The following is a 57,671-nucleotide window of genomic DNA, read 5'->3' as shown; positions in this document are numbered from 1 at the left end:
CACCTATTTTGATTGGCTTACTATCTTGTTTGCTATCATATATATTGATAGAATGGGTTAAAAATTGAGAATAATATCCAGCTATTGTAACATAATCACCTATTAAAATCTGGTTTGTACAATCAATATGATGATGTTTCGTTATTGCCGAATCATTGCCTATTATTAATTCACTTCTTCTACCTATTTGATGTGTAAAATGTAAGGATTTTTTTTTATTTGTTGGATAACCCGTAATCCAGTTCGAACGGGCAATAGACGATTTTTGGCCTAATATTATTTGCTCTAAATTTATAGCTATGTTGAAATGACCAATACTGCTATATTCGTCCATAATTAATTTTACTGGAAAGATATAAGACAATCCTATTTTAGAAGTAGGATGTAATTCATATTTCCAAATTTTAACGAGTAACCACCTTTTAATCTTCCAAGGAAAAAAGACTACTATAAAAGACAACACTTTCTTCATTTTTTCATTTTTAATTTTTTTACAATTTTACTTTAGAAATATTCTTTTAAGATAAACGGGGATATTATGTATTCTAAAAATAATGCTTTCAAAAACAATGACTGGTAAACTAATTTTTGAAAACATTTTTTCTTTAAGTAATTTATTGTATTCAAAATTTTGAGTTTTTTTGTCAGAAGACAACTGCCCTTCCTGTAATGTATATGCTGCAGCTAATGTATCAATAAAAGAAAATTGAGCACCTGAATCAATAGCTTCTGCCCAAAATTTTGAATCTGCAATTAATTTATAATTTTCATCAAAGCCTCCAATTTCATAAAACAATTCACTTTTTATTAAAGTTGCTTGTTGTGTGAATAATACAATCCTTTTAGATAATAAAGCTTTAAAAGCCTTGTATCTAAAAGACGATGCTTGCTCTCTGATTATTTTATTACTTTCTGATACAAATAAGGTTCTTCCATAAACAGCATCTAATTTTTGATTTTTATCTAAGGCTAAGAACAATAGTTTGAATCCTGATAGCCAGTAATCATCATCGTTTATAAAGGTCACATATTTGTAGTCTTTTGCGTACTTTTTAATCACACTATTCAAGGCTGTATATATTCCTTTTTTTTCTTTAGGTTCCTCAACGACATCTAATAAAGGATATCTAGCTTTTAAAGCTTTTAGTTTACTCTTGGGGCAAGTTAAAACGTGATGAACTCTGTTACCGCCATTTTCCCTTACTGATTTGATTGTTTTAGGCAAGGAATTTCTTGTACCTAAAGTAGCAGTTATAACAAGTGTGTCTGGCTTAATATAATAATCGCTTTTTTCCATTCTTTTCTAAATATTCTATCTTTTGAAAAAAACTAATAAAACTTTGTCAGCTTTACATTTTTTCCAGCTCTTCGCTTAGAGCTTTTCCTATTCTTATTTTAATTTCTTTTTTCCAGTGTGTTCCATCTAAACAGTAATTTATAGCATTATCAAAAGTAAGTCCCACTCCGTTTTTTAAATCTATCCAGTTTGCACCGAACCACTCGGACACTTCCTTTGAATCGTTTCTAATGGATTCAAACCTTGGATTTATTGCTGTCCTTGCATTCAGTGGATTCCAGCCATCTTGCCAAATTCCGTTTCCATCAGCATCTGCTTTTCCTGTCAATTTATGTGGGGATATCGGTGTTGAAGCTAAAATTAATCGAGCTTGAGGATTAATCTCTAAAAATTGCATAATAAATGCTGCAAAAGTTTGTTTATAACCGAAAATATTTTCTTTTTCAACTTCTATTAATGAATTAAATTTAGCTATTTTATTATTTATAGTTGTAGCATCATCTCCATAATAAGGATAATTATTAATTACTTCCTGAATAGCATCTACTGATAATTCTCCTCCTCCATTTGTATCATTTGTGGACAATTGTAAAATATAATAATCAACATTTTTAATTTTCAAAATCGCTTCCTTCAAGTTCTTTTCATAGAACCAAAACATATTCGGTCTATTTTTATTTTGATGCTTGTATTTAATAGAATGTCCTCCTCTAGCCATTGAAATAATATTCAAGCCAGTACGTCTTGCTATTACTTTATGTAATTCCCTATCTTGATGTTGACTATCTCCTATAATTACAGCCAACTTCCCTTTTTTATTACTTTTTAATGTTTCGGACTGACTCTTGTAATAAAAATATGGGTCAATTTGATGATTAATTCCATCAAGAAAAACGGGGTTCAAAATTTCTAGTTCTTTAACTTTCAATCCGCTTTCTTTATAAATAAAAAACCTAATTATGTAAGTATTATCTGGATTGTACCTTATATAGCTATAATCACCATCAACTCTGGCAACCTCAAAGATATAATTATTGTCTTTGTTATTTTGCTGATAAGCCTTTGCTCCTATTGTTTTTAAATCTTGGTTGGAAAAAAATGAAAAAGCACCATTAACTTTTGAGAAAGCTAAACCGTTCCCATTCAACTTATCAACATTTATCCAAAAGCCTAATGAATAATTATTTCTATTATCGTAATAATCAGTTGGAAAATGCATTGCTAGAACCATGCTCCTAGGAGAAATAAGTGTTCCGTAATATTTGGTTGACAAAAATAGGCCAGCATCGCTACTGATGTTAATTCCTTTATTAAACTTACTATGGTTAATTATCTTTTTTTTTACTTGGTCTGAATTGTTATCTATGCCTAATTTTAAAAAACCAGTATTTAACTGAGGTGGATAACTCTCTAAATCCTCATCATAAATAACTCCACCACCATATAGAATATCATTATACAAATTATAATTATTCCCACCAGTATATATGTCTAGAGAATCGACCATATCATTTTTTTGTGAATAGGCAATAAAAGATAATATTATTAGAATATAATTAATATACGTATTCATATTTGATAAACTTATTTTTAAACAGTTCGGTTTTTGGGGAAGCTTACATGGCTTATATAGTTTTCTACTACATATTGATTTCTAAGCATTCTTCATAAAGTTTTAAATATTGAGAAGCAATTATTTTTGAATCAAATGTAGATTTAACCTTTTTTATTGCATTTCTACTTAATTCTTGTTGCTTTTCATCATTTTCTAAAACCCAAGTTATCCCTTCTCTTAGGTCTTCAATCTGGTAAGGTTTTGCTTTATAACCATTTATCTTATGATCAACAATATCCTTTGGACCTGTGCTGTCAAAACAGACCACAGGTGTTCCACAAGCCATAGATTCTCCAATAGTCTTACCAAAAGCATCCATAATACTTGGCGCTACAAAAACATCAGCACAGGAATATAATAAGTTTAAGGAAATTGAATCATTTAAAAAACCAAAGTTTTTATATTCAAATTCAATATTTTTCAATAATGATTCATCTAAATTTCCAAAAAAAACTAAAAAATATTGTTTTTTAGCTAAAGAAGAGATGGCACCCAAATACTTATTGAAACCCTTATAAAAGTCATTAATATTTTGGGCACCAACCAGAATTATTTTCTTATTAGCAGGAAAACCAAGTACTTCCCTAGAATTTTTTTTATCAATTGGGTAAAATTCAGAACAGTTTATATTATTAAAAATTGTTCTAACATCGAAATTTTTAAAGACCGAGCTTTGTATAGCTTGTTGGCTAATCCAATTACTTATACCTACCAATTTCATAGATTTAGGTAATTTCTTTTGTTTACTCAGGTTTATCATACGCGATAAATCATGTTTATTTGCACTACCTAACTGAAAACAAGAACCACATCCTGTTTTATAATTTTCACAGCCTAAGCTATAATGACAACCTCCTGTAAAAGGCCACATATCTCTTAATGTCCAAACTATTGGTTTTTTAATTTTGCCTATTCCTTTAATACTAATAAAGCCTGCATTAATCCAGTGTAAATTAATAACATCTGCCCACTTATACCAATCATGCTTTGTGATATCATGGCCAAAAAAACCGACACTAAAAATCGATCTTTGATCATTTTCATAAAACTTAAGAGGTAATTGATCTAATTGAGATTTCACAGCTTGCCTAATCAATGATTTTTTATCAAATATAATGGAAGTAACATTTTCATCTGAAGGAACTTCCCTTGAATTTATTAACACTCTTGAATCAACACCTATTTCTAAAAGGCCCTGATGTTGCCAATATGCTCCTTTAGCAGCTCCTCCATTTAGACTCCCCGCAACAACATGCAAAACTTTTATTTCTTTCATTGAGGTAATTTTCCTTTGGAATTTGTTCTTACTTTATTTTTTTAAACCCTGTAATATCATCAGAGTATTATTCGCACTATAAAAATAATTGTCTAAATTAAATTTTATTAATCTATTAAAAAATCAATCTACTTTGCCTTTATCATTCGTATTAGGCTGCCCCATTTTGGTATAAAGCTGTTAAAATACTCAGACATTGATGCATTACATAGCTTCTTGACAAGTAGCTTCCATGATGGAATCATTAATATTAAAATTGAAATGACAAGTGATAATGCAACCATTTCAATCGAGAGTTGTGCTCCCATATATATTAAAATAGGCGTTATTATAAGTACTAATAAATTCCAATAGAATTCATAATATGTCTTTCCTGTAGCAATTACTAAACTTCCTACTGGACTTAATACTGAGCGAAGAAACATATAAACAGAAAGTATTTGTACAAGAACGTAAATATCAGTAAAACCTGAACCATAAAGTACGAAAACAATTGGATAAGCTAATATTGCTAATAAACTATAAGCTGAAAAATTTAAAGTTGCTACAATATTTAATAATTTTAGAAATCTAGCTTTTAACTGATTCTTATTGTCTTGACTCAATGATAATACTGGGCTAGCTACTTGCGTTATTATAGGGTTTAATATTTGCATTGGTCTTTGAACTAACTGTTTTGCTAAACTATACCCTCCTAAAATTTCTGCTCCAAAAAATTTACCTACTAATAGAATATCTAAATCTCTATTAACGTAATTCACAATTTGTCCTCCAACTTGATATATACCGATTTTGAGAAAAAACTTTGTTTCTTGATAATTAAAATGAAAAATCATTCCACGATCCTTTATTCCTTTGATAAAATAAACGGTATTTGATATTGCATATTGAGTAAGAGCAGCATAAACTAAAGCTTTCACACCATATCCTTTAATTGCCATTATTAAACCTATTCCTAGACCAAAAACAGCGCCAATGATATCTGTTAGTGCTATGTATTTAAAATTGAGATTTTTTTGTTCAATTGTTTTAAATTGCTTGCCTAAAGCTGATAAAATAATACTAATTGCCATAATGGGTATGAGAACTTTCAATTCTGGCTCATCGTAAAAAAAAGCTATAGCAAAACTCGATAAGCTAATTAAACCAAACAATATCATACTAAATATTATATTTATCCAATATAAACTAGCGTACTCGCGGTTTGTTATATTTTGCTTATGTAGGATTGCTGATGTTAGTCCCATATCCATGAATAAGTTCATAAACCCAAGTACAAAACTAACCAAGGCCATTAAACCAAAGTCTTCTGCTTTTAAAAAACGTGCTAACACGGAAATTTTTAATAAGCTTACAATTGCAACAGTAATAGTCGAAACAGCAGACCATTTTACTCCACTAATCGCTTGTTTCTTAAGACTCATCTCGAAAATGTTGAGCTAAGAATATTTTAAATTCCTTTTGTAAAATTTCTTGTCCTATTTCATCAAGAAGTATTTTTCTATTATGCAACCGCTGTTCTCTATTCAATAAATGACTCAGTTCTTTTTGATTTAAATCATGTTTTATATTAAAAACATTGACATTAATCCTTTTTAAATAATGGTATAAAGTATTACGATCATCCAAAAAAACTTTTGCTCCCATCCATAGCATAGTCATTACATTTCCAACAGCTTGTTGCCTATAATGATTCATTATTACAAAACCACACTGTTCTAAGTAAGAATTGTACTTATGTAAAGGAATAAAATCATTTAGAGCTTCAAATGAATTTTTTAATTTATTTCTGCCTTCTTTAATTATAGTTTTAGCATAATATTCATCCCCATAACTTAAAGGACAAATCACTTTTTTATCAGAAATATTCAAATTTGAAAGAAGATTTAGAACTTCCAAATGATTGTTTGTATAACTAGCAGAATTACCTAGTAGAATATTATTACCTGATACAAAAGCTTCTGCATCATTTAACATTTTCTCTATAGGATAATATGAAAATTTTAGGTGTTCTAACTTTTCATTTTTAATCCTAGATTTAATAAAATTAAATTCTTCCTTATAAAAAATCCCCAAAAAATCTGCGTTTTCAATAGCTTCTTTGATTTCTAACTCTGGAATTTTAGTTTTTTTATTTATTCTGTAATATTTAGCTTTAAACAATGTTTTTAAAGATCTAAATTTCGATAGACTTCTCTTATATAGTAAATTGGTTTCACCACCGAACAAATTATTATTATCATACAAATACTGATTTTGGTAAAATTCTATACCAAATAACATCCAATATCGTATTGACCCTTCAGGCAGCCTATTAAATATAATGCTGCTCTCGTAACCTAATCCATGAAATATGAAATGAGTAAATGTCTTTATTGATTCTAAAAACTCTCTCATGCTCACCAAATCATTTTTTATTAAAATCATATTTTCTCTTAAACTCAAGTATTTAAGCTTATCAGGACTGAGATCATCTACTAAAATATAAAATACATTCTGACCTGGAACAACTTGTTCAAATTGCCAGTAAGCGCTATTTATGAACTTTTCATCTTTAGCAATATGGATGAATTTATTTTTTTTTGTAAAACTCATTTATATGTTTTATAATAAAATCCTGTTCCTGTTCTCCAAGCTCTACGAATAAAGGGAGTCTAACTAGGCAATTGGTATAGCGGTCTGATTCTTTTAAATTGAGACCTTCATGTTTCCCATTAAAAAATTTACTCTCATGTAAAGACAAGTAATGAAATACTGCCAAAATGCCATTACTTTTTAAATAAGCTAAAAGTTTTTTTCTTTCGTCTATCGAAGAACAGACTAAATAATACATATGTGCATTATTAGTAGCATGAGATGGAATAAAAGGAAGTGTAATATCATGTTTAGAATCTAAGACCCCTCTAAAAGCATTATCGTATCTATTCCAAATCGACTTCCTCCTATCTTGTATGAATTCTAAAGATTCTAACTGAGCATAGAGATATGCCGCAATAATATCTGACGGTAAGAAAGAACTACCTACATCCACCCATCCATACTTATCGATTTCACCCCTAAAAAAAGCAGATCGATTAGTGCCTTTTTCTCTAATGATTTCTGCACGTTTTAAAAATTTCTCATCATTAACCACCAGCATGCCACCTTCCCCCGAAATGATATTTTTGGTTTCATGAAATGAAAAAGCTGCTAAATGACCAATGCTTCCCAAAGGTTTTTTTAAACCGTCTTTACCTAAGTAATAACTATCAATAGCTTGGGCAGCATCTTCAATTACAAATAAGTCATAATTTTTAGCCAGTTCCATAATTTTATCCATATCGCATGCCACACCCGCATAATGAACAGGAACAATTGCTTTTGTTTTGGAAGTAATCAATGTCTCTATAGCTTCTTCATCTATTCCAGGATGGTCCTTTTTAGAATCTGCAAAAACTAATTTTGCTCCACGTAATACAAATGCATTAGCAGTACTTACAAATGTATAAGATGGCATAATAACTTCATCCCCTGGTTTAACATCAATTAAAATAGCTGCCATCTCAAGGGCGTCTGTACATGACGTTGTAAGAAGTGCTTTATTATATCCAAATTTATTTTCTAAGAAGTCATGACATTTTTTGGTGTAAATACCATCACCGGAAATTTTTCCAGATTCAATAGAATCAGCAATATATTTCAGTTCATTACCTGACTTATAAGGTTTATTAAACAAAATTTTCATACAAGTCTAGTTCTAAGTTTATTAAATTTATATTCTAAACCATTTTCATCTTTAAATGAAGTTATTTTCAACAAATCTTTACCACAAACTACAAACGGTTTATTTTCTTCGATTTTAAAGATTTTACCACAGTGAATTAGTTCAAAAGTGTAATTCTCAATAACTTCAGCATCAAAAATAATTAGAATATTTTTTTCATTTTTAAGTTTTGTTCTTGCTCCTTCATAAGGATAACCTACCGAATCTATAAATCTTTTGATTGAATCAGCACTTAATGTCCAATCAATGTAATAGTCACTACTATCTCTCCATATGCTATAAGAGGATTCACTGTGATTTTGTTTAAAAGAAGGTAAAACATTTTTAGATAATAATTTTCTAAATAAATCTTCTATTAATTCTCCATAAATATCAGCTATCAGATCAATAGCCTTAGATATTTTAATAGGGTAATCAATTTTTACTTTTTTTTGAAAAATTATATCCCCTTCATCCATTCCTTTTGAGGCAAAAATCATTGTAGCACCGATGTAATCTTCTTTATTGATTAGCATATTTACAAGTGGAGAAAAACCTCTATATTTTGGCAACAATGAATCGTGTATTACAAAAAGTTTTGAACTATTAAGATTTATCAACCATCTCCAACCTATAGCTATTGAATAATCACTTTCGACTTTAATATTTTCTGTACGATCATAAACACGAATAGAGTGCTCTTTAGCTAATTTTTCAATTTCGTTATAATAATCTTCTTTATTGCCTTTATCTTTAGCAATAATTACTTGATCAAGTATTGATTTATATACTTTATGTTCGACTATTTTGGATAGTGATATAAAGCCTTTTTTATTTAGCAGATAAAGAGTTACACCCATAGTTATAAATTTGAAATGTACTTACCATATGAGCTTTTCTCAAACTTCTTAGCATTTTTCATCAAGTCAACTTTGTCAATAAATCCCATTTTAAAACCAACCTCCTCCAAACAAGCTATTTTTAACCCAGTCCTTTTTTCAACAGCCTTCACAAATTCGGTAGCTTCTGTTAAAGCTTCATGAGTTCCTGTATCAAGCCAGGCAAAGCCTCGGCTTAAAATTTGCATTTTTAAATCACCTTTATCAAGATAGTCCTGGTTAACTGAGGTGATTTCTAACTCGCCACGATGAGACGGCTTTACTCCTTTAGCAACCTTAATCACAGAATTGGGATAAAAGTACAAACCAACCACGGCATAATTGGATTTAGGTTGAGCCGGTTTTTCTTCTATACTGATTACATTTTTATTGGCATCAAATTCTGCTACGCCATAACGCTCTGGATCATTAACATAATTACCAAATACCACTGCTTTATTTTCTTCTTTTACAGTTTTAACTGCATTGGATAATAAATTTTGAAGACCGGCTCCATAAAAAATATTATCTCCCAAAACTAAGCACACATCATCAGTTCCAATAAATTCTTCTCCTAAAATAAAGGCCTGTGCTAGTCCGTCTGGAGAAGGTTGTTCTTTATAGGATAATTCAATCCCAAAACGAGACCCGTCACTTAGAAGCTTCTTAAAATTAGGCAAGTCATCTGGCGTGGATATTATCAGTATTTCTTTGATTCCTGCTAACATTAATACCGATAGCGGATAATAAATCATCGGCTTATCATAGATAGGTAATAATTGTTTAGATACCGCTAATGTCAAAGGGTGCAGCCTTGTCCCTGAACCTCCTGCTAGAATTATTCCTTTCATAATTTATCGATTTTATCCTAGTTTAGAAATTAAATGATTTGATGAAGTTAAAATATATGCACTTTTTTAATTCACAATTTCATTTACTTAACTATTACTTCCCTATATTCATTATCCAAAAACCACTGGTAGGTTTTTTCGATTCCTCCTTTTAGTTCAATTTTTGCTTTCCAGCCTTGTTCGTTCATTTTGGAAACATCCATTAATTTTCTTGGAGTTCCATCTGGTTTGGAACTGTCCCATTTTATTTCACCTTTATGTCCGACAATTTCCTGTATGGTTTCAGCAAGTTTTTTAATAGTGAGGTCTTCGCCTGTACCAACATTGTATAAATGATCCTCAAGTTTATTTTCTAGAGCAAAGGATACCGCTTCAGCTAAATCATCAACGTGAAGGAATTCTCTCATAGGAGTTCCTGAGCCCCATAATTTGACATTAGAATTAGTATTCTCCTTTGCTTCATGAAACTTTCGGATCATCGCTGGAAGTACATGCGAAGTCTTCAAATCAAAGTTGTCGTTCGGACCATACAGATTGGTTGGCATAAGACTTACAAAGTCTTTCCCGTATTGTTTTCTTATGGCTTCACAAGCTTTTACGCCAGCTATTTTTGCAATGGCATACCATTCATTGGTCGGTTCCAATGTATCGGTCAATAAATACTCTTCCTTTAAAGGCTGTGGGGCGTGTTTTGGATAAATACAAGAGCTTCCTAAAAAGATAAATTTTTGAACTTTATTTTGATGAGCAGCATCTATCAGGTTATTTTGGATTTGAAGATTCTCCATTAAAAAGTGGTAAGGATAGTCATTATTGGCTAAAATACCACCTACACGCGCAGCAGCATCGATAACGACTTCAGGCTTTTCTGTTCTAAAAAAAAGTTCAACCTCTGCTTGGTTACGTAAATCCAATTCTTTAGAAGTTTTACCTATCAAATTGGTATACCCTTTTGCTTTTAGATTTCTCCAAATTGCTGAGCCCACCATGCCTCGATGACCTGCGACGTATATTTTTGTATTTTTATCCATAATAACTTATTATTCGAAATAATTCAAAGTCTTATAACCACCTTTTTTTAAATATTGATCTTTTCGCATCAATTTGATGTCACTTTCCATCATTTCGCTAACTAAATCGGATAATTCATACTGACATTCCCAGCCCAATTTTTCTTTTGCCTTGGAGGCATCTCCAATAAGCAATTCAACTTCTGTGGGCCTGAAATATCTTGGATCTACTTTTAAAACTTCCTGTCCTTTTTCTATCTGGTAGTCTGGATCCTTGCATTGTTTGACAATAGCAGATTCATTCTCTCCTTCCCCTTTAAATTCTAATTCAATACCAACTCTGTCGAAACTCATTTTGACGAAATCACGGACAGTTGTTGTTTTACCTGTTGCGATTACCCAGTCTTCTGCTTCTTCTGCCTGCAGAATCATCCACATCATTCTCACATAGTCTTTAGCATGTCCCCAGTCACGTTGTGCATCCAGGTTTCCCAGGTAAAATTTATCCTGAAGCCCTAAAGCAATTCTTGCCACGGCACGGGTAATTTTACGAGTCACGAAAGTCTCTCCACGTATCGGTGATTCATGGTTGAATAAAATTCCATTACAGGCAAACATATCGTAGGCCTCTCTATAGTTAACTGTAATCCAAAACGCATACATTTTGGCAACAGCATAAGGAGATCGTGGATAGAAAGGCGTTTTTTCAGTCTGTGGCACCTCCTGCACTTTACCGTAAAGTTCCGAAGTAGAGGCCTGATAAATTCGTGTTTTTTTCTCAAGCCCAAGAAGTCTTACGGCATCTAATATTCTTAGGGTCCCTATCCCATCCGCATTACCAGTATACTCGGGTATTTCAAAAGACACCGCCACATGACTCATTGCTGCCAGATTATAAATCTCATCAGGCTGAATTTCTTTAATCAGACGAATAAGGTTTGTACTATCCGTCATGTCCCCATAATGCAAATAAAAATTTTGATTTTCTACATGCGGGTCTTGATATAAATGATCTATTCGATCAGTATTAAACAGTGAGGAACGACGTTTGATGCCGTGCACTTCATATCCTTTTTTCAGAAGAAATTCAGAAAGGTAAGCTCCATCTTGACCCGTCACTCCAGTGATTAATGCTATTTTCATTCTGTATTTGTATTAATTTCTATTATAGTCGTCTTCTATCCTTACAATATCATCTTCCCCAAAATAAGTGCCCAGCTGAACTTCGATAAATACGCAATCTTCGTTTTCAGAAGGATTTTCAATTCTATGCTTCATTCCCTGAGAAATTTGAATCACTTCTCCAGGTTGATAATCTTTCACCTGCCCATCTAAAGTGATTCGACCAACACCACTCACTATGGTCCAGACTTCAGAACGTTTATGATGGTACTGGTAAGAGAGTCTACCTTTTGGTTTAACTTTAATACGTTTAACTTTATGGGTGTCTTTATCTTCTAACACAAAATACTCTCCCCATGGTCGAATGTCATGTTCCATAATTATTTATTTTTTAAAAGCCAGCTGCTGGATTGAATTTTATCTCCTAAACCATCAGCTAAATTCACACCCAGTTGGTTGCAAATTTCCGCTTCCGGTATGCTTTGGTTATTTTGGTCTCCTCCATTAGCAAACGTGAAATTATATATTTCACCATACTCATTAACCAAGTACTCAATTGTTTTACATACGGTACGATCCTCATCTTCGGATAAGATAGCCTTATGTACTGGCTTTATGTTTTGCACAATAATAAGTCGTTCCTCTTCATCCTGAAAAGACTTACTGCCTTTTAATTGCCTTTGATGGTCATTATTAACAATAACAAAAAGAACATCTGCCAAAGCTTTGGCTTCATGAAAGTACTCAATATGTCCTTTATGTATAGGATTGAAGTATCCGGAAACTATGATAGCATTTTGTTTTTCCTGCATTATTAACTGAATTAATCAAAATAAGAATACCTATTTTTTTACGTTATTCTCAAAATAATTTTTCACACAAGTTATTCTCTAATAAAAAATCAATTTTAGGATTTAGCTTTTTAAAAGCCGTATTTATCCTTCACTAGGTTCCTGAGCTCTTAGATACTTAGCTAAGCCTAACAAGATAAAAACAAGTAGTGTTAATGAAAATAAAGCCAAAGGAACTTTAATAATATATTTATCTGTCCACTCCCTTGTGTCATAACCAGAGGACGGAAAGCCAGCAACTACGTTGAGCACATCTCTTTCAGCGACCATTTTCTGAAAGACTTCTCTTTTTTGCTCTTCGAGTCTAAGCTGTTCTTTTAATAATTCTGCCTCATTAACCGAGGATTCGTCAGACTCAGCATCACCTATATAGAAGTTAGTTCCACCGCTTTCCTGTTTTTGAGATTGAGCAATTTTAATCTTTAAATATTCCTCTATTAAAAAGTCAGCCTTATTTACCTGATTTTCTAAAGTCTCTTTATGTCTTACTAAATTTTCTGCATTGACCTCAGACAATTCATCCAGATACTCATTGCTGGCAATTTCCTTCACAAAATTCTTTTCAATCCTTTTGTATATGAATTTATCGGTAGATGCTACCCCTATCTGATGAACAGGAAGGGCATGATCACTGAGCGATTCTCTATAAGCTTCAAAGGTCTCCTGGGTTTGTGACACCGAATCTAAGTTTTGATAATACTCAGAATACATTTCCGCTATCACATTGATATCAGTATTTGGTTTAATATAGAAGCCTTTTAAATGAGAAGCTTCATCAGGCGCTATTTTAAGTATTCTGCCAAGCTCTATGGTGTCTTTATCACCCGCTAACTGGTTCAACTGCTTCATGTTTTCATACACCTGTCTGCCAGAATCAAAATTTGTTTCGATAAACATATTGGCGCCATAAGACTTTTCAGCTGTAGAATTTAATATAAACCCAATTATAAGTCCTATCACAACTGCACCCACATACCAAAAAATGCGTTTATAAAAATGCAGCAGGATTAAAATTAAGCCCTGAAAAAGGCCTTTAAAAATATTAGCTATACCCTGGAATAGACTTTTGAATGCATTACCTATTAACTTGAAAACTTGACCTAAGTCAACTTCATCGTTTTGGTTCTGATTTGGGGAGGATTGGTCACTCATAACAGTTGATCATAAAATTTGCACAAATATATTTAAAAAGAAGACTTGAGAAAGCTAAAGCTTACTTTTAATACGCCCTGTCATTTTTGCCTTCGTAAAAGTTTACAAACGCCTTATTGACGACTTTATTGCCTCCGCGAGTGGGATAATCGCCTGTAAAGTACCAGTCTCCTAAATTTTTAGGGCAGGCTTCGTGGAGTTTGTCCACCGTCTGGTAAATGACCTTAATTTCTGAAGTGATGCTCTCATCGCTTAAAAGTTCAGAAATCCGTTCGGATACTTCTTCATAGGCAAAGGGAGCATACACAGCTTTGACATGGTTTTCTTCGGCCTGAGAAGCAAACTCAGACTGATCCTTGCACTTTTTATAGATCGCATCCATGGCTTCCTGATAAATGCCACGTTCCTTCAACAGGGACACCGCTGCCTGAAACGCGACAAAATCTTCCAGCTTTGCCATATCAATTCCGTAACAGTCGGGATAACGAATCTGTGGTGCTGAAGAGACTATGATGATTTTCTTTGGCGATAAGCGGTCCAGCATTTTCAGAATACTTTTCTTGAGGGTGGTTCCCCGCACAATACTGTCGTCTATCACCACCAAATTATCGGTGGGTTTCACCACTCCATAGGTCACATCATACACGTGAGCTACCAAATCATCTCTGCTGCTGTCTTCCGTAATAAAGGTGCGAAGTTTTACATCTTTGACGGCAATCTTTTCGGTTCGCAGTCTTAAATTCAAAATGTCCTTGAGCCGCTCGTCTGTCAGGCTGTCTTTTTCTTTTAAAATCGCCTCATTTTTCTGCCGGTTCAATTCATCCTGAGCGGCTTCTACCATCCCATAAAATGAAGTTTCAGCGGTATTGGGAATGTAGGAGAACACGGAGTTCATCGTGTCATAATCGATGGCTTTCAGCACATCTGGCATCAGTAATCGGCCAAGGTTTTTCCGTTCTTTATAAATTTCGGCATCGCTGCCTCTGGAAAAATAAATACGCTCAAAGGAACAGGCTTTGCGCTCTCTGGGATTTAAAATGGTTTTGAAATGCACCGAACCATCCTTTTTTGTGATAATGGCTTCCCCAGGCATCAGTTCATGTACATCTTCAAAAGCCACGTTAAATGCGGTCTGAATCACCGGCCGTTCCGAAGCCACCACAACCACCTCATCATCTTTGTAATAATAAGCCGGTCTTATCCCGTTGGGATCCCTGAGCACGAAAGAATCCCCATGACCCAGCATGCCGGCAATGACGTATCCGCCATCCCAGTCCTTGGAGGATTTTCTAAGAATCTTATGAATCTTAAGCTGCTCAACGATATGCGGTGAGGCTTCTTTTTTATTAAAGCCTTTTTCTTTCAATTTTTTGTAAAGCTTCCCGACTTCAGAATCCAGGAAATGCCCAATTTTCTCCATTACTGTTACCGTATCGGCCTTCTCCTTGGGATGCTGACCCAGCTCCACCAGGTTTTGAAACAACTCGTTGACATTGGTCATATTGAAGTTTCCGGCAACAATAAGATTCCGGTGCATCCAGTTGTTTTGTCTTAAAAAGGGATGAACACTTTCAATACTGTTTTTACCATAAGTCCCGTAACGCACGTGGCCCAGATAAACTTCACCCAGATAGGGAAGATTTGCTTTCTGAGTGTCTATATCTTCAAGGATTTCCGGGTTTAATTCTAACTGCGTATTGATTCTTTCGTTGATCTGAGCAAAAATATCCTGAATGGGCTGAGCCGCGTTTGATCGTACACGACTGATGTATCTGTTGCCTGGATCTACATCCAGCTTCACACTTGCGAATCCAGCTCCATCCTGACCCCTGTTATGCTGTTTTTCCAACATCAGGTACATCTTGTTGATGCCGTAAAACGCACTGCCGTATTTTTCTTTATAAAAAGAAAGCGGTTTTAAAAGTCTAAGAGTGGCGATTCCGCACTCATGTTTTATTAGATCACTCATTTTTGTATTCTATAAAAATGCCCTGAACAATCAGGGCACTAAGTATTAAGCTAATTTAATCTCAAATTGGGTTAGGGCCTTAAAGCTTTCCAGGCGCCTGTCTACGGCGTCTTTATCCAGGTGTAACATTTTTTCAGCTCCGAACTTTTCAACGCAAAAGGAGGCTAAATTCGAGCCATAAATGACTGCATTCTTCATGTTTTCAAAAGAAATATCATCTGAATTGGCTAGATAACCAACAAATCCCCCTGCGAAGGTGTCACCGGCTCCCGTAGGATCAAAGACTTCTTCCAGAGGAAGGGCCGGGGCAAAAAACATTTCTTCGTTATGAAACAGCAAAGCACCGTGCTCCCCTTTTTTGATGACCACATAATCCGGTCCCATGTCTCTTATTTTTCTGGCTGCTTTTACCAGAGAGTATTCGCCGGAAAGTTGACGCGCCTCCTCATCGTTGATGGTAATCACATCCACTTTTGAAATGACTTGTTTCAGTAACTCAAGTTCAGAGTCCATCCAAAAATTCATCGTATCCAGGACGATTAACCTGGGATTATTCACCTGCTCCATCACACTAAGCTGTACGGCCGGATGCAGATTCCCCAGCATGACTATATCAGAATCCTTGAAATGATCCGGAACAACAGGCTGGAAATCTGCCAGCACATTCAGTTGTGTATCCAGGGTATCTCTGGAGTTCATATCGTTATGATAACGACCGCTCCAGAAAAAGGTCTTACCGCCTTTTACAATTTCTAAACCCTCCAGATTTACGTTTCTATCGGTGAGCAAATCGAGATAGTCCTGTGGAAAATCATCTCCAATTACAGAAACAATACCGGATTCTATGTCGAACTGAGAAGCGCTTAAAGCAATATAAGTTCCGGCACCACCAAGGATTTTGTCCGTTTTTCCAAATGGCGTTTCGATGGCATCAAAAGCTACGGTCCCAACTATCAATAATTTACTCATAACTATTTAATTTTTTTTTGCAAATATAGGGCATTGAAATCAGTTTAGAGCTTTTGAATTAACGAAGCTTTTAATCTTATTTACCAACATCATTTAGCCTGTAAAATTGTATTTAGTTTGCGTTTTACTTTTCTCTGGACTTATTAAAATTGTATATAACAAAAATGGTACACAAAAAATAAAATATGAAATATCTATGACACTTCCTTCGTAAGCCTCTACAAAACCAGAATTTATTATCAAATACACACTATAAATGAAAATTGAGATAAATAAATTAATGCCTATATAAAAAATTGAATCCTGAAATGATTTTGCAATTAAAGAAGATAAAAACGCTATTATTAAAAACATAATAGTGTATTCAAAGGGTATTAAGAACGAAGATTGAACAATAAAAGGGTTCATTACAAAAAAATCATCAAAATGATTATAAACAAAAGGCAAGAACGTCAATGAAAAAAAGAGTATCGAAAAAATCGTTAATAGCACTAATTTCAAAAAACTTATTTTTTTTGAAAGTAATAGATACATGAAATATATGATATAAGCTATTGCAAATACATTTCTAGTTGACAAAAGAAGCCCTACGATTAATGAAGATATTATAATCTTAAAATAATTGAACTTTTTAAAATTCTCAAAAAAAACAATTGAAAGTAAAATTAAAGTAGAGTTTAATAAAACATTACTTCTACTTACAACTTCCCAAAGATAAAAGGCCGATAAGCAAATGAAAATTAAGCATATAAATATTTTATAAGGATTTATTTTTTGGTAAAGACATAAAATATAAAAAGCGAAAAGTCCTGTTAATGACATAAAACCTAATTCACCTAAAAGATAAAAAGGGAAGGCTATAATGAAATAAAAAGGCATTGGTCCTGGTGGATTACCAACATTTGAAGTGCTTAAATAAACGTATTCTCCTCTAAAAAAAGCATCCCAAAAGTTAGTTATAACACTCCAGCGGTCAACGTTAAGGGATTCAACTTGAATTTTTGAAAAAACATAAATACAAATGAGAGAAAAACATATTAAAATTAAAATATTTATGTTTTTGATTTGACTCTCCTTGAAATTTTGTAAAAATCTTTGAGGGAAATATAATATCAAGAAGTAGATGGATGATAGTACCACTGAAAGAAGTAAAGGGAAATCAACAATTCGTTCTAAATATTTATATGAAAAAATAAAATTTACAACTAATAAAATGAATAGGGAAATTGACCTTTTAATAAAGAAGCTTCGAATAAGCATTATTTAAAAATTGAATGTTTGTAAAGTTTTATTTGCATGAAAAAATAAAGAAAAGAAACTTTAAGAACCCCAAAACCGTATTTAATACTTCTCTTTAAATTTATAGATGATGCTTCTTCAAAGTATTTGGTTGGGCAAGTGACTTCTGCAATTTCAAACCCCTTTGCAAATATTTGTGCCAGAATTTGGTTGTCAAAAATAAAGTCATTGGAATTTTCTTCGTAATTAATAGAATGTAAAACTTTTGCAGAATACGCTCTATAGCCTGAATGGTACTCTGAAAGTTTTTGATTCATCAAAACGTTTTGAAACATGGTCAAAAATCGATTAGCTATATATTTATAGACAGGCATACCTCCTTTGATTGCTCCTTTTCCTAAAATTCTTGACGCAATAACTACAGGGTAAACATCATTTACAATAATGCTGGATATAGATTCAATTAATTTAGGTGTATATTGATAGTCAGGATGAAGCATTATAATGATATCTGCTTTTAGTTCTAAAGCTTTATTGTAACAACTTTTTTGGTTACCTCCGTAACCAAGATTATTTTGATGTTGTACAATATGCTTTATGCCAAGTTTTTTGGCAATCTTAATAGTATCATCTTGACTAAAATCGTCCACTAAAATCACCTCATCTACTATTGAAAAAGGTATCTCTGAATATGTCTGCTTAAGTGTTTTTGATGCATTATAGGCTGGTAAAACTACAGCTATTTTATGGTTCTTGAACATATGACAGTTTTAAAATTTTAAGCTAAAATAAGTGAAGATTCTAAAACATCTCTAAGTATGTCGTTAGCTGGCTCCATTTTCTATTAAATCCAGCTTACAGTTTTTCATCTAGCTCTGGAATAGGAGAAGTGATTAAGAGGCTAAATCTGTAGTTTCAACAGCAGAATTCATTAAACAGTCTGAATCATCACAATGATTCCCGTTCGCCTGATGCTCGTTCATCATAGGGGTTGTTATGTTCACAAGATCAAGAAGATGTCCAAGTTCATGCGTCAAAACAGTAGCTTTTATACTGGATCTAAAGGCTTGATTTAATCCTCCTGTATTTTCAGCAATCATACCGCCCATCAAAGAGGTAGATAGGTTTTGACAAGCGACACCAATGACCGATTCATCTTCAAATTTACCATCCACAATACTTACCCAGATAGTAATTTCAATCTCAGCTGGGAATAATTGTCGATTGTCATTTTCAATAGTTCTTAAGTCTTAAGCAGAATAATTTTTATTTAGACTGAGAAGGTATTTCAGTGAGTACAATTTCAATCCCTCTACTTTTATTGAGATGTTCTGCTAAAAATTTATGACTATTTGTTGTGCTTGACTAGTCAAAGCAAAGCCTTACACACAGCCAACTTCAACAGTAAATTTAGTAATAGAAGTTTCAGTGAATAACTCTTTTGCAGATTCTCCAACACCTAAATTAATACGATAGTCTTCAGCACTTCCGCCATCATCATATTCATTACCTCATTGATTTCATTACTATCATCTGAAGTGCAACCCGAAAAGAAGCATAAGATGAAAATTAGGATAATCACTTTAAAATATGAATTCATATTCATTTGGACAGAAGTTTAAATTAACCCTTTAAATTATGACTTTTAAAACTAAGCTTTACTTCCTCCCAAAATCAGCCGGGATTTCTCCCCAGGCTTTGGTTTCCCATTTCAAAACAGGGTTTTTAAACCTGTTTTTCGACAACCAGAGTTCAGCCCTTTTGATCAGTTCAAACAGCTTTTCATTTTTGGAATTCCGCCCTAATTTGGTCTTGCATTTCTTCTGCCGGATCCAGGACATGGCGATTCTGGAATCTGTATAAATGGGCAAGTCGCTTTTTTTGTCTTTTAAGAACGCCAAACCATGAACCAAAGCGAGAAATTCACCAATATTATTGGTTCCCTGAGAAAATGGCCCCATATGAAAGAGTACCTGCCTGGTTTTGGTCACCACGCCCCGGTATTCCATTTTGCCCGGATTACCGCTTGAAGCCGCATCTACAGCGATGGAATTCCATTCGATACCTTCAGTAGAAAAGGTTTTGGAAACGCGTTTTTTTTGCTTTTGGTAGCCAAAAAATCCCATCGCATAGGCGTCCTTGGCTTCTTCCAGGCTGGAAAATGATTTGTATTTGGCGTTGGGATAGTTTTGAATTTTTAGCTTGCAGTCCTGCCAGGAGGTATAAATTCCCGGCTCGTAGCCTTCCCACACAACATAATACTTAGAGGATTTGGACATACATCAAAACAATAGCTTTTCAATCTCTTTCGGATAATGTTCGTATTCAAGCGAATGAATTTTTTCTTCTAAAGAATTGAGGTCCTCATTATCTTCCAGATCAATTTTGAACTGAGCAATTGTTTCGCCTTCATCGTAATGGGTACTGACGTAATGTATCGTAATGCCACTTTCTTTATCCTTGTTCTTTAAAACTCTTTTAAAAACCCGTTCACCATACATGCCTTCTCCCCCGTATTTTGGCAAGAGTGACGGATGAATGTTGACAATTTGATTGGGAAAAACCGCTAAAAAAGACTCTGGTATTTTTAGTAAAAATCCTGCCAGCGCAATGATATCCGGATTTATTTCTTTGACCACTTCCAGCAAGTTGGTAGATTCTTGCAGATCTTCCTTATCAAAATGAATACATTTTATTCCCAGATCATGAGCTCGTCGTAAAACCCTGGATTTTTTATTATTTGAGAGTATGTGTGAAACTTCAACCTTTTCATTATCTCGGAAATAATGATATAAATTTATCGCATTTGTCCCGTTACCGGAAGCAAAAACCACAATCCTTTTCTTTGAATTTGACTTTGACTTTTCCATTAAAATAGATATTGAATTTGAAATTTAAGCAATTTCAAAATGAATTTATAAAATATAATTATGTAAATTTAAACACATTTTCACCTTTAAAACTTGTTTTAAACTAAAGTTTTATATTTTTGCGCACTGAAATTAAACATAAAAAATTACAATCATGTCAGACATTGCATCAAGAGTAAAAGCCATTATCGTTGATAAGTTGGGCGTTGACGAAAACGAAGTTGTTACAGAAGCTAGCTTTACAAACGATTTGGGAGCAGATTCTTTGGATACAGTAGAGCTCATTATGGAGTTTGAAAAGGAATTTGACATTCAGATACCTGACGACCAGGCAGAGAACATTTCAACCGTAGGTCAAGCTGTTTCTTACATCGAAGAAGCAAAAAAATAAAATAGTCTTATTTCATGGAATTAAAGCGAGTTGTAGTTACTGGTCTAGGGGCGCTTACGCCCATAGGAAATAATATATCAGAATATTGGGAAGCCCTCAAAACCGGCAAAAGCGGTGCGGCCCCTATCACCTATTTTGATACTACCTTATTTAAAACAAAATTCGCCTGTGAAATAAAAAATTTCAATGCCAACGATCACTTCGACAGAAAAGAAGTACGGCGACTTGACAGATTTGCACAATATGCCTTAGTGGCTTCAGATGAAGCCATTCTGGACTCCGGTGTGGATCTCGATGTAGTCGATAAGTATCGCATTGGTGTCATTTGGGGAGCTGGAATTGGTGGTTTAGAAACCTTTCAAAACGAAGTCATTGACTTTGCCAAAGGCGACGGAACCCCACGCTTCAACCCGTTTTTTATCCCAAAAATGATAGCTGATATTGCCCCGGGTAATATTTCTATCAAGCATGGATTTATGGGGCCCAATTATGCTACAGTTTCTGCATGTGCCTCTTCTGCCAATGCCATGATAGATGCGCTTAACTACATTCGTTTAGGTTACAGCGACATCATGGTTACCGGAGGAAGTGAAGCAGCAGTAACTCAGGCAGGAATGGGCGGATTTAATTCTATGCATGCTCTTTCTACAAGGAACGACGACCCTCAAAAAGCATCAAGACCTTTTGATGCCAACAGAGATGGTTTTGTTCTTGGAGAAGGTGGTGGAGCCCTTATTCTTGAAGAATATGAGCACGCCAAAGCCCGAGGAGCAAAAATTTATGCGGAAGTTATCGGTGGAGGAATGTCTTCTGACGCTTACCATATGACCGCTCCTCATCCAGAAGGAACAGGAGTGATTGCTGTGATGAAAAATTGCTTGGAAAATTCCGGACTCAAGCCAGAAGATGTAGATACCATCAATACCCATGGTACTTCTACGCCTCTTGGGGATGTTGCAGAATTGAAAGCTATCAAAAACGTCTTTGGGGATCACGCCAAGAACATCAATATCAATTCTACGAAATCCATGACCGGTCATTTACTTGGTGCCGCCGGAGCAGTAGAGGCTATAGCTTCTATTTTAGCCATGCAAAATAATTTGGTACCACCAACGATCAATCATGAAACTGCAGATGAAAATATTGATCCTGAGCTCAATCTTACATTGAACAAACCTCAGGAGCGAAACATAAAAGTAGCCATGAGCAACACCTTTGGCTTTGGAGGTCACAATGCTTGCGTAGCTTTTAAAAAATTGGATGAGTAGTTTATTGCTTTCAAATGAAATTTTTTAAACATATTTTAAATGAATCCCGTTCTGAAGCAGACGGGATTTTTTTTCAAAAAATTCAAAAGATTGTTAAAGTAAAACTTAGCAGCTTACCCATTTATAAACAGGCATTCACACACCGTTCCTTAAAAGTAAAAAACGAAGAAGGACGAATCATAAGTTATGAACGCCTGGAGTTTTTAGGAGATTCTATTCTCGGTGCTGTTATTTCAACCTATATGTTTGAAAATGCACCCCAGGGAAATGAAGGTTACCTTACCAAAATGCGGTCTAAAATCGTAAGCCGCAAAAATCTAGACCTGCTGGGTCAGCGACTGAATCTTACCGATCTTATTCTTTCCGGAATCCCTAATGAAAAACTAGGTAAAAATATAAATGGCAATTTATTTGAAGCGCTTATTGGTGCTATTTACGTCGACAAGGGATTCAAAGCCTGCGAAACCTTTATCTACAGGACAGTAATCCAGGAAGACGTCGATCTGGCCCAACTTGAAAAACGGGTGATGAGCTATAAAAGCCTGATGATTGAGTGGTGTCAAAAAAATAAATTTTCCTTCGAATTTGTGACCGAAGACGATCCGGGTCGCGATGAAGAAAAGCATTTTTCTGTAAAGCTTATCATCAATAACGAAATTTCTGGAAAAGCCAGAGAAACCTCAAAGAAAAGAGCTGAAGAGAAAGCATCTCAACGCGCTTACTTTACATTTCAGAACTACATCAAGCCTTAAAATTCTTTCCACGAAAACGTTTTCTTAAGCTTGAGTTCCTATTAAATGCCGCCAAGAGTTGATGCATCTTGTTTTGTTTCATATATTTACAGAAGGTTTCTTTGAAAGCATGTAAATTTTCTATTACTACGTATCATGAAAAAAAGAAAATTCAGTTTAACTGATTTTGAGATTTATGATTTTAAATTAATAGCTATTCATTCTCAACAGGAACCCCATAAGCTTGCATATCTCATCAATTCTGTTCTAGGAACAAGTTTCAAAAGAATGGAAAATAATCTCGACCTGACCGTAAATGGAAAATCAGCAAGTTTTCCCATATTCGATTATTTCAACAGAGAATGGGATACCAAATCTTACTTGATTTGTAATAAAGTAGACTTGGAACAGGAGTTTGTGACGGCTCATAATCTATTTGATACCGAAAATTTGAGGACTTCATCATTTTTATTGAAAGAATACAAGCGCGTAGATTACCTGTTAAAAATAGAGGACGAATTGAATATTTTCAAGCCCGAACTCATTATTAAAAAACTGATAAAAACGCATCAAATTTCGATGGCCTACACCATTGAAAGTCATGCGATAAAACACCCAGAACACTTAATTTTAGACTAATGAAAACATCAAAGAAAACAAAAATAGTTTCCACTCTTGGCCCTTCAACAAGCAAAAAAGAAGTCCTTAAGGACATGCTCGACGCTGGTGTCAATATTTTTAGAATCAATTTTTCTCATGCCGATCATAGCGACGTTCGTGAGCGTGTAAAAATGATCCGGGATCTGAATGAAGAATATGGCTTTAACGCTGGAATTCTTGGCGATTTACAGGGGCCAAAGCTTCGTGTTGGCGTGATGAAAGACGAGGTGGTTGTAGAGCCCGGTGACGAAATTGTCTTTGCTACAGGTGAAGAATTTGAAGGTACCAAAACTCGGGTTTACATGAATTATGATACCTTTCCACAGGATGTGAAACCCGGAGAACGCATTTTACTTGACGATGGAAAGTTGATTTTTGAAGTGCTGACCACCGATAAAGAAAGTGAAGTCAGAACCAAAGTCATACAAGGAGGACCGCTAAAATCTAAAAAGGGGGTGAACCTTCCAAACACGAATATTTCACTTCCGGCACTCACGGATAAAGATGTCGAAGACGCTGTTTTCGCCTGTGAACTTCAGGTGGACTGGATAGCCTTGTCGTTTGTAAGATTTGCAAGTGATTTAAAGCAACTTCAGAAAATCATCAAGAAGCACAGCGCTCATAAGATCCCGATTATTTCAAAAATTGAAAAACCTGAAGGTGTCAAAAACATCGATAAGATCATTGCTTACTGTGATGGCTTGATGGTTGCCCGTGGAGACCTTGGGGTAGAAGTCCCTGCCCACGAAGTTCCCCTGATTCAAAAACAACTTGTTTTGAAAGCAAAGCAGGCTAGAATCCCTGTCATCATCGCCACTCAGATGATGGAAACCATGATAGACAGTCTTACCCCCACGCGAGCTGAAGTTAATGATGTAGCCAACTCGGTGATGGATGGTGCCGATGCTGTGATGTTATCTGGCGAAACTTCTGTAGGAAAATACCCGGTACAGGTGATTCAAAAGATGGCCCAAATTCTAAAAAGTGTTGAAAACTCACCCCTGATCAACGTTCCTCATGAGGCTCCACAAATCAAAACCAAGAGATACATCACAAAATCCATATGTTATCACGCGGCTTTGATGGCCAATGAAATCGACGCTAGCGCTATCTGTACACTGACCAATAGTGGTTATACCGCCTTTCAGATTTCGGCCTGGAGACCAGATTCTCATATTTTAGCCTTTACCTCCAACAAAAGAATTCTCACACAATTAAGCTTGTTATGGGGTGTTAAAGCCTTTTACTATGACAAATTTGAGAGTACAGACGAAACGATAGATGACATAAATTCTATTGCCAAGGAGAAAAATTATGTTGAAAAAGGAGACTTCACCATCAACCTGGCCGCCATGCCAATTGAGGCAAAAGGTATGGTAAACACACTCCGAGTATCAGAGATAAATTAATCTCTCAAACTTTACCTAAAGCCGTTTTAAAACAGGTGTTTTAAAACGGCTTTTTTTATGCTTTCACTCCGGAACCCGCCAGGACAATAACGAATTCCCCCTTTGGTTTTTTCACTTCAAAATGAGCGATGACTTCCGTTAAACTTCCGCGAACAGTCTCTTCATAAAGTTTTGAAATCTCCCGGGAAACACTCACCTGACGCTCTGCTCCAAAATGTTCAACAAACTGCTGAAGGCTTTTTAAAAGCTTGTAAGGCGATTCATAAAACAGGATGGTACGCTCTTCTTCCGCTAAAGCCTTAAGGCGTTTTTGTCTGCCTTTTTTGGCAGGAAGAAAACCTTCAAACACAAATTTATCGTTGGGCAAACCGCTGTTGACCAGTGCAGGAACAAAAGCCGTTGCCCCCGGCAAGCATTCTATCTTGACGCCTTCTGCAACGCAGGCCCTGGCGAGTAAAAAGCCAGGATCGGATATGCCCGGGGTTCCTGCATCAGTAATGATAGCGGTTTCTCTTCCACCCTTGATTTGTCGCACTACAGCATCGGTTTGCGAATGCTCATTGTGCTGATGATAGCTTTGCATCGGTGTTTCTATACCGTAATGCTTGAGTAGGATCCCGCTTACACGGGTGTCTTCTGCCAGAATGACGTCCACAGATTTCAAAACCTCTACAGCTCTGTAGGTCATGTCCGAAAGATTGCCAATTGGGGTGGGCACTAGAATCAGTTTGGACATGCTTACTTGAATTTGTGTTCAATAACCTCCATAAATCTGGCTTCAGTAGCTTCTTTTCCTTCCCATGACTTATAATCTGGTTTCACCTGATTTTTTATAAACGACTCGGCTTCTTCGAAAGAAGACATGGTATTGAGCTGAGAAAGCACGCGGTTATAATCATCTGCACTTCCTCCAAAGAGATGATTGGTAAATGCTATTCTATCGTTGAGGCCTATTTTAATTCCTTTTTTTAACTTATCATTCAATGAACGCTTTTCTTCATGGGTAGCATTCAAATTGGATTTTACCTCTTCTGGTTTTGGAGCCTCAGACTTTATTTCCTGCCGGGGAGTTTCCGGATTTTTTTCCGGATACTTTTGTTCTGTGTCGTCAGTTTTCTGCTCCTGATCCTCAGACTTAGGTTCAAAATCCGGCAAGTCATCAAAATGAACCCCATAACTGTTGAAATCATCCTCTGTGGGATAGGCTTTTTCGGAAGAAGAGGTCTTTTCCTCACCGGAAGACTGTGATGAGGATGGTTTTTCTTTTTCTGAATTGGATTCAGAGTCAGATCTAGATTTATGAGTCAGTTTTTCAAACTCAGCCAGGAGCAAATCGACCTGCTCAGATTCCGGTGGCATTTGAGAGACGATATCCTTTATTTTTTCGGTATTGGGTTCAGAAATAGGATTGGGATTATAATCCATGCCGTCAGGGGATTTGTAATGCCCGCTTTCTTCATCTATATCGCTGAATTGCTCTGCAAAGCTTTCTTTAAATTCAGTTTTAGAAACCTCAGAATTTAAGCCGCCAAAATGGGATTCAGCAAAAGCTAAGATGCTCAATTTCTCATACAGCTCAGCAGCTTCTTTTTTCAACTGATGTATATCTGCTCTGTTTTTCAATTTTAAAATACGCTCGGCTAGACTTATCAATTCGTCTTCTAAAACTCTCTTCATAATATTTGTGATTTTCTTCTTTAAAGACCTTATTATTTTTGCTAATTTTAGCCTTATTATTCTGTAGTGACAACCTATTTATTAACGCCCTAAAATACAAAATGTTTCTCGAAAACACTGTTAATCACAAAGAGCAATTTGGATGGATCGAAGTCATCTGTGGAAGTATGTTTTCCGGAAAAACGGAAGAACTGATCAGACGGCTCAAGCGCGCGAAGTTTGCCAAACAAAAAGTCGAAATCTTCAAACCCCAGATCGATCGCCGGTATGACGATGAAGAAGTGGTCTCACATGACGAAAACTCCATTCGTTCAACGCCTGTTCCTGCCGCTGCCAATATTCGTCTATTAGCTGACAGCTGTGACGTCGTAGGCATTGATGAAGCTCAATTTTTTGACGATGAAATCATTTCAGTTTGTAACGATTTAGCTAACAGGGGCGTACGGGTGATTGTTGCAGGACTGGACATGGACTTTAAGGGCAACCCCTTTGGGCCTATGCCCAACTTGATGGCTACCGCAGAATATGTGACCAAAGTCCACGCCGTTTGCACAAGAACGGGTAATCTGGCTCAATACAGCTTCAGAAAATCGACCAAAGAAGACCTGGTCTTGCTCGGCGAAACCGACGAATATGAACCTTTGAGCAGAGCTGCTTATTTCAAAGCTATGCTCAAAGAAAAGGTGAAGAATATCGATGTGAACGATTCTGAAGAACTGATTCAAAAAAAAGCTGAGTAATGACCAAAGTCTTAGAAACCCGTCTAGAAATCGACCTTACTGCTTTAGAAACTAACTTTAAATTGCTGAAAAGCTATTTGAGCCCAGAAACCAAAATGATGGGTGTCGTCAAAGCTTTTGCTTACGGAACGGATTCGGTGATCATCGGAAAACATTTGGTGAAAATCGGGGCCGAACAACTTGCGGTCGCTTACATCGAAGAAGGTGTGAGACTGAGAAAAGCGGGTATTAAAGCCCCTATTCTGGTGTTTTACCCCCAACTGGAAGACATACAGAACCTGGTAGATTACCACCTTACCCCAAGTGTATATACACATTACTTTTTGACAGGGCTCTGCCAGGAGTTAACCCATCATGCAGTAGACTCTTTTGGAATTCATCTCAAAATCAATACAGGGCTCAACCGCCTTGGATTTGAGTTAAACGAAATGGATTCTGTGGTGAAACACCTGGATTCAGAGAAAAAAATAAAAGTTGCTGGTGTCTTTTCTCACCTGGCTGCCTCGGGGAATAGAGATGAAATTGAGTTTACTAAAACTCAGATAGCCAAGTTCAAAGAAGCCCGTAGTTTTTTTAAAGCCCATCTCAAGTATGATTTTGACAGTCATATTTGCAACTCCAGTGGAATTCTGAATTTCCCTGAAGCCGAATTTGATATGGTAAGAGCGGGCATCGCTTTATATGGCTACGGAAATAATCCTAAAGAACACCAGCTGCTGAAAGCTGTGGCCAGCTTAAAAACAGTGATTGCCCAGTTAAGGACAATTCAGAAAGGGGATAGCGTGGGTTATGAACGAATGTTCAGGGCAGAACAGACCACTGAAATCGCTACTTTACCCCTAGGCTATGCCGATGGCATTTCAAGGATTTTTGGAAATGGGAAAGCCCGTGTGCTTATCAACGGAAAAAAAGCTCCGATCATAGGCAACGTCTGTATGGATACTTTAATGGTAGATGTGACTGGAATCGAATGCGATGAAGGCGATGAAGTGGAGGTTTTTGGTAAACACAACACGGTTGTCGATTTTGACAGCCATCAGCAAACCATCCCTTATGAAGTGATTACGAGAATTTCTCAGCGGGTAACGCGGGTATTGGTTTAATCGTTCAAATTTGACATCTCAAATTTCTCATTTCAAAATTATTTAACTTTGATAAATTACTAAAATCTATACCTCAATTTATAAATAGTGGTACCGGCAAGCAGCAATCCAAAGTTGATCATTTTCATATTTGTAAACTAATCGATGTTCGGAAGTAATTCGTCTCGACCAATAACCTTGTAAATCTCCTTTAAGAGCCTCGGGTTTTCCTATACCTTCAAAAGGAGTTCTCATACAACTTTTGATAAGTTCATTTATACGTTTGAGGATTTTCTTATCGACTTTTTGCCAATACAAATAATCATTCCAAGACTTAGTTGACCAAGTAATTTTCATTACTCAATAAGTTCATTTTGAATGCCATTTCCTTCTTCAAGTTCCTTAACAGAGTCAAGTAGAATATCCCTATTTTTACCTGTAAGTAAATAGGTCGTCTCTTTAAGTGAGTTGTACTCATCTAATGATATCAACACAAGATCTTTACCGTTTTTACGCTTTATAACGACATCACTTACATCATCAATAACCTTGTCAAACCAATGCTTAAGATTTGAACGAAAATTTGAGTAATTTACTATTTCCATTTAACAAAGATAATCAAAAGTACTTATATCCGTACTTTCTATACTATTAAAATGTTTAATTACAAATAATGGTATTGGAATAGTAACCTGCTTCGTTTTCGAAGAAATTGTCATAATAACAATCTCAATTTTTATTCGCTAATAAATATAAAGGACGAAGTAAAGCTCCTTGTAAATCATAATATTGATAGTTGTGAACAAATTCATGGGAAAATAATCTCACCTGTCTGTAATGTTCTTTCTAATTCAAATCTATAAAAGCCCATGTTAAGATGCCATATGTCGTAAAAATTTCGGTTAGAAGCTGCATTCTCAATAATTGAAGTTCCTGCTGCATTAACAAATTTTGCATACCAACTTTACTCCCTGGCGCGTTTTGATTTAATTTTTCCTAAAACCCTTTTACTTTCAAAAATCAAATATCCTCCCGCTGCACCTTGAGCCAGGCCTTTGAATAAAACCTTAAGCCCCTTTACGTTCGGTTGCTTATTAATTAGCGCTCCTAAACCGCTGAATACAGATCCAAATTCAATATTTTATAATGCCATTTCTGTATCACTGGACCGGGCTAATGCATTGGTACAACAAAAAATATAAGATTACTAAAACAAAATAAAGTTTGATTTTCACATCTTTTTATAAAAGTTAGATGTAATGAAATTTCTAAGCGTATTAAAATACCATTTCATTCTTATAAAGCTCTACCAAATTTCAGGCATAAGACTTAACTTTGCTATGATCAGAATTTATGGAAACCACAGACCTAGACATACAAGTAAAAACGCTTCCCGAAAGTCCCGGTGTTTATCAATACTATGATAAAGACGACAGGATTTTGTATGTAGGTAAGGCCAAAAACCTTAAAAAAAGAGTTTCTTCCTATTTTAATAAGCAGCACGACAGTCACCGCATTGGGGTGATGGTAAAGAAGATTAAAAACATCAAGCACATTGTTGTGGATTCTGAAATGGACGCCCTCTTGCTGGAGAATAATCTTATCAAAAAACATCAGCCGCGATTCAACATTATGCTGAGGGATGACAAAACCTATCCCTGGCTGTGTATCAAAAATGAACGCTTCCCCAGGGTGTTTTTAACGAGACAGGTCATAAAAGACGGCAGCGAATATTACGGCCCCTACCCTAGCGTCCGAACGGTGAAAACACTGATGGGATTGATTAAAGGTCTTTATCAGCTCAGAACCTGTAACTACGATTTATCTCAGGCAAAAATCGACCAGGGAAAGTATAAAGTCTGTCTGGAATACCATTTGGGAAATTGCAAAGGCCCCTGTGAAGATTATCAGAATGAAGAAGACTACCTCAAACAAATCGAGGCGATACGGAATATTGTCAAAGGCAATCTAAAAGATTCTCTGAAAGATTTCAGGGAACAAATGCATGACCTGGCTGAAGAAATGAGGTATGAAGAAGCCGAAAAAGTGAAGAGAAAAATTAACACCCTGGAAAAATATCAATCCAAATCTACCGTTGTCAATCCAAGAATAAGTAATGTAGATGTGTTTTCCATTGTTAGTGACGAAGGTTATGGCTATGTCAATTTTCTTCAATTGTCTCACGGGGCTATCATACGCTCTCATACCATAGAAATGAAGAAAAAACTGGATGAAACAGACAAAGAATTACTGGAATTGGGCATCACTGAAATCAGACAGCGCTTCGAGTCCAAGTCTCCGGAAATCTATGTGCCTTTTGAAGTGGAGGCTGGTGAATATGTAAAAGTTAGCGTTCCGAAACTGGGAGATAAAAAAGCCATTGTGGACCTTTCTACGCGAAACGCGAAGTATTTCCGCATGGAGCGTTTTAAGCAAATGAAAATTGTAGATCCAGACCGGCATACCAATAGGTTGATGGCTCAAATGAAAGAAGATTTAAGACTGAGCGAAGAACCTCGCCATATCGAATGTTTTGACAATTCCAACATTCAAGGCTCAAATCCTGTTGCGGCCTGCGTCGTTTTTAAAAATGGAAAACCCAGCAAGAAAGATTATCGAAAATTCAATATTAAGACGGTAGAAGGTCCCGATGATTTCGCGTCTATGGAGGAAGTGGTTTACAGACGCTACAGGAGACTGCTGGAGGAAGATGAGCCTTTGCCACACCTGGTTATCGTCGATGGAGGAAAGGGGCAGTTATCTTCCGGGGTTAAAGCTTTGGAACGCCTTGGATTACGGGGTAGGATTCCGATTATAGGTATTGCCAAACGCCTTGAAGAATTGTTTTATCCCGGGGATCAATATCCATTGTATCTTGACAAAAAAACAGAAACTCTGAAAATCATCCAGCAATTAAGGAATGAGGCTCATAGGTTTGGCATTACCTTTCACAGAAATAAGCGAAGCAAAAATGCCATTGGTACAGAATTGGAAGAAATCACTGGAATCGGAGAAAAAACCTCCATCGAGTTGCTGCAGCATTTTAGATCTATAACCAAGGTAAAGAAGGCAAGCCTGAAAGAGCTTGAAGATGTCATTGGAGTTTCCAAGGCTAATCTCATTTATACCCATTACCACACTCAAGATGAAACTTAATTTTTTATTCCTCCTGCTTTTTCCTGTTTTGGTCTGGAGTCAAAATCTTGACCTCAATCAACTTGATAGTTTGCAAAAATCCGGAAAAGACATCAAAGTTGGACTGGCCTTAAGTGGTGGTGGTGCCAAAGGCCTGGCTCACGTTGGCGTTTTAAAAATCATTGAAGAAGCAGGGGTAAGGATAGATTATATAGGAGGAACCAGTATGGGGGCAATTGTAGGCGGACTTTATGCCTCGGGATATACGACTCATCAACTTGACTCTATTTTCAAGACCACAGATTTTGGAATTTTAATTCAGGATGATTTACCAAGAAGTTCCAAAAGTTTTAATATCAGGAAAGATTCTGAGCGTTACGTTTTAAAACTTCCGTTTGATAATTTTCAAATTAAATTCCCCTCGGGAGTGTCCAAAGGGCAAAATATTTATAACCTCTATGCTCAGCTGTTATCTCATGTTAAGGTTAAGGATTTTTCTCAGCTCTCCATCCCTTTTTTTTGTGTAGCGACCAATGTAGAGACAGGTGAGGAAGTGATTATAGAACAAGGAAACCTTGCTACGGCACTCTCTGCAAGCGGAGCGATACCCACCCTGTTCAGCCCTGTTTATATAGACGGAATGATGCTGACAGATGGCGGAGTTCTCAACAATTTCCCAGTTGATGAAGTTCGGGCCAAAGGAATGGATATTATTATCGCGGTAAATGTTCAGGATGACTTAAGAGATAGGAAAGATTTGGGAAGCGGTTTAGAAATCCTCAGCCAGGTCAACAATTTTAGAACCATTAAGTCTGCTAAAGAAAAGAGTCTGAAAACAGATGTTTATATCAAACCCGACATCAAAGATTTTTCGGTTTTGTCTTTTGATCAGGGTGCGCAAATTATCGAAAACGGAGAAATAGCGGCACGAGCGAAAATAGAATCTCTTAAAAAGATTACCGAAGTTCAAAAAGGGACTTTTACACGCCAAGCTATTTCAGTCCCGGAATATGTAAATATTGGAAATATAAACATAATCGGTAATGAAAATTTTCCAAGAAATTACATCACAGGAAAGCTGAAAGTAGAATCTTTTGAAAAAACAAGCTTCAATCAGTTAAATGCCGGTTTAAATAATTTATCGGCAACAGGCAGTTTTGAAAAGATTAATTATACACTTTCTGAAAATGGCAGCTATCAGGATCTGACTTTAAGAATGTTTGAAAGTGAACAAAATACACAGCTTAAATTTGGAGTACATTATGACCAGCTTTACAAAACAAGCTTTCTTGCCAACCTCACTCAAAAGAGTTTATTCTTTGTAAATGACGTGGCCTCTTTAGATTTGATTATTGGGGATAACTTAAGGTACAATTTGAGTTATTACATCGATAAAGGACGCTATTGGAGTATTGGGTTTACCTCCAGGTTTAATCAATTTGAAGAGGATGTAAATTTTGAATTTATACAACAGAATGTCGGCTCTCAAAATATGCTAAATTTGAACCAGGTCCGGTTGGAGAATAACGACTTCACCAATCAAATTTATGCTGAAACCTTTCTCACCAAAGACTTTAAATTTGGACTTGGGGCTGAGTATAAATTTTTAGAAGCAACAACTGAAACCTTTATCGAAGATCCAGAAGTCAACGAAGCTGAAACCATTATAGAAAAGGACAATTTATTCAGCACATTTGGATACCTCAGAATTGATACGCTGGATGATAAATTCTACCCGAGCTCGGGCTTTTTATTTTCTGGTCAGTTAAATATTTATTTTCCTCTGTTTGACGATTACTCCGAATTTGCTATTGCCAAAGGTGAGATTGGCTATGCTCAGCCTTTATTCAAAAATGTCTCCGGTTACATCGGCTCAGAGCTAGGCTTTAGAACTGGAAATGAAAATTTGGCAGCTCTCAATTTTTTCCTGGGCGGGTTTGGAAATCAAACCATCAATAACTTCAGGCATTTCTTAGGTTATGATTTTTTCACGCTTTCTGCAGATTCCTACATCAAGGGCATTGTTCAAATAGATTACAATTTCTACAAAAGAAATCACCTTCTTTTCACAGCCAACTACGCCAATGTAGAAGACGACCTGCTGTCCACTGGAAATTGGCTGACTACCCCAAGTTTTTCCGGATATAGCATTGGCTTGGGATCTCAAACCATAATTGGACCTATAGATCTGAAGTATTCGTATTCCCCGGAAACCAAAGAAAATACCTGGTTTGTGAGTCTGGGCTTCTGGTTTTGATCAACTGCTTTAGAGTTAAATGGTGTCCTTGCTCTCCTGGCGGTTTCTCTATGAGCCTGAGGTGAAATAGAATTTGACAGGTTTTGAAATAAGGCTAATCTCTATTGTGAAAAAGGGCCTGGCACTTCAGCTTAAGATTTAAAATTGAGAATCTATATCTCAAACTTTAGGATTACATCTATTTTCACGATATTTGATAAAACCGTAAAAATTATGCCTTTCTACCATAAACTTGGTAAAATACCACATAAAAGACACACCATATTTAAGAAACCCGACGGGTCTCTATATCGTGAGCAGCTTTTTGGAACTATTGGTTTTGATGGAATGTCTACCAACAGCTACCACGAACATCACCCTACCCAGGTGAAAGAAATTCTGGGACACAAAGATGTTACACCAAAAATTGCAGTGAATACAAATTTGAAATCTTACAAATTTCACGGCTTCAAAACCATTCCACAACCGGATTATCTGGACAGCAGATCCACGGTATTACATAATGATGATGTCAATATTATCCTTGCTGCTCCTACCCAATCGCTTCACGATTACTTTTATAAGAATGCGGATGCCGACGAATTATTATTCGTACATAAAGGCAAAGGAAAACTGAGAACCCATCTTGGAAATTTGGATTTTGACTACGGAGATTATCTGCTCATCCCCAGAGGAATAATTTATAAAATCGATTTCGAAACCGAGGATAATCGGCTTTTCATAGTAGAATCGAGAAGACCAATTTATACCCCAAAACGCTACAGGAATCACTTTGGACAATTGCTGGAACATGCCCCATTTTGCGAGAGGGACTTAAGACAGCCTTACGAACTGGAAACCAATGATGAAAAGGGAGATTTCCTGATTAAAGTGAAAAAGGAAAATCAGTTGTTTGATATGGTTTATGCTACTCATCCTTTTGACGTGGTTGGCTACGACGGCTATAATTATCCTTACGCCTTTTCCATTCATGATTTTGAACCCATCACGGGTCGAATTCATCAGCCGCCTCCTGTACATCAAACTTTTGAAACCGATGCTTTTGTTGTGTGCTCCTTTTGCCCGAGATTATTTGACTACCATCCCGAAAGTATTCCTGCACCCTACAACCATAGCAATATAGACAGTGATGAAGTCTTATATTACGTAGATGGAGATTTTATGAGCAGAAACGATATAGAAGCCGGACACATCTCTCTGCATCCCGCCGGGATTCCACACGGCCCTCATCCGGGGGCAGTTGAACGAAGCATAGGACAAACCAAAACTGAAGAACTCGCTGTGATGGTCGATACCTTCAAACCTTTAAAAATTACGGAAGAAGGCATGGCAATCGCCGATGACAGCTATCATAAATCGTGGCTGGAAGATAAACACTAAACCTGCTAAGCTTTGGCGAAACAGACTTATAACAGTAAGCATGCCTTTAGCGGCAGACAGGTTTTCACCCCAGCAGCTACAGGGAGGAGATGAGAGGAACGACCAAAGCACTGAATCAGATAAAAATTGAATCAAAAACATAGACCGATGAGTACAGATACCACCAGCCAGAAATTACCAAAAGTCAATACTAAAGCAGAGGATTTTTTACCCATTTTAGGAACCGATTTTGTAGAACTTTATGTAGGGAATGCAAAGCAGGCAGCCTATTACTACCAGACCGCCTGGGGCTTTCAGCCGGTGGCTTATTCAGGACTTGAAACAGGGAAAAAAGACACGACTTCTTATGTCCTGCAGCAGGGTAAGATAAGATTGGTCCTCACCAGCCCCATGGGCGATGGGGGAGACATCAACAGGCATATCAATCAGCATGGGGACGGTGTAAAATTCGTTTCGCTCTGGGTAGATGATGCTGCCAAAAGCTTTGAAGAAACGGTAAAACGCGGTGCCAGGCCTTATGCCGAACCCTACAGCATTGAAGATGAGCACGGGAAGGCTGTGATCTCAGGGATACATACCTATGGGGAAACCATTCACCTCTTTATAGAACGAAAAGATTATGACGGACCGTTCTTACCCGGTTATAAGGCCTGGGCAAAAGATTACAAAACCGAAGGTGTTGGTCTTAAGTACATCGACCATATGGTAGGAAATGTAGGCTGGAATGAAATGAACACCTGGGTGAATTTTTATGCAGATGTCATGGGATTTGCTCAGTTGCTTTCCTTTGATGATAAGGATATTTCCACGGAATATACCGCACTGATGAGCAAGGTGATGAGCAACGGAAATGGACGCATAAAATTCCCGATTAATGAGCCCGCTGAAGGAAAAAAGAAGTCTCAAATCGAAGAATACATCGACTTCTACAATGGTGCCGGCGTACAGCATATAGCTGTGGCAACCGATAATATTATCGAAACCGTAAGCGAATTGCAACGCAGAGGTGTTGAATTTTTGAATATTCCTGAAACTTACTATGATACAGTATTGGACCGGGTGGGAGAAATTGATGAAGACCTGGCGCCACTCAAAGAACTTGGCATTTTGATAGATAGCGATGATGAAGGCTATTTATTACAAATCTTCACCAAACCGGTTTTGGATAGACCAACGATGTTTTTTGAAATCATTCAGCGCAAAGGGGCTCAATCTTTTGGCAAAGGTAACTTTAAAGCTTTGTTTGAGGCTATTGAACGGGAGCAGAACCTAAGAGGGACCTTATAATAAACTTCTGTTTAAACCAACCCAAAAGCCTCTTTTTAATGAAGAGGCTTTTCATTTTAATCCTCGTTATTAAAGTCGTCATAAAATAAGGGGCATGCTAATTGATTATATTGAAATTTGAATAAACCTCATGAAATTATGAAACTCATACTTAGTATCTTTTTTTTCTTTTGGGCTCTTACCGGGTTTAGTCAATCTGCTTACGGTGACGGTGAGTGGCTTAGTTTCAAAATCAAATACGGTTGGTTCAATACCAGTACCGCAAGTCTGGAAATCGAGAAAAGGCTTTTAAATGATGAAGAGGTTTTCCATGTTGTTGGTATTGGAAAAAGTGTCGGACTATTAGACTTGTTTTTTAAAGTAAGAGACCGGTATGAAACTTATATTACAAAAGATGAAGGTTTACCCTTAAAATTTATAAGAGACATCAATGAGGGAGGGTACAAAAAAAACAAAGAATTGTTTTTTGACCATCTTACCAATCGCGTAAAAGTCGTTGACTTCAAACACAATACCATAGAGACTTTCGATATGATGGACAACACCCAGGATATGCTTTCTGCATTCTATAAACTCAGAAATACGATAGATATTAATAAACTAGAAGTCGGTCAGGAATTCTATTTAAATATGTTTTTTGATAATGAAAACTATAATTTTAAAACCAAATTTTTGGGCTATGAAACCATAGAAACAAAATTTGGTAAGGTTGCTGCTCTCAAATTCAGACCCTACGTCAAGGCGGAGCGTGTGTTTGAAGAAAGTGAAAGCCTTACCTTTTGGGTCTCTGCAGATAAAAATAAAATTCCCTTAAAAATTGAAGCTGAATTGGCTGTAGGCTCACTTACCGCTGAGCTGGACCAGTTTAAAGGCCTCAAGCATCCCTTCCAAATCAATATGGACTAATACAAGACTTGACAGATACCCCTTTTTTTTATGAATTCTCTTTCCAAAACACCTTCTCCATGGCTTGTGCTTTATACTAAACCAAGAGCCGAAAAAAAGCTTGCGGAACAGCTGCTTCAGGATGGTATTGAGGCCTACTGCCCCGTTCAAGTGGAAATAAAACAATGGAGTGATCGCAAGAAAAAAATCGAATCCCCCTTATTGCCTTCCATGATTTTGGTAAATATCGATGAGGACAAAAGAGACAGGGTTTTCGACAGGAAACATGCCGTGAGATATCTGTATTGGCTTGGAGAACCTGCAAAAGTCACTTCTGAAGAAGTTGAAAGTTTAAGATCTATGGCTGAAGACAGTCAGTTTGAAAGCCAGGGTCTGGAAAAGCTAAAACCAGGTGAGAAATTGGATATGACCGCTCTGGGATTTGAACACATACAAGGTACTGTGAAATTTGTAAACACACAGGAATGTTGGATTGTTCTGGAAAACATAGGCTATGTGGTCAGATTTAAAAAAACCTAAAACTTCAAATTCATCCCAAACTGATAAGCTAATGCTTCCGCATTATAAATATTGTTGAAGCTGTTAAGCCGATCTACATTTAAAAATAGGTTCACTTTCCAGACATCCAGGGCCACACCTCCTCCATAATTTGGTTTGTTAAACTGATCTATCCCGAGACTTACCTTGACGTAAAAAGCGTTCCAAAAGCTTCTCTGGTACATCACATTAAGACTATAAAATAAATTTCCGGCGCTTGCCATGGTAAAGCTATGCAAACTTAAAGTTTGGTTTCCGGAAGGCTTTCCTGCAGATCTTAAACCACATTCACAAAGCCTGGCCTCCTCTCCAAAATTGTAGCTCAGTCCCAGATTCAGTTTTGCAGGCTGAATATATAAGTAGGCCTCTGATGTGGTTTCATTGGGAAGGTTCTCTTCGATTTCATCGCCCAAATTCTGATAATAGGTAATGAGATCATCGCCTTGAGCGAAATTCGGAAACTGAATTCCGAGACCCTCGTATTCATAATAACCTCGAACGGTGACTCTCTTCGTATCTTTTTTAAATTGAATAAAACCAAGATCCAAAAGACTGGCGGTAAACTCAAGCCTTTCATTAAAATAATAAGATAGCCCAAGGTCTATACCCAAGCCCAGATTGGAACCCACCAGCACATCTCCCGGAGCAAATTCATCATTATTTTCTAACCCGGCGCTATCAAAAGCTAAGTCCAGATTACTTATGCTTTGTTCAAGCAGAAGTCCCGTTTCACTTTCTCTTGTTATAAAACGTCCGGTATTTCTTACCGATCGTATGTTCACATCTGAGGTGTAAAGTTTCACTCGCGCTCCCAGATGCAGATTTTCATCGACTTGCTCATTAATTCCAAAATGAAAAACCGTCTGCAGATTCGCTCTGAAATTGATCTGACCGATGTCATAACTTCTATTCTGACCTGCATTTCCAAAATAAGCCAGGTCAATCAAGTCTTTGGGCAAGTTGGTAACCGCATCACTTTCCTGATAGACCCCTGCGGTATAATACCGCTGCTCCTGCCTCCAACCCACACTGATGAGGTCAATTTTCTGATTTAGGGCAGCAAAATCATCAGATGAAATTCTGTCGATTGCTGCAACTACACTGGTATTAAAATCATTGGCATTGAAAAGATTATCCACGCTGAGCGCCGTATTTCCCACCGAAGCATAGATATTGGAAAGCAGAGGTACACCCACATGAAAATCTGTTTTTTCATAAGCTGCACCGGGGTTCAGCATTAAAGACTGCGGATTGTGGGTTTGGTTATAAAGCAAATGCTTATCCTGACTCCATAAGGAATTGCAAATCACCAAAAAAAAAAGAATACATCTATACCTCATTCTCCAGTGTATAAATAGCTTGCTTCCACAATACATTCTACCTGCATACGACCAGAATTGGTAGCTGTTGAAGCCTGTCTTACAAAAAATTCGGCTCTTACGCTTGAGGTGATAATGGCAATTTCCTGAGCATTCAACACTACAGAAAAGCTTTTAACTGTTGGCTGGTCTTCTGTTCCAGCGGCAATAGGTTCTGAAACTCTATAAGTCTCTACATCATTGTCGTCATAAAAAATAAAATTCAAATTTTGCCTCCTGTTGATGCTGTTACCTGCCAGAACTTTAAAGGTTAATCCCACTAAATAATCAGCATTGAATTGTTCATTCAGAAAATCCACATCGATATAATCCCGTAGTGTATTAGAAACCGGAATCGAATCATTTCCCGCATTGATTAATTCAGCAGCATACTGAGTTTGGAACACGTTGACTTCAAAGGTGGGTCTGGCTTCAAAGTCTTCGGGGTCCAGAGACCTGTCGTCAGTACAACTCCAAAAGATCAAACACATGATGATAAGATATTTCATAGGATTAAAACAAGTCAAATTAAACCTCCAATAGTCGACAATTTGTTAACGAAAGCGAATAAACAAAAATTGCAGCAATATCGATAAATATTGTTGAATTATTTACAAAGGTAGGGTATTCATAATATAAAGTATTTTAGAAATCTATGCTTTTGGAGGTCAACAGCTTCAGGCACATTTTGGGCGTGACCCTCGCCATTTCCGGCAGAACAGGGCTTTTTACTTGTATTTTTCACCAGGATTTTCAGTTATAGTTAATGCCTGAGTTTCAATCTCAGGAAAATGTGTAGCTTTAAATGTCAAACCAACTTAGTTATACCATGAAATTAAAACATGCCAAACTCAAAGATTTCCTTTTTCTCCTTCTGGTTTTTGCTTCCAGTCTCTGCTTTTCTCAGGAAATCACTGTGGGTCAGGATTTGTGGGGCTATGAATTTAAACAGGGTGACCAGGAACTGACGTGGAAAGAACTCCTTGCAGAAACTGAACCTGTTTCTGAAAGTTATGACCTCATCAAAAGAGCGCAATCACAAAACATCTTATCGACTATTTTAGGATTTACAGGTGGAGCCCTGGTAGGCATTCCTGTTGGTCAGGCCCTTGGAGAGGGGGAAACAAACTGGGTTCTGGCCATTGTTGGCGGAGCTTTAGTTGGAGTGGCTATTCCGTTATCTTACCGTTCTAAAAAATATTTGAAAGAAGGTGTCGCGCTCTACAATGCTCAGAATAAAACCTCCTTTCTTCGGGAATTTCAGCCGGAAGTCAGTCTGGTGGGAAACGCGAACGGATTGGGATTGCGGCTAAGGTTTTAAAAGCAGGAAGTGAGATGGATTCTTCATCTGGGTTTTATTACATGTTATAACACAAGAGCATCGCATAACGGCTACTTGGAGGATTAAAGTATAGACCGTCCTTTCAGGGTGTTGTTTGCCGGATTTGAGTCTTCCATTTTGATTTCGAGGGTGTAATTCAAAAACTCGTGATCCTCTTTATAAAACGTCTTTTGAGATTCATAGTTTAGGGTTTGTCCCGGCTTTAATGCAGAGGTCGCTGTATCCAAACTGACGGTCTCACCATTGACTTTTAAAAAGACCTCGTAGCTTCCCGCGGGAATGACTGTAGTTCCTGTATTCTTTATTTTATAGTGATAGTAGATGCCATTCATTTCCGTTCTGTTTTCAATCACTTCCAGGGCCTGGATGTCGGTGGTTTCGAGTTCACTAAATGCGTGATTAAAGAATAACTGCAGACCGATAAAAAGAACTGTAATCGTTTTCATGGTTTTTAATTTAAGGGCAATATCTTGTTTTTAGGTGAAAACCGATGTTCTTCGCATAAGTTTTTCTGGCTGGCAAACAAGCGCAAGTTTTTCAGATTAACTATTACTTGCTAAAAACTGACATTCTCGATTAAGCAAAGTTTTAGCCATAAAACATTTGCGATAATGCAGAGCGTTTTTACTTTATACCAAACGGTTTAATTGGCAATTCATTAAGCCAATTCTTACCATATTTTTCAGTTAAGTAATCTGATATCATTTGATTATTTTCATTAGCTTTTTTGAAAGATAAAGGATCAACAACGCAATTTTCTTTTTGAACTCCGATTCCATATTTTTCTTTGAATTCAGTAAAACCTTCTGGTATTGTATTGTCAATTCCGTGAATAATAAAGTTTAAACTCCCCTTTGAAATTTCAAGTTCAATTTGCTCATCAGTTAAATTTGTTCGCTTATTTAGTGGGAAATGAGAATATCTTGTCTTAAAAATCTTTTCTTTTTTTTCTTCTAATCTGATTGTAATGGTGTTCTTTTTACTGCTAATCCTTGCAGGATAATAAGTGTAAGCATTGAATTCATCTGTTGCAAAACCAAATTGATACTTCCCTTTACTTGGTAATTTTACTGTAAAACTTTTAGTATTGCTAATTTCAATTCTCTCATTTGTTTCAGTTATAAAAAACACACCAGAGTTTAGGTCTTTCTCAGTTAAATTTTCAAAAACTACTTCTATAATTACTTCTTTCTCAGTAGCATTTGAGTTTCCAAAAGCTAAAGCAAATACTAAAGTCAATATTATTTTTTTCATATCAGATTGTATTAGGGCATTAAGTTAATAATTAAATTTAATAGTAAGATTAGTTTGCTAATGCTTTACAAGGGGCTTGCATATGAATTTGTGGCGGGAAAACAAGCGCAAGTTTTTCGGCTATACTTTTTCTTATATAAACAAACCGAAATTTTCGATTCAGCAAGATAGTTAGCTATAAAACATATGCGATGTTTTCATTTCATTGTTCTTTTCAGATTTCAAATTATTTGGCTAAAATCCGTTTTCGGTTTTTTTGAGTTTGAGTGAATTCAGTTTAAGGTATTATTTCTCAATATTTTTAAATTCCGTTTGAGAGAGCTATTCCAAAAACTTGCTCATTTTCACAAATTACTATCTTTTCTTCTTAGGTTATTTTATTTGTAACAGAATTGTAAATTAGTTTTAAAAGGCCAGTTATAGAAATAAAGGCAATTCCGATGATTAAGCGATATTCACTAAAAACATTATTTGGATACAAATCAGTCAGAGATATTATTAAAATCATTAAAGCTAAAATCCAAACTAATCCAATGATAAATAATGTTGTTTTTTTCATATAAGATGGTCTTTCAAAATTCTTAATTGCTTAAGCGTTGGTTGCTCAATGAATGGCAACGGTTTGCATATGGCTTGTGGCGGTTTCGGAGCTCTTTTCTGTCCACCAAAATCAAAGTTGGTTACGGATCGAAAACCTTGCTGGCAGCCGTTCCCCGCCATAAGCTTTATGCCTTGTTAGCTGCTGGCTTTTTATTTGATTTCAATTTTTTTTGTTTCTTTATCCAATCGTCCTTCAAATTTTGGAACAGGTCTATTTTCCTTTTCTGCTTCAGTTTCTACTATTCCATTCTCTTTAATATCTTTGATGAGCCATTCCATTTCCATAATTTCTTTGCGTTGAGCTTTAATGATGTCGTCTGCAAGTTTTCTAACTCTAATGTCTTTGATTTTTGCTCTTTCGCTAGTCAATATTGCAATCGAATGATGCGGAATCATCCCTTCCATATAATCGGTATCAGTAACAGTTACTTGACTTCGAACTAACCAAATTGCTCCGATTATCATTATGGCTCCAAGTCCAAATATAACAATGTTAGTTGCCCTACGTTTATACATATTGAGCATATAGGCAAGCATGATAATTATCATCGCACCACCCATTATTATGGTCATGAAAAGACGAGTTTCACTAAACCAAAAGTGGTCGATTATTTGATAAGAATGCGTGTACATTAATAGAAACATTGCAATCATCGAGGTTGCAATCATCGCAAAAAATTTCCCGTATTTCTTTTTGTTGTTTTGTTTGTCTTTCATTGTTTTAAATTTAAAATTATGTTTTTCATCTTGCAGCTAATTCGTTATAAATCCATAAAACCACGCCTTTATTAATTATTCCCCAGGGATAATAAGGCTACCACATTTGGTGCTTATAAACATACACTTTTAAATAGAATTTGAATACGGTTGAGTATAAAAATCAGCTTTCGGAAACCTTCCAATCGTTTATCTCAGCTTTAGTTGTTCTTCTCCCCTTCAGGCGAACTTCCTCAGCAGACTGGATAAAGAAGTTGCCTACAGACCTTAAGAAATGTATCGCCCAGCTTCAGGTTAATGGAAACAAATTCAAAAAAAAGCTTTTTTAAAAGCATTCCGGTGAAGACATAAAAAAAGGGGATTTGTTTCCAAATCCCCTTTCAAATCATCACACTAAAATCAAAACTTAATCCAAATCGAAACGGTCCAGATTCATGACCTTGTTCCAGGCTGCGGCAAAGTCTTTCACGAACTTTTCTTTGGCATCATCGGTAGCATAGACTTCTGCAAGGGCTCTCAGTTCTGAATTGGACCCAAAAATAAGATCTGCCCGCGTTCCTGTCCATTTTATATCCCCCGTCCGGCGGTCGGTACCTTCAAACAAGGTTTCTTCTTCGTTTGCCGCTTTCCAGGTCGTCCCCATATCTAAGAGATTCACAAAGAAATCGTTGGTTAAGACTTCAGGCTGATCGGTAAACACCCCATGCCTGGAGTGATCGTAATTAGTATCTAAAGCCCTCATACCGCCAATAAGCACGGTCATTTCAGGTACGCTGAGCGTCAATAGATTGGATCTGTCCACCAGCATTTCTTCTTCGGTGACTTTTGGATAGCCTTTGGAATAGTTTCTGAATCCATCGGCTCTCGGCTCCAGAGCCTCAAAAGAGTCGATTTCAGTTTGTTCTGCACTGGCATCGGTTCTTCCCGGGTAAAACGGGATGTGGATATCATACCCTGCTTTTTCGGCTGCTTTTTCTACGGCGGCATTCCCTCCGAGAACTATAAGGTCTGCAAGAGATACTTTTTTATTTCCTGACTGGGAATTATTAAAGTCCGTCTGAACTTTTTCTAGGATTTCCAGCACTCTGGACAGTTGTTCCGGGTTATTCACCTCCCAGTTTTTCTGGGGTTCCAGTCGGATGTGTGCCCCATTGGCACCACCGCGCTTATCGGAATTTCTATAGGTAGAGGCCGAAGCCCAGGCTGTAGAGACCAGCTCTGAAATGGATAAATCTGTATCCAGCAGTTTTCTTTTTAGTCCTTCCTCATCTGTAGCATTGATCAGGTCATGATCTACTGCAGGGACAGGGTCCTGCCAGGTGTATTCTTCCTCTGGAACATCGGTACCCAGATACCTTTGAATTGGTCCCATATCCCGGTGAGTTAATTTATACCAGGCTTTGGAATAGGCTTCTGCAAATTCCTCCGGATTCTCATAAAAGTGTCTTGATATTTTTTCGTATTCCGGATCTTCCTTCAGCGCCAGGTCTGTCGTCAGCATAAACGGCGCATGTTTTTTATCGGGATCATGTGCATCCGGAATTGTTCCTTCCCCTGCATTGTCTTTTGGTTTCCACTGGTATGCTCCTGCCGGGCTTTTGGTCAGTTCCCAGTCGTATTTGAATAAATTTTCAAAATACTGGTTACTCCATTGGGTAGGCGTTTCGGACCAGGCCCCTTCGAGACCACTGGTGATGGTATCTACGCCTTTACCGGATTTATAATTGTTCTTCCAGCCCATGCTTTGCATCTCCATAGGAGCGCCGGCTGGTTCTGCCTCTACATAATCCAGATCGCTGGCAGCACCATGTGTCTTACCAAAGGTGTGTCCGCCGGCAATGAGCGCAACTGTTTCATAATCGTTCATGGCCATACGACCGAAAGTTACGCGTATGTCGTGTGCAGCACCCATAGGATCTGGCTTTCCATTAGGTCCTTCCGGGTTAACGTAAATCAATCCCATATGAGAAGCGGCAAGCGGATATTCCAGTTCGCCCTCTTCATAACGTGACTGGTTGTCCAGCCATTCTTTTTCTGCTCCCCAGTATACATCTTCTTCCGGCTGCCAAATATCTTCACGTCCGCCACCAAATCCCTGCATTTTAAGCCCCATGGACTCGTGGGCCACATTGCCTGTAAGGACCAATAAATCTGCCCAGGAGAGTTTCTTTCCGTATTTTTTCTTGATGGGCCACAATAACAATCTGGCTTTGTCCAGATTGGCATTATCCGGCCATGAATTAAGTGGTGCGAAACGCTGAGAACCCGATCCTGCTCCTCCTCTTCCGTCTTGTATTCTATAGGTCCCCGCCGCATGCCAGGCCATACGAATAAAGAAGGGTCCGTAATGACCATAATCTGCAGGCCACCAGTCTTGGCTTGTCGTCATCAGCTCTTCCAGGTCTTTTTTTACAGCCTTAAGATCAAGCGTTTTAAATTCTTCAGCATAATCAAAATCTTCATCCATAGGATTGGCCATAGATGAATTTTGTCTCAGAATATTTAAATTCAATGCATTAGGCCACCAGTCTCTATTATCGTTACCGGAGCCGGCAACGCCTTTGGTATCTCCATTGAGAAATGGACATTTAGCTGAGGATTCATTGACTTCCCAAACCTTGTGGTTTGCATCTTTTGAATTTTTATTGTCTTCCATAGTAAGCGAATTTTAATTTGACTATAAAGAAAATGTATTTAAATATAAACTAGCTATAAACTTAATCTATATATCTAATTTATATATAAATAAAGTTGATTTTTTAGTTTGCTACCAATAAAACTAAGCAATTATTAAATATTTCTAAAATTTTTTAAGTTTTCTTTATAAACGCAAATAGCCTTCTCGGTATGAGAAGGCTATTTGTCAAAATATGAAATGCTGTTTATGAAGTATGTTCTAAATCAGAATAAAAAGCACCTCATTCAATGGTATTTCATCAGTTCTATAAAAAGTCAATAGATTATTTTAGGAAGGCCCTGATTTGGTTTTTGATTTTTTGGCTGTTGTATTCCTGGTCCTGCAATTCAAACATATGCATAAATAAAGGCTTATCGTCTATACTTTTAAGCATGCTAAGGCTCTCTTTATTTTCAAAAACAGATTGCCATTCCGCGCGGACACCAGCCCAGTAATTGCTGTGTTTGGTCCACCAGTCCTGAGCGGCTTTGCATTTACTGTCCTCTACTCTGGTGTAGGTGTTATAGCCTTTTTCGTCGGCCAGCACAATTTCCTGACCGTCTTCGGTTTTTAGAATTTTTTTATTGTCCTGGTCATGCACCCATCCAAAATCGGTGAGTTCATGTCGATTGGTTCTCAGGGTAATATTATAGTCATCCCTTATACTAAATTCACGTCTTGGCAATGGAGCGGGAGTTGTGTTTTCCCAATAATGCTTGCCATCGACATGCACCCAGGAAGCTGTGCCCTCGTATCTCGGGCTATCATCCACCTGATAGACTTTTTGCGTCCACTGTCCAATAACCTCATCATAAGGTAGCTCCTGATATTTCCAGTGCTTATTAGCATCATATACATACAGGTGCTGATTTTGATACAACCAGTCCTGTCGCCAGTGCTTTACGATTTGCTTCCGCTCTTCCGGGCCTACAATCAATAAATGCTGCATCGCGATTTTATCTGACTCATCTTCTACCAACTGTACCCATTCTAATCCGCCAGCGATTTTATCTGGTGAGGGGGTATAGGTAGAATCCTGTGCATGCTTAAAGGTTTCGGAAAAATTAAACTGCACTTCATAACAACCGCACATGGCTTTGATGGCCTGTCGGTCCTGTTCAAGTTTGGTTTGACTCGATAAGCTCTGTAAGAGCAAAAGACTTAAAAAGGTTAAAAAAGTTTTCATGACAATGAATTTTTAAATTACCCTGTAAAATTATTATTTTTATTTGGATTGAATATAAATAGTGTAATATATTTACCTAATATTTATTTTTAATTAGTCTTAATAAATGGATAAGCTGTCGGTTAACATATTGTGGATTCTCCTCTTTTCCCTGGTGTATACTGGTTTTACGCAGGAGACTAAACAAACTACAGAAGACAGTTTATCCTATTTTGATTTAGAAGAAGTTGTGATTACCGCGACACGTTCAGAACGCAAACGTCAGGACATTCCCATGCCTGTAACAGTGCTAAGCCGGGAAGTTATATCCAATACAGGTTTAAGACGTGCAGATGAACTTTTAAACGAACAAACGGGAATAACAAGCATCACAGATCAAAGCGGGTTTAAAGGCATTCAGATGCAGGGCATAAATTCTGAGTACATTATGATTCTGATCGACAACGTGCCTGTGGTAGGAAGACAATCGGGTAATTTAGATTTATCCCGGTTGGCTTTGGGTAATATCGAACGCATAGAAATCATCAAAGGCCCGTCTTCCAGCCTGTATGGTTCTGAAGCCCTTGGGGGTGTCATAAACATCATCACCCAAAAACCATCAGACAGGGAATTAGATCTTGGTGTAGACGCGGCCTTCGGCAGTTTTGAAACTTCAGACTTCAACCTGTCTGCCAAACAAAAAATGAATACGTTTTCATACGCCGTTTTTTTAAACCGCCTGAGTTCCGGAGGATTCGATCTTGATGAGAATCTCAATGGAAATACGGTTGACCCTTTTGAAAATTATACCTTTTCTTCTCATTTAAATTATAAATTCTCAGAAGATTTAAAAACCGCCATCAATTATAGAGTGTTTTACCAGGATATTGATATTTCTGGTGAAAGCGAAGAATGGGATACCAATATAACGTCAATCACTCAGCACAAGTGGTCCTCAAAACTCATTGCCGATTATGAATTGTATTTCACACAATACCAGGCCAATCAACTTGAGCTTGACCCCCTTAATGGCGATGTTCTTTTCGATTCAGATTTTAATCAAAGAATGTTTCGGCCCGAATTACGTTTAACTTATAACCTCAATTCCAGGCACGAAGTGATAGCTGGTATTGGAAGTAATTTTGAATTTTTAGACCGGGATTTATTCGAAAATGAAGTCCGTTTCTATTCGCAGTATATCTATGCTCAGCATAGCTTCTCACCCCTTCAGAAACTAGACCTCATCCTGGGCGGGCGATTTGATATCCATAGTGAATACGATTCTCAGTTCAGCCCCAAAGCTTCAGCTATTTATAAATTAAATGATCACATCGGTATAAAATCTTCTGTTGGGTCCGGCTTTAAGGCTCCTGATTTCAGACAATTGTATTTAGATTTTACAAACTCTGCTGTAGGCTATACGGTGATTGGCAATCGCGTGGAAGAAGCAGTGATAGAACGACTTCAAAACAGCAGTCAAATACTCAGTTTAACGGTAGACCCCGAAAACTTAGGGCAGCCGCTGGGCGCTGAATCCTCAACAGGTGTAAATCTTGGCTTGAGTTATCAGAAAAATAAGTTTGATTTTAGCTTAAATGCCTTTAGAAATGATATTCAAAACTTGATAGACACCAGAATTATCGCCCGCAAAACCAATGGTCAAAATGTGTTTGGCTATGTCAACCGAGACAACATTTACACCACGGGTCTTGAAACCGATCTGAGCTACGCCTTCACTAAAAATCTGAAACTGTCTTTAGGCTACCAGCTGCTGTATGCGTTTGATAAAGAAGCGGAAGACCGCATTGAGGACGGAGAAGTCTTTATAAGAGACCCGGAAACTTTGATCACCAGGCGACTGGAGCTTTCAGACTATTTTGGACTGCCCAACCGTTCCAGGCATTTAGTAAATTTCAAAATCCATTATAACATCCCTGAATGGAAAGCTTTTGCCAACTTAAGGTTAAACTACAGGTCCAGGTATGCCTTGTTTGACACTAACGGTAATGCTCTCATCGATGAGTACGACGATTCTTTTGTGGATGGTTTTTCACTTTTAAATCTCACACTGAGCAAAAGCCTGTTCAAAAACTACAGGTTTCAGCTCGTCGGTGAAAATATCCTCAATAACGAGCAGACCGGCTTACTCAATCTGCCCGGTATAAGAATAACAGGAAAAATTCAATTTCAACTATAAATTAACCCAAAACACAAACCCTATGAACACTTTAAAATTAACTCCGTTTATTTTGATGTCGCTATGTATGCTTTCCTGCTCAGACGATGATGACGTCATGGCATTAGCAGAAGTAGAATCAACCACCATTGAGAATTTACACGCTCCGCAGGAAGGCGGCCGAGGCGAACCTATATCAGGTTCTTTTACCAAGTTTGATTTTGAGACTGGTCAAATAACAGACAGCGACACCGAATGGGATATTGCGTTTCGAGGCACCACCATCGCTGTGAATGGAGGGACTGTAACCGGCACCATAGACGAACCCTTAAGAACTTCCGATGCCGGTATTACACTGGTCAGTGCCACCTTTGAAGATATTACGGAAATTCCGGCAGACACAAGTTTTGACCAAGACAGCCACGAGGGCTTTGCTGTTCCTGCTGGCAGTGGTAATGGCTGGTATAATTACGACTTTACAACTAATATCCTGAATCCAATTCCAGGTAAAATACTTTTGGTAGAAACCACCGATGGGAAATACGCAAAATTTGAAATATTAAGTTATTACAAGGATGCACCTTCTGACATTGATCCTTTTCAGGATGAGTCCAGATACTACACCTTTAGATATGCTTACAATCCTAATGAAGGACAGGTAACTTTTAACTAAAGCCATGAAAATTCAATCTGTTTTTATCATCGCTTTGCAGTTTTTCCTTGGCGGAATGATGATCTATGGCAGTGTTTCTAAATTCGAAACACCGTTTGCAGAGCCACAGGAAGTTGTTGACAAGGCCCAGAACTACCTTGATCAGGATCTTGAACACGTCAGTAAATTAGTGCTGTATGTCAGTGGAATGAAACAAACCGGGTACTTTTGGTTGGTATTGGGCTTATGTGAACTGATCTTTGGACTTCTGGTCCTCTGGAAAAAAACAAGTCTTATCGGTGGTTTATCTTTGTTGCCGATTACACTAAACATTTTGCTGTTTCATATTTTTCTTGAACCCGATGAAATTGATGAATTAGTTTTAACCAGTGGTTTATTTTTAGCCAACATTATCCTTGTACTCTATCGTTCCAAAGCCTACAATTATCTGTTGATTAAATAAACAGCGGCCGTTGCAAGAGCATCCTTAAAATTATTTAAAGGATGCTCTTGTATGAGGTTAAAACGCGGTAAAAAACCCTTCTTACTTTTTATTCTGATTGACCAGATCCATCAAATCCACATCGTTGCCAAGCAGCACGTCTTTAGAATTGATTCTGCCCTTGGGATCGTCGTTTTCAAGTTTTAAAACGCCTCGCGGACAGACCGAAGCACAGATGCCACAGCCCACACATGAGGACCTGACGATGTTTTCTCCTTTTTGAGCGTAGGCTCTCACATCGATACCCATTTCACAATAGGTGGAACAGTTTCCACAGGAAATACATTGACCGCCGTTGGTCGTGATTCTGAATTTTGAAAATAAACGCTGCTGAAATCCTAAAATCGCGGCCATGGGACAGCCAAATCTGCACCATACACGGTTTCCGAAAATCGGGTAAAAGCCAACCCCAACCACGCCGGAGAAAATCGCCCCGATCATAAACCCATAAGAAGACCTCAGGGTCTCAGCTTCAAAAAGAAAAACCTTACTGGTCATACCGGAAAAGTGCAAAGCGATGAGAGCCATAATGACTACAAAAAAGCCAATGGCAGCGTACCTGGCATCTTTTTTTAATTCCTGCCGTTTAAACAGCATCGCCCAGCCGAATATGACCGACAATAAGACCGCAACACTTATCAAAAATGCACCCCCCGAAAGCCAGTATCCTCCTCCGTTAAGATAGGAATATACCACAGCTGTCGTCATAACCACCACAAAGACTAAAACAGAATGCACCAGCCAGCGTTCCAGTTTCCAGGCGCTTTGGGTTTTGTCACTCAAATGCCGAAACGGGTCCCCGGCTGTTTCTGCCAGGCCTCCGCAACCGCATACCCAGGAACAATACCAGCGTTTACCATATTTGTAGGTGAGAATCGGAGTGATGACTAAAATAGAAAGTATCCCGAAAATCAGCAAAGCAATGCCTATATCCCCTGCACTTATAAATTCATCTACTCTGTACTGTTCGAAGTTGTAATAGTTTAAAGGCCAGATATTAATTATGTTATAATAAGGTAATGAGAAATCGTCATCATTGAGTCTGGCCATTAATTCCGGAATGATAAAAGCAAAACCCAGCTGGAAAAACATGACCGAAAACGTCCGCAGACGCTGGTAGCTGTTATGCCGATATTTCCACAGGAATTTAAAGCCAAATCCCAGAATAGCTAAGGTGTATAAAACCCCATAAACAAACCACTGACTGGCCGGTCTTCCGGCCATAAGTTGACTCAAAGGATCAAAGAGCGAAATAACACCTGTATTTGCTCCGCTACTATTTAAGCCTAGTAAGCCCGGGTAAAAATAAAGAACAATATAAAACCCGGTGAACACTACACCTACGATATAAGCCCAGAGCCCGCGATTGGTCAGGGATTTGAAATAGACCCCATCGTTTTTAATGCCTGCGGTTTTACCTGCATAGCTGGCTCTGGTGTACCAGACAATACCGACGGCCACCAGGCCTATCGCTAACGTTAGCCAGAGTGCCTGCGGCTGAAATCCTACATTGAAAACCGACAGGCTCATGATAAAAATTCCGGCAAGCCCTAGGGCCGCAGATAATTTTTGCTGAACATTTAAAGCTTCCGGGGCGTTTCCTGTGACAGACATATTCACATCTAAACTCATAATTCTATTGTATTAAATTCTTTTTCAAATTCCTTCTGAATCTGCTTCTCGTAAGCTTCAAAAAACTCAGGATCAAAATTAGCCTTCTTAAGATTCTTTATGACCTCCTCCACGGTTGCTTCTTCTGTCAGCCAGTAGTCAAAAACTTCATGTCGCATCCGAATCCCAAAGGTATTGATGCCCTTAAAAATCCTGGGTTCCTTTTCAAAATGAATATGAATACATTTTTTACCATCTTCAGCTTCCCAGTAGAAATCGTCATGACCTTCTTTTGGCGTAGGAAACACCCAGCCGTAAGTTTGGTATTCAATATCAAAAAACTTGGCAGAATTGAACCAGTGCCCCGGATTATATTCCATGGGATTTCCGCATAAGGTCTGTGCCAGGGTTTCTCCCATCATCCTTCCGGTGTACCACACGGCTTCCACAGGAGGGCGGTTGCCAATAGGCTCACGCTGTTCGGCACAGTCGCCGATGGCATAGACATCCGGTTCGCTGGTTTCCAGCATCCGGTTGACTAATACGCCGCGGTTCAATTCAATCTTACTGGACTTTAAAAAATCAATATTCGGAGATACACCCGGTGTCAGACCCACCAAATCACAGTCTATTATTTCTCCGGTTTCTTTTACTTTGACGGCTTTTGCTCTTCTATGCTCATCGGTTATAATTTCTTCAAGGCTATTGCCCAGCCTTAAATCGATACCATGCTCTCTTATATGCCGTTCTAAAACCTGGGCCTCTTCATCGGGTATAACCGTATTCCAGAAATGCTCTTCACGCACCAGGAAGGTGACAGGAATATTTCGAGTGGAAAGCATTTCGGCAAGCTCAACGCCTATCAACCCTCCGCCTACAATCACTGCGCGTTTGCATACATTATTATTTGGCGCGTATACCTCGAGCTGTTCGAGGTCCTGTTTACTTACGAGTCCAATCACGGCTTCAGCATCCTGGCCCGGCCAGCCAAATTTATTGTACCTGGAGCCACAGGCAATCACCAGTTTATCATAAGAAAAATCCTCTCCGGAGTCCAGTTTTAGCTGTTTGTGTTCAGTATCAACATGCGTGACGTGAGCCTGTTTCAATTCCAGTCTGTTTTTCTCCCAAAAGGTATCTTCATAAGGTTTTAGATGATTCCATTTCATGTGACCCATATAAACGTACATCAAAGCTGTACGAGAGAAAAAATAGTCACTTTCAGAAGAAATTAAGGTGATGCGCTTATCCGATAATTTACGGATATGTCGCGCTAAAGTCACTCCTGAAATACCATTTCCTATGATGACAATATGTTCTTGTTTCAAACTCTTCAGGTTTTAATTAGTGCACTAGTCGGATGTCTGATGCTGAAATTACTAAAGTTTATTCAAAAGTAAAGCAATCTCAGGCTTTAGTCGGTGTATTATTAATATGCTTTTCATAAAACCTGTAAAGTTCTTCTGAAGAAGCCCCCAGCCATTTTTTGAAATAGATTCCCAGAAAAAGAAGTTGTAATTTCAAAATGCCCTTGTCCTCATAACGCCTGGCCGAAGTCGAAATCCACTCTGGAATCACTTTAAAATGCGTTTGTTCATAGATGGGTTTCAGGATTTCGTGGTCTTCATAAATCAGGAAGTCTTCGTTATACCCTCCAATGTTTTCAAAAAGCGATCTGCTGACAAATAAACTTTGGTCTCCTCCTCTGCAGGACCTGGCGTTAAACTGCGTTAGCAGGCTTAAAAATTTCAACCAGGGATGACTGCTTCTGAATTTCATTTGAAAACAACCCGCCTCATGTCCGTTTTTAACAGCATTGACGATCATTTCATCAAAATTTTCAGGCGGAAAAGAATCGATATGAAGAAAATATAAGATTTGACCTCTAGCGCGTTTGGCTCCAAAATTCATCTGCTTAGGCCGCCCTTTGGGGCATATGAAAGCCTGAACACCTTCAACGGCCTTGGCTTTTTCGAAGCTGTTATCATGACTCCCCCCATCGATGACCAGGATTTCATCCACCCATGAAAAGGGGCTTATTCTCTTCTGAATTCGTTTCAGATTAGCTTCAATGATTTCAGCTTCATTATACACGGGGATGATAATACTAATCATTGGGTTTATTTTTCATTCAATGCCCAGGAATACGGCAAATAATCTATGCTGGCATCTGCATTGATTTTTTGTCGGGAATATGTATTGATAAAATCAATGACTGATTTTCCTCCTCTCTCAAAATCGGAGGCATACCATTTAAAGATTTTAGAAAGTTCAACATGGTTTTTTGACAGTTCGTTTTTATCTGAACGGATAAACCGCTTTGCTGCCGTCTCCAGTTGCTGATCTAGTTTGGATGCCACATAAGCTTCCTTAGCTAGCCTTGGACAAGATTCTGAAGCACAGTTCACCGCAAAATGCACTCTGGGGTCTCCCATCTTCAGCAGCATTCCCTTTTCAATATCGTCCAAAGCATAGGATTCCCCTCCAATTTTCGCAAACTCCGTCGTAAACGGATTGTTTAGAAACCCGCCAATGTCTCGTATGCTTTCCAAAGGATAATTATCGATAATCAGTTTCACGGTGTAAGCATTGTATGCGTTGATAAGGTAAGCTTTATTTTGATTTTTGGTCCAGGACGCTTTTGGAGGATTCTCGTTGAGCAAGCTCAGATACGCATCCAATTTGTTTTCATGTTGCTTCAAAGCTTTGTAATCTACATTCCCATCAGCATCCACATAGGTTTTAACTAATTGATTCCATTGCTGGTGCTTGTGGATATCCTGAGCTTGTAGATTTACTAGCCCAAGATTAAAAAGGATTAGCATTAAAAATATAGACTTTAGAGCTTTCATGAGTTTTTATTTATGTACTACTATTAGTATTTAAAAGTTTTAGGACTAGTCGACAAATATCATAATACATTACGATTCAAATTCAGAAAAAAAATTAACACAGAAAAAGATTTGATTCTAAATTGAATAGTCTACCTAATTGGTAGAAATTATATACTTTTGCCTGATATTTTACACGAAGCCATATAAGTGCTTGATAGCCAGGCTTAAATTAAATAAATTTTAATTTCCAATCTAAGAATTAATGCAGGAAAATTACCTTAAAGCTATTGAAGCCTCCCTGAAAGCAGGAGACGCCATTATGGAAATCTACAGTGAGGATTTTGATGTAGAATACAAAGACGATGCGTCTCCGCTCACCCAGGCTGATAGAAATGCAAATGCAGTCATCATGTCTTATCTGGAAACTACTTCTATTCCTATTATTAGTGAAGAAAACAAACAAACTGAGTTTGAGGAACGGAAATCCTGGACACAATGCTGGATAGTAGACCCACTGGATGGCACTAAAGAATTTGTAAAGAAAAACGGTGAATTTACCGTAAATATAGCTTTGATCGATCATCAAAAGCCGGTGTTTGGAGTGATTTATGTTCCTGCTCAGCGCCTGCTATATGTAGGCGATGTTGACGCCGGTCAGGCTTTTAAAGTTGCGGTGTCGGAAAACGACCATGACATACAATCCCTGTTGAATAAGGCCACAGCTTTGCAGCCTAGCAGAAATTCGAGCCGCATCAGAGTGGTAGGCAGTCGTTCTCACATGAATCAGGACACACTGGATCATGTTGAGACCTTGAAAAAGGAACATCAAAAACCAATAGAAATCGTTTCCAAAGGAAGTTCCTTAAAGTTCTGTCTGGTAGCAGAAGGTCAGGCGGATGTATATCCGCGCTATGCACCAACCATGGAATGGGATACAGCCGCCGGACAAGCCATTTGTAAAGCCGTAGGCCTGGAAGTGATAAGCCTGGATACGAATGAAGAAATGTTATACAATCGCGAAAATCTATTAAACGGCTACTTTCACGTAAAAACAGAATTATGAGCGAAAATATAGTCTTACACGATTACGATATTTCGAGATCGCATAGAAATAAAGTGAACGGACACGAATCTTTTGTGCTTTGGTTTACAGGCTTATCAGGCTCCGGAAAATCTACCATCGCCAACAAAGTTGAAGAAGAATTATTTTATAAAGGCATAAGCACTTATGCTTTGGATGGTGATAACATCAGAAGTGGCATCAATAAAGGACTTGGCTTTAACAAAGAAGATCGACTGGAGAACTTAAGACGCATTGCAGAGGTGGGAAAGTTATTTGTAGATGCTGGAATAGTGACCATAGCTGCCTTTGTGTCTCCTTTAATTTCTGACCGTGAACAGGTGAAGCAAATCGTAGGTAAAGACGATATGATAGAAGTTTTTGTTGACACCTCTCTGGAGGAATGTGAGAAACGTGATGTTAAAGGACTTTATAAAAAAGCAAGAGCTGGTGAAATCAAAAATTTCACGGGAATCGATGCGCCCTATGAAGCACCAAAAGATCCTGAAATTCACATCCAAACAGAACATACCGAAGTGGACGAAGCCGTCCAGTATATTATAAATTATCTAGAAGAAACACATAGAATTTAACTTCATGAGCACGTATTATTTAAATTATTTAGAAGAACTTGAGTCTGAAGCCATCTTTATTTTGAGGGAAGTCTGGGCTCAATTTCAAAATCCGGTGATTTTATTTTCCGGGGGAAAAGATTCGATACTGGTTACACATCTGGCCAAAAAAGCCTTTCATCCTGCCAAAATACCTTTTGCTTTAATGCACGTGGATACAGGCCATAATTTTCCTGAGGCCATTCAGTTTAGAGATGATATCGTCGAGAAGCTTGGCGTCAAACTCATTGTAGGTTCTGTTCAAAAATCGATTGATACAGGCAGAGTGGCTGAAGAAAGAGGTAAAAATGCAACCCGTAATGCCCTGCAGATCACGACCCTTCTCGACACGATTGAAGAACATAAAATTGACTGTGCTATTGGAGGTGGCAGAAGGGATGAGGAAAAAGCGAGAGCCAAAGAACGCTTCTTTTCCCATAGAGATGAGTTTGGACAATGGGATCCTAAAAATCAGCGACCTGAACTTTGGAACCTGCTCAACGGAAAATACTTTGAAGGAGAGCATTTTAGAGCTTTCCCAATAAGCAACTGGACCGAAATGGATGTGTGGAATTACCTCGCCAAAGAAAACATAGAAATTCCCTCTTTGTATTTGGCTCACGAGCGTGAAGTCGTGAAAAGAAATGGATCCTGGATTCCGAATTCAGACCATCTGATCCTGGAACCTAGGGAAGAAATCCTGACCAAAAGGATACGTTTCAGAACACTTGGAGACATCACCATTACCGGGGGAATAGAATCTGATGCAGATACCATGGAAAAAATCGTGGAGGAGGTCTCTACCATGAGA

The 57,671-nt window shown here is 37.5% G+C and carries 57 protein-coding genes (2 of these 57 cut by a window edge); 20 read left to right on the top strand and 37 right to left on the bottom strand.

Going from position 1 to position 57,671, the window contains the following annotated elements; translation table 11 throughout:
* The 21 genes from BLP81_RS02005 to purN form a co-directional block, all read right to left on the bottom strand.
* On the bottom strand, positions 1-472 hold the 5' portion of the coding sequence (locus BLP81_RS02005) for an acyltransferase (protein WP_093365022.1). Its footprint begins 200 nt before the window's first position; only the first 472 of its 672 coding nucleotides appear in the window; it begins with the start codon at positions 470-472; its stop codon lies off the left edge, out of view.
* A 27-nt stretch (positions 473-499) separates the two neighbouring features.
* A complete protein-coding gene (locus BLP81_RS02000; RefSeq protein ID WP_093365020.1) occupies positions 500-1,297 on the bottom strand; it encodes a glycosyltransferase in 798 nt (265 codons plus the stop codon).
* 52 nt (positions 1,298-1,349) lie between these two features.
* Positions 1,350-2,870, bottom strand: a complete 1,521-nt coding sequence (locus BLP81_RS01995; protein ID WP_143002801.1) for a hypothetical protein — start codon at positions 2,868-2,870, stop codon at positions 1,350-1,352.
* Positions 2,871-2,937: 67 nt separating this feature from the next.
* The gene (locus BLP81_RS01990; protein ID WP_218118863.1) at positions 2,938-4,188 is read right to left on the bottom strand and encodes a glycosyltransferase family 4 protein; all 1,251 of its coding nucleotides are present in this window, start codon (positions 4,186-4,188) and stop codon (positions 2,938-2,940) included.
* A gap of 128 nt (positions 4,189-4,316) precedes the next feature.
* Positions 4,317-5,612: an MOP flippase family protein gene (locus tag BLP81_RS01985; protein ID WP_093365014.1), complete on the bottom strand. Its 1,296-nt coding sequence runs from the start codon at positions 5,610-5,612 to the stop codon at positions 4,317-4,319.
* Positions 5,602-6,783, bottom strand: coding sequence for a TDP-N-acetylfucosamine:lipid II N-acetylfucosaminyltransferase family protein (locus BLP81_RS01980; protein ID WP_093365012.1), 1,182 nt, complete (start codon positions 6,781-6,783; stop codon positions 5,602-5,604). Before BLP81_RS01980 ends, BLP81_RS01985 begins: the two co-directional genes overlap by 11 nt.
* Entirely contained in the window at positions 6,761-7,912 is a 1,152-nt protein-coding gene (rffA, locus tag BLP81_RS01975) for a dTDP-4-amino-4,6-dideoxygalactose transaminase (RefSeq protein WP_093365010.1), read from the bottom strand. Before rffA ends, BLP81_RS01980 begins: the two co-directional genes overlap by 23 nt.
* Entirely contained in the window at positions 7,909-8,790 is an 882-nt protein-coding gene (locus BLP81_RS01970; protein WP_093365008.1) for a methionyl-tRNA formyltransferase, read from the bottom strand. The genes rffA and BLP81_RS01970 overlap by 4 nt, the downstream gene beginning before the upstream one ends.
* 2 nt (positions 8,791-8,792) lie before the next feature.
* The gene (gene rfbA / locus BLP81_RS01965) at positions 8,793-9,659 is read right to left on the bottom strand and encodes a glucose-1-phosphate thymidylyltransferase RfbA (RefSeq protein WP_093365005.1); all 867 of its coding nucleotides are present in this window, start codon (positions 9,657-9,659) and stop codon (positions 8,793-8,795) included.
* 83 nt (positions 9,660-9,742) lie between these two features.
* Complete coding sequence (locus BLP81_RS01960) at positions 9,743-10,690, bottom strand: GDP-L-fucose synthase family protein (RefSeq protein WP_093365002.1); 948 nt, start codon at positions 10,688-10,690, stop codon at positions 9,743-9,745.
* Positions 10,691-10,699: 9 nt separating this feature from the next.
* A complete protein-coding gene (gene gmd / locus BLP81_RS01955) occupies positions 10,700-11,812 on the bottom strand; it encodes a GDP-mannose 4,6-dehydratase (protein ID WP_093365000.1) in 1,113 nt (370 codons plus the stop codon).
* 12 nt (positions 11,813-11,824) lie between these two features.
* On the bottom strand, positions 11,825-12,169 hold the full coding sequence (locus BLP81_RS01950; protein WP_093364997.1) for a phosphomannose isomerase type II C-terminal cupin domain: 345 nt from the start codon (positions 12,167-12,169) through the stop codon (positions 11,825-11,827).
* Between the two features lie 2 nt (positions 12,170-12,171).
* Complete coding sequence (locus BLP81_RS01945; protein ID WP_093364994.1) at positions 12,172-12,603, bottom strand: adenylyltransferase/cytidyltransferase family protein; 432 nt, start codon at positions 12,601-12,603, stop codon at positions 12,172-12,174.
* Between the two features lie 123 nt (positions 12,604-12,726).
* The gene (locus BLP81_RS01940) at positions 12,727-13,794 is read right to left on the bottom strand and encodes a hypothetical protein (RefSeq protein WP_093364991.1); all 1,068 of its coding nucleotides are present in this window, start codon (positions 13,792-13,794) and stop codon (positions 12,727-12,729) included.
* 67 nt (positions 13,795-13,861) lie between these two features.
* Entirely contained in the window at positions 13,862-15,763 is a 1,902-nt protein-coding gene (locus BLP81_RS01935) for an amidophosphoribosyltransferase (protein WP_093364988.1), read from the bottom strand.
* Between the two features lie 45 nt (positions 15,764-15,808).
* Positions 15,809-16,732 carry a PfkB family carbohydrate kinase gene (locus BLP81_RS01930; protein ID WP_093364982.1) on the bottom strand — a complete coding sequence of 308 codons (924 nt, stop codon included), beginning with the start codon at positions 16,730-16,732 and terminating at the stop codon, positions 15,809-15,811.
* A 93-nt stretch (positions 16,733-16,825) separates the two neighbouring features.
* Positions 16,826-17,848 carry a hypothetical protein gene (locus BLP81_RS01925; RefSeq protein WP_093364980.1) on the bottom strand — a complete coding sequence of 341 codons (1,023 nt, stop codon included), beginning with the start codon at positions 17,846-17,848 and terminating at the stop codon, positions 16,826-16,828.
* Positions 17,849-17,991: 143 nt separating this feature from the next.
* On the bottom strand, positions 17,992-18,732 hold the full coding sequence (locus BLP81_RS01920) for a glycosyltransferase family 2 protein (protein ID WP_093364969.1): 741 nt from the start codon (positions 18,730-18,732) through the stop codon (positions 17,992-17,994).
* A gap of 132 nt (positions 18,733-18,864) precedes the next feature.
* Entirely contained in the window at positions 18,865-19,146 is a 282-nt protein-coding gene (locus BLP81_RS01915; RefSeq protein ID WP_093364966.1) for a hypothetical protein, read from the bottom strand.
* Between the two features lie 483 nt (positions 19,147-19,629).
* Positions 19,630-20,250 carry a ribonuclease H1 domain-containing protein gene (locus BLP81_RS01910; protein ID WP_093364961.1) on the bottom strand — a complete coding sequence of 207 codons (621 nt, stop codon included), beginning with the start codon at positions 20,248-20,250 and terminating at the stop codon, positions 19,630-19,632.
* A 3-nt stretch (positions 20,251-20,253) separates the two neighbouring features.
* Positions 20,254-20,841 carry a phosphoribosylglycinamide formyltransferase gene (gene purN / locus BLP81_RS01905; RefSeq protein WP_093364945.1) on the bottom strand — a complete coding sequence of 196 codons (588 nt, stop codon included), beginning with the start codon at positions 20,839-20,841 and terminating at the stop codon, positions 20,254-20,256.
* A gap of 154 nt (positions 20,842-20,995) precedes the next feature.
* On the opposite strand from purN, the gene BLP81_RS01900 reads away from it, so the two are divergent.
* From BLP81_RS01900 to pyk, 5 genes are all read left to right on the top strand, one after another.
* Positions 20,996-21,232 (top strand): acyl carrier protein, encoded by a 237-nt coding sequence (locus tag BLP81_RS01900; RefSeq protein ID WP_093364943.1) that lies wholly within the window; start codon positions 20,996-20,998, stop codon positions 21,230-21,232.
* Positions 21,233-21,246: 14 nt separating this feature from the next.
* Positions 21,247-22,500, top strand: a complete 1,254-nt coding sequence (gene fabF, locus BLP81_RS01895) for a beta-ketoacyl-ACP synthase II (protein WP_093364941.1) — start codon at positions 21,247-21,249, stop codon at positions 22,498-22,500.
* A 14-nt stretch (positions 22,501-22,514) separates the two neighbouring features.
* Positions 22,515-23,252, top strand: a complete 738-nt coding sequence (gene rnc, locus BLP81_RS01890; protein ID WP_093364938.1) for a ribonuclease III — start codon at positions 22,515-22,517, stop codon at positions 23,250-23,252.
* Positions 23,253-23,387: 135 nt separating this feature from the next.
* The gene (locus tag BLP81_RS01885) at positions 23,388-23,870 is read left to right on the top strand and encodes an IPExxxVDY family protein (RefSeq protein WP_093364935.1); all 483 of its coding nucleotides are present in this window, start codon (positions 23,388-23,390) and stop codon (positions 23,868-23,870) included.
* Positions 23,870-25,300, top strand: a complete 1,431-nt coding sequence (gene pyk, locus BLP81_RS01880) for a pyruvate kinase (protein WP_093364932.1) — start codon at positions 23,870-23,872, stop codon at positions 25,298-25,300. The genes BLP81_RS01885 and pyk overlap by 1 nt, the downstream gene beginning before the upstream one ends.
* 55 nt (positions 25,301-25,355) lie before the next feature.
* Here pyk and rsmI read toward each other — a convergent pair whose 3' ends face one another.
* Both rsmI and BLP81_RS01870 read right to left on the bottom strand, forming a co-directional pair.
* Positions 25,356-26,036 carry a 16S rRNA (cytidine(1402)-2'-O)-methyltransferase gene (gene rsmI / locus BLP81_RS01875; protein WP_093364926.1) on the bottom strand — a complete coding sequence of 227 codons (681 nt, stop codon included), beginning with the start codon at positions 26,034-26,036 and terminating at the stop codon, positions 25,356-25,358.
* A 2-nt stretch (positions 26,037-26,038) separates the two neighbouring features.
* Complete coding sequence (locus tag BLP81_RS01870) at positions 26,039-26,977, bottom strand: hypothetical protein (protein WP_093364924.1); 939 nt, start codon at positions 26,975-26,977, stop codon at positions 26,039-26,041.
* Positions 26,978-27,078: 101 nt separating this feature from the next.
* Here BLP81_RS01870 and BLP81_RS01865 point away from each other — a divergent pair, with 101 nt between their 5' ends.
* Positions 27,079-27,717 (top strand): thymidine kinase, encoded by a 639-nt coding sequence (locus BLP81_RS01865; protein WP_093364922.1) that lies wholly within the window; start codon positions 27,079-27,081, stop codon positions 27,715-27,717.
* Complete coding sequence (alr, locus tag BLP81_RS01860; RefSeq protein WP_093364920.1) at positions 27,717-28,820, top strand: alanine racemase; 1,104 nt, start codon at positions 27,717-27,719, stop codon at positions 28,818-28,820. Before BLP81_RS01865 ends, alr begins: the two co-directional genes overlap by 1 nt.
* Positions 28,821-28,898: 78 nt before the next feature.
* Here alr and BLP81_RS01855 read toward each other — a convergent pair whose 3' ends face one another.
* On the bottom strand, positions 28,899-29,156 hold the full coding sequence (locus BLP81_RS01855; RefSeq protein ID WP_093364917.1) for a Txe/YoeB family addiction module toxin: 258 nt from the start codon (positions 29,154-29,156) through the stop codon (positions 28,899-28,901).
* Positions 29,156-29,404: a type II toxin-antitoxin system Phd/YefM family antitoxin gene (locus BLP81_RS01850; RefSeq protein WP_093364914.1), complete on the bottom strand. Its 249-nt coding sequence runs from the start codon at positions 29,402-29,404 to the stop codon at positions 29,156-29,158. The genes BLP81_RS01855 and BLP81_RS01850 overlap by 1 nt, the downstream gene beginning before the upstream one ends.
* 748 nt (positions 29,405-30,152) lie before the next feature.
* On the opposite strand from BLP81_RS01850, the gene uvrC reads away from it, so the two are divergent.
* The 6 genes from uvrC (at position 30,153) to BLP81_RS01815 (ending at position 38,283) form a co-directional block, all read left to right on the top strand.
* Complete coding sequence (uvrC, locus tag BLP81_RS01840) at positions 30,153-31,955, top strand: excinuclease ABC subunit UvrC (RefSeq protein WP_093364912.1); 1,803 nt, start codon at positions 30,153-30,155, stop codon at positions 31,953-31,955.
* Positions 31,945-34,191, top strand: coding sequence for a patatin-like phospholipase family protein (locus BLP81_RS01835; RefSeq protein WP_093364909.1), 2,247 nt, complete (start codon positions 31,945-31,947; stop codon positions 34,189-34,191). The genes uvrC and BLP81_RS01835 overlap by 11 nt, the downstream gene beginning before the upstream one ends.
* A gap of 213 nt (positions 34,192-34,404) precedes the next feature.
* Entirely contained in the window at positions 34,405-35,571 is a 1,167-nt protein-coding gene (locus BLP81_RS01830; protein ID WP_093364907.1) for a homogentisate 1,2-dioxygenase, read from the top strand.
* A gap of 147 nt (positions 35,572-35,718) precedes the next feature.
* Complete coding sequence (gene hppD / locus BLP81_RS01825; RefSeq protein ID WP_093364903.1) at positions 35,719-36,858, top strand: 4-hydroxyphenylpyruvate dioxygenase; 1,140 nt, start codon at positions 35,719-35,721, stop codon at positions 36,856-36,858.
* Between the two features lie 138 nt (positions 36,859-36,996).
* Positions 36,997-37,764 (top strand): DUF3108 domain-containing protein, encoded by a 768-nt coding sequence (locus tag BLP81_RS01820; protein WP_093364900.1) that lies wholly within the window; start codon positions 36,997-36,999, stop codon positions 37,762-37,764.
* 30 nt (positions 37,765-37,794) lie between these two features.
* On the top strand, positions 37,795-38,283 hold the full coding sequence (locus BLP81_RS01815; RefSeq protein WP_093364897.1) for a UpxY family transcription antiterminator: 489 nt from the start codon (positions 37,795-37,797) through the stop codon (positions 38,281-38,283).
* Here the strand turns inward: BLP81_RS01815 and BLP81_RS01810 are convergent.
* Positions 38,280-39,641 (bottom strand): DUF5723 family protein, encoded by a 1,362-nt coding sequence (locus BLP81_RS01810; RefSeq protein ID WP_093364894.1) that lies wholly within the window; start codon positions 39,639-39,641, stop codon positions 38,280-38,282. The two genes, BLP81_RS01815 and BLP81_RS01810, sit on opposite strands and share 4 nt — an antisense overlap.
* The gene (locus tag BLP81_RS01805; RefSeq protein ID WP_093364891.1) at positions 39,638-40,168 is read right to left on the bottom strand and encodes a hypothetical protein; all 531 of its coding nucleotides are present in this window, start codon (positions 40,166-40,168) and stop codon (positions 39,638-39,640) included. Before BLP81_RS01805 ends, BLP81_RS01810 begins: the two co-directional genes overlap by 4 nt.
* A 296-nt stretch (positions 40,169-40,464) precedes the next feature.
* Here BLP81_RS01805 and BLP81_RS01800 point away from each other — a divergent pair, with 296 nt between their 5' ends.
* Complete coding sequence (locus tag BLP81_RS01800; RefSeq protein ID WP_176752666.1) at positions 40,465-40,980, top strand: hypothetical protein; 516 nt, start codon at positions 40,465-40,467, stop codon at positions 40,978-40,980.
* Positions 40,981-41,063: 83 nt separating this feature from the next.
* On the opposite strand, the gene BLP81_RS01795 is transcribed toward BLP81_RS01800, so the two are convergent.
* From BLP81_RS01795 to BLP81_RS01765, 6 genes are all read right to left on the bottom strand, one after another.
* A complete protein-coding gene (locus BLP81_RS01795) occupies positions 41,064-41,447 on the bottom strand; it encodes a hypothetical protein (protein ID WP_093364882.1) in 384 nt (127 codons plus the stop codon).
* A 178-nt stretch (positions 41,448-41,625) separates the two neighbouring features.
* Positions 41,626-42,255: an FEKKY domain-containing protein gene (locus tag BLP81_RS01790; protein ID WP_093364880.1), complete on the bottom strand. Its 630-nt coding sequence runs from the start codon at positions 42,253-42,255 to the stop codon at positions 41,626-41,628.
* A 367-nt stretch (positions 42,256-42,622) separates the two neighbouring features.
* Positions 42,623-42,814 (bottom strand): hypothetical protein, encoded by a 192-nt coding sequence (locus BLP81_RS01785; protein ID WP_093364878.1) that lies wholly within the window; start codon positions 42,812-42,814, stop codon positions 42,623-42,625.
* A gap of 191 nt (positions 42,815-43,005) precedes the next feature.
* Complete coding sequence (locus tag BLP81_RS01780; protein WP_093364876.1) at positions 43,006-43,572, bottom strand: DUF305 domain-containing protein; 567 nt, start codon at positions 43,570-43,572, stop codon at positions 43,006-43,008.
* A gap of 406 nt (positions 43,573-43,978) precedes the next feature.
* The gene (katG, locus tag BLP81_RS01770) at positions 43,979-46,228 is read right to left on the bottom strand and encodes a catalase/peroxidase HPI (RefSeq protein WP_093364866.1); all 2,250 of its coding nucleotides are present in this window, start codon (positions 46,226-46,228) and stop codon (positions 43,979-43,981) included.
* A gap of 304 nt (positions 46,229-46,532) precedes the next feature.
* Positions 46,533-47,435: a DUF6607 family protein gene (locus BLP81_RS01765; RefSeq protein WP_093364864.1), complete on the bottom strand. Its 903-nt coding sequence runs from the start codon at positions 47,433-47,435 to the stop codon at positions 46,533-46,535.
* 106 nt (positions 47,436-47,541) lie between these two features.
* Here BLP81_RS01765 and BLP81_RS01760 point away from each other — a divergent pair, with 106 nt between their 5' ends.
* Genes BLP81_RS01760 through BLP81_RS01750 form a run of 3 tightly spaced genes read left to right on the top strand, consistent with a single transcriptional unit; the run spans position 47,542 to position 50,705 of the window.
* Positions 47,542-49,611: a TonB-dependent receptor plug domain-containing protein gene (locus BLP81_RS01760; protein WP_093364863.1), complete on the top strand. Its 2,070-nt coding sequence runs from the start codon at positions 47,542-47,544 to the stop codon at positions 49,609-49,611.
* Between the two features lie 22 nt (positions 49,612-49,633).
* The gene (locus BLP81_RS01755) at positions 49,634-50,263 is read left to right on the top strand and encodes an HmuY family protein (protein WP_093364862.1); all 630 of its coding nucleotides are present in this window, start codon (positions 49,634-49,636) and stop codon (positions 50,261-50,263) included.
* Positions 50,264-50,267: 4 nt separating this feature from the next.
* On the top strand, positions 50,268-50,705 hold the full coding sequence (locus BLP81_RS01750; RefSeq protein ID WP_093364861.1) for a hypothetical protein: 438 nt from the start codon (positions 50,268-50,270) through the stop codon (positions 50,703-50,705).
* 81 nt (positions 50,706-50,786) lie between these two features.
* Here BLP81_RS01750 and BLP81_RS01745 read toward each other — a convergent pair whose 3' ends face one another.
* The 4 genes from BLP81_RS01745 to BLP81_RS01730 all read right to left on the bottom strand — a co-directional run bounded on the left by BLP81_RS01745 (position 50,787) and on the right by BLP81_RS01730 (position 55,207).
* Positions 50,787-52,376 (bottom strand): 4Fe-4S binding protein, encoded by a 1,590-nt coding sequence (locus tag BLP81_RS01745; RefSeq protein WP_093364860.1) that lies wholly within the window; start codon positions 52,374-52,376, stop codon positions 50,787-50,789.
* Positions 52,373-53,683 (bottom strand): NAD(P)/FAD-dependent oxidoreductase, encoded by a 1,311-nt coding sequence (locus BLP81_RS01740; RefSeq protein ID WP_093364859.1) that lies wholly within the window; start codon positions 53,681-53,683, stop codon positions 52,373-52,375. Before BLP81_RS01740 ends, BLP81_RS01745 begins: the two co-directional genes overlap by 4 nt.
* Positions 53,684-53,762: 79 nt before the next feature.
* On the bottom strand, positions 53,763-54,470 hold the full coding sequence (locus BLP81_RS01735) for a TIGR04283 family arsenosugar biosynthesis glycosyltransferase (RefSeq protein ID WP_093364858.1): 708 nt from the start codon (positions 54,468-54,470) through the stop codon (positions 53,763-53,765).
* A gap of 5 nt (positions 54,471-54,475) precedes the next feature.
* Positions 54,476-55,207 (bottom strand): DUF547 domain-containing protein, encoded by a 732-nt coding sequence (locus tag BLP81_RS01730; RefSeq protein WP_093364857.1) that lies wholly within the window; start codon positions 55,205-55,207, stop codon positions 54,476-54,478.
* A gap of 244 nt (positions 55,208-55,451) precedes the next feature.
* Between BLP81_RS01730 and cysQ the strand changes: the two genes are divergently transcribed.
* The 3 genes in view from cysQ to cysD are tightly spaced (at most 4 nt apart) and all read left to right on the top strand, a layout consistent with a single transcriptional unit that may run on beyond the window.
* Complete coding sequence (cysQ, locus tag BLP81_RS01725) at positions 55,452-56,252, top strand: 3'(2'),5'-bisphosphate nucleotidase CysQ (RefSeq protein ID WP_093364856.1); 801 nt, start codon at positions 55,452-55,454, stop codon at positions 56,250-56,252.
* Positions 56,249-56,842 (top strand): adenylyl-sulfate kinase, encoded by a 594-nt coding sequence (gene cysC / locus BLP81_RS01720; RefSeq protein ID WP_093364849.1) that lies wholly within the window; start codon positions 56,249-56,251, stop codon positions 56,840-56,842. The genes cysQ and cysC overlap by 4 nt, the downstream gene beginning before the upstream one ends.
* 4 nt (positions 56,843-56,846) lie before the next feature.
* On the top strand, positions 56,847-57,671 hold the 5' portion of the coding sequence (gene cysD, locus BLP81_RS01715; protein ID WP_093364848.1) for a sulfate adenylyltransferase subunit CysD. The gene runs 81 nt beyond the window's last position; the window shows 825 of its 906 coding nt (coding positions 1-825); the start codon lies at positions 56,847-56,849; the stop codon falls past the right edge of the window.

It is taken from the genome of Psychroflexus sediminis (genome assembly GCF_900099815.1).
GTDB lineage: Bacteria > Bacteroidota > Bacteroidia > Flavobacteriales > Flavobacteriaceae > Psychroflexus > Psychroflexus sediminis.
Note: the sequence above shows the minus strand (reverse complement) of the source record. Positions and strands in the feature narration are given on the sequence as shown.

What these genes read in the sequence shown, in the direction of transcription:
- BLP81_RS02000 (WP_093365020.1), bottom strand. Translation starts at nt 1,297, where the DNA reads ATGGAAAAAAGCGATTATTATATTAAGCCAGACACACTTGTTATAACT.
- BLP81_RS01995 (WP_143002801.1), bottom strand. Translation starts at nt 2,870, where the DNA reads ATGAATACGTATATTAATTATATTCTAATAATATTATCTTTTATTGCC.
- BLP81_RS01990 (WP_218118863.1), bottom strand. Translation starts at nt 4,188, where the DNA reads ATGAAAGAAATAAAAGTTTTGCATGTTGTTGCGGGGAGTCTAAATGGA.
- BLP81_RS01985 (WP_093365014.1), bottom strand. Translation starts at nt 5,612, where the DNA reads ATGAGTCTTAAGAAACAAGCGATTAGTGGAGTAAAATGGTCTGCTGTT.
- BLP81_RS01980 (WP_093365012.1), bottom strand. Translation starts at nt 6,783, where the DNA reads ATGAGTTTTACAAAAAAAAATAAATTCATCCATATTGCTAAAGATGAA.
- rffA (WP_093365010.1), bottom strand. Translation starts at nt 7,912, where the DNA reads ATGAAAATTTTGTTTAATAAACCTTATAAGTCAGGTAATGAACTGAAA.
- BLP81_RS01970 (WP_093365008.1), bottom strand. Translation starts at nt 8,790, where the DNA reads ATGGGTGTAACTCTTTATCTGCTAAATAAAAAAGGCTTTATATCACTA.
- rfbA (WP_093365005.1), bottom strand. Translation starts at nt 9,659, where the DNA reads ATGAAAGGAATAATTCTAGCAGGAGGTTCAGGGACAAGGCTGCACCCT.
- BLP81_RS01960 (WP_093365002.1), bottom strand. Translation starts at nt 10,690, where the DNA reads ATGGATAAAAATACAAAAATATACGTCGCAGGTCATCGAGGCATGGTG.
- gmd (WP_093365000.1), bottom strand. Translation starts at nt 11,812, where the DNA reads ATGAAAATAGCATTAATCACTGGAGTGACGGGTCAAGATGGAGCTTAC.
- BLP81_RS01950 (WP_093364997.1), bottom strand. Translation starts at nt 12,169, where the DNA reads ATGGAACATGACATTCGACCATGGGGAGAGTATTTTGTGTTAGAAGAT.
- BLP81_RS01945 (WP_093364994.1), bottom strand. Translation starts at nt 12,603, where the DNA reads ATGCAGGAAAAACAAAATGCTATCATAGTTTCCGGATACTTCAATCCT.
- BLP81_RS01940 (WP_093364991.1), bottom strand. Translation starts at nt 13,794, where the DNA reads ATGAGTGACCAATCCTCCCCAAATCAGAACCAAAACGATGAAGTTGAC.
- BLP81_RS01935 (WP_093364988.1), bottom strand. Translation starts at nt 15,763, where the DNA reads ATGAGTGATCTAATAAAACATGAGTGCGGAATCGCCACTCTTAGACTT.
- BLP81_RS01930 (WP_093364982.1), bottom strand. Translation starts at nt 16,732, where the DNA reads ATGAGTAAATTATTGATAGTTGGGACCGTAGCTTTTGATGCCATCGAA.
- BLP81_RS01920 (WP_093364969.1), bottom strand. Translation starts at nt 18,732, where the DNA reads ATGTTCAAGAACCATAAAATAGCTGTAGTTTTACCAGCCTATAATGCA.
- BLP81_RS01910 (WP_093364961.1), bottom strand. Translation starts at nt 20,250, where the DNA reads ATGTCCAAATCCTCTAAGTATTATGTTGTGTGGGAAGGCTACGAGCCG.
- purN (WP_093364945.1), bottom strand. Translation starts at nt 20,841, where the DNA reads ATGGAAAAGTCAAAGTCAAATTCAAAGAAAAGGATTGTGGTTTTTGCT.
- BLP81_RS01900 (WP_093364943.1), top strand. Translation starts at nt 20,996, where the DNA reads ATGTCAGACATTGCATCAAGAGTAAAAGCCATTATCGTTGATAAGTTG.
- fabF (WP_093364941.1), top strand. Translation starts at nt 21,247, where the DNA reads ATGGAATTAAAGCGAGTTGTAGTTACTGGTCTAGGGGCGCTTACGCCC.
- rnc (WP_093364938.1), top strand. Translation starts at nt 22,515, where the DNA reads ATGAAATTTTTTAAACATATTTTAAATGAATCCCGTTCTGAAGCAGAC.
- BLP81_RS01885 (WP_093364935.1), top strand. Translation starts at nt 23,388, where the DNA reads ATGAAAAAAAGAAAATTCAGTTTAACTGATTTTGAGATTTATGATTTT.
- pyk (WP_093364932.1), top strand. Translation starts at nt 23,870, where the DNA reads ATGAAAACATCAAAGAAAACAAAAATAGTTTCCACTCTTGGCCCTTCA.
- rsmI (WP_093364926.1), bottom strand. Translation starts at nt 26,036, where the DNA reads ATGTCCAAACTGATTCTAGTGCCCACCCCAATTGGCAATCTTTCGGAC.
- BLP81_RS01870 (WP_093364924.1), bottom strand. Translation starts at nt 26,977, where the DNA reads ATGAAGAGAGTTTTAGAAGACGAATTGATAAGTCTAGCCGAGCGTATT.
- BLP81_RS01865 (WP_093364922.1), top strand. Translation starts at nt 27,079, where the DNA reads ATGTTTCTCGAAAACACTGTTAATCACAAAGAGCAATTTGGATGGATC.
- alr (WP_093364920.1), top strand. Translation starts at nt 27,717, where the DNA reads ATGACCAAAGTCTTAGAAACCCGTCTAGAAATCGACCTTACTGCTTTA.
- BLP81_RS01855 (WP_093364917.1), bottom strand. Translation starts at nt 29,156, where the DNA reads ATGAAAATTACTTGGTCAACTAAGTCTTGGAATGATTATTTGTATTGG.
- BLP81_RS01850 (WP_093364914.1), bottom strand. Translation starts at nt 29,404, where the DNA reads ATGGAAATAGTAAATTACTCAAATTTTCGTTCAAATCTTAAGCATTGG.
- uvrC (WP_093364912.1), top strand. Translation starts at nt 30,153, where the DNA reads ATGGAAACCACAGACCTAGACATACAAGTAAAAACGCTTCCCGAAAGT.
- BLP81_RS01835 (WP_093364909.1), top strand. Translation starts at nt 31,945, where the DNA reads ATGAAACTTAATTTTTTATTCCTCCTGCTTTTTCCTGTTTTGGTCTGG.
- BLP81_RS01830 (WP_093364907.1), top strand. Translation starts at nt 34,405, where the DNA reads ATGCCTTTCTACCATAAACTTGGTAAAATACCACATAAAAGACACACC.
- hppD (WP_093364903.1), top strand. Translation starts at nt 35,719, where the DNA reads ATGAGTACAGATACCACCAGCCAGAAATTACCAAAAGTCAATACTAAA.
- BLP81_RS01820 (WP_093364900.1), top strand. Translation starts at nt 36,997, where the DNA reads ATGAAACTCATACTTAGTATCTTTTTTTTCTTTTGGGCTCTTACCGGG.
- BLP81_RS01815 (WP_093364897.1), top strand. Translation starts at nt 37,795, where the DNA reads ATGAATTCTCTTTCCAAAACACCTTCTCCATGGCTTGTGCTTTATACT.
- BLP81_RS01810 (WP_093364894.1), bottom strand. Translation starts at nt 39,641, where the DNA reads ATGAGGTATAGATGTATTCTTTTTTTTTTGGTGATTTGCAATTCCTTA.
- BLP81_RS01805 (WP_093364891.1), bottom strand. Translation starts at nt 40,168, where the DNA reads ATGAAATATCTTATCATCATGTGTTTGATCTTTTGGAGTTGTACTGAC.
- BLP81_RS01800 (WP_176752666.1), top strand. Translation starts at nt 40,465, where the DNA reads ATGTCAAACCAACTTAGTTATACCATGAAATTAAAACATGCCAAACTC.
- BLP81_RS01795 (WP_093364882.1), bottom strand. Translation starts at nt 41,447, where the DNA reads ATGAAAACGATTACAGTTCTTTTTATCGGTCTGCAGTTATTCTTTAAT.
- BLP81_RS01790 (WP_093364880.1), bottom strand. Translation starts at nt 42,255, where the DNA reads ATGAAAAAAATAATATTGACTTTAGTATTTGCTTTAGCTTTTGGAAAC.
- BLP81_RS01785 (WP_093364878.1), bottom strand. Translation starts at nt 42,814, where the DNA reads ATGAAAAAAACAACATTATTTATCATTGGATTAGTTTGGATTTTAGCT.
- BLP81_RS01780 (WP_093364876.1), bottom strand. Translation starts at nt 43,572, where the DNA reads ATGAAAGACAAACAAAACAACAAAAAGAAATACGGGAAATTTTTTGCG.
- katG (WP_093364866.1), bottom strand. Translation starts at nt 46,228, where the DNA reads ATGGAAGACAATAAAAATTCAAAAGATGCAAACCACAAGGTTTGGGAA.
- BLP81_RS01765 (WP_093364864.1), bottom strand. Translation starts at nt 47,435, where the DNA reads ATGAAAACTTTTTTAACCTTTTTAAGTCTTTTGCTCTTACAGAGCTTA.
- BLP81_RS01760 (WP_093364863.1), top strand. Translation starts at nt 47,542, where the DNA reads ATGGATAAGCTGTCGGTTAACATATTGTGGATTCTCCTCTTTTCCCTG.
- BLP81_RS01755 (WP_093364862.1), top strand. Translation starts at nt 49,634, where the DNA reads ATGAACACTTTAAAATTAACTCCGTTTATTTTGATGTCGCTATGTATG.
- BLP81_RS01750 (WP_093364861.1), top strand. Translation starts at nt 50,268, where the DNA reads ATGAAAATTCAATCTGTTTTTATCATCGCTTTGCAGTTTTTCCTTGGC.
- BLP81_RS01745 (WP_093364860.1), bottom strand. Translation starts at nt 52,376, where the DNA reads ATGAGTTTAGATGTGAATATGTCTGTCACAGGAAACGCCCCGGAAGCT.
- BLP81_RS01735 (WP_093364858.1), bottom strand. Translation starts at nt 54,470, where the DNA reads ATGATTAGTATTATCATCCCCGTGTATAATGAAGCTGAAATCATTGAA.
- BLP81_RS01730 (WP_093364857.1), bottom strand. Translation starts at nt 55,207, where the DNA reads ATGAAAGCTCTAAAGTCTATATTTTTAATGCTAATCCTTTTTAATCTT.
- cysQ (WP_093364856.1), top strand. Translation starts at nt 55,452, where the DNA reads ATGCAGGAAAATTACCTTAAAGCTATTGAAGCCTCCCTGAAAGCAGGA.
- cysC (WP_093364849.1), top strand. Translation starts at nt 56,249, where the DNA reads ATGAGCGAAAATATAGTCTTACACGATTACGATATTTCGAGATCGCAT.